Raw genomic sequence first — 57,671 nt, 5'->3', positions numbered from 1 at the left:
AGCCACGCGCGACGAACAGGCCGAGGGCCACATCGGAGACACGTTGCCGGGTCTGTCGCTTCTTGCGCTCGCGCAGGCCCTCAGACATGTGTGGAGCCTACTCAAAATTTGGAGTCGATTGCAATTTTGCATCTTCCGCACCATCTTGGCGCCCTGGCCATCAAACCGTGCCTCACGCACCTCGGCGTGGCTCGCGCCCGGGATCGAGCGCGAGCGGTCGGACACCGTCAAACAAACCGTCTAACGAGCCGGCAACCGGCCGCCAAGACCCCCGGCGGCCCCTCAAAGGGAGCCGCCCGTGATGCCGATGACCCCGGATGCCCGCTCCGGGAAACTCGCTCACCGGCCTGGGAGTCCTCACTCACCTCACCCGGCTCCGGCCTGACCGCAGACGCGCGGACTCGCCGGAACGGAACGAGATCTAGCTGAACGACGCCGACTGCAGGGTGCAGTCGGTGATCCACGGGCCAGGGTTGACCGGTGCCGTGGAGCACCTCCAACTCGCGGTGATGCTGGTTGTCCCGGCGGGAATGGTGGTGTAAGTGACCGTTCCGGTGAAGTCGCCGTACGGGGAGTGGCCGCTGCTGCACAGGGCCTGGATCCCCACGGATGTGCTCCCGGCGGGCAGGGTCTGGGCGAACTGGAACGCGTACGTGCCGGGGACGCTGACCAGGCCGGGGGTTATCGAGGACGATCCGGCACGAATCATCACGTTCGAGGGATACCAGGTGCTGACATTTCCATAGTGGTTGGAATTGGAGCACTCCACCCTGCCGTACAGTACGGCGCTGGTCGCGGCGGCGGGTTGCGCCAGGCCCACGACGCCCAACGCCCCGGTGACGAGCAGTGCGGATCCGACCGCCAGTCCTCGACGAAGCAGTTTCGCGGCGAACATCTCCGTTCCTCCTTAATACTTCTGACATCGGCCACCGCGAATTCAGCATTCTCGCCCGGCACGGTCAACAGTCGAGCGATTTCAACAGAGCCACAACCGTCACGGCGAGGGGATCCCGAAGTCCGAATCCACCGCCGGTCAATTCGTCGTCTTCCAGGGAAACGACCGCACGGGAGAACGTGCGACCAGCGACGTTGATGAAAATTCCACGGACACCGGCCCTGAAGGCGTGTACCTGATGTTTCGGTCCGCCGATCGCGAGCCGCGCCCGGCCCCCTTGAAAGATTCAAGGGGGCCGGGAGACCGCATCGGCTCAGGCGAGGATCTGGACGTACCCGTCGGTTCCGTGCACGCGGATCCGCTGCCCGTCCCGGATCAGCCGGGTGGCCTGCTCCACGCCCACGACGGCCGGCAGGCCGTACTCCCGCGCGATCACCGCCCCGTGCGTCATCAGACCGCCCACCTCCGTCACCAGCCCGGCGATGGTGACGAACAGGGGTGTCCAGCCGGGGTCGGTGTAGGCGGTGACCAGGATGTCGCCCGCCTTCAGGTCGGCCCGCGCCATGTCCGTGACGACCCGGGCACGGCCTTCGACGGTCCCGGCCGAGACAGGGAGGCCGACCAGCGCGCCGGGCGGGGCGTCCTCCCTCCGATACCGGCCGGTGATGACCTCGCCGTCCGAGGTGAGGACCCGGGGCGGCGTGAGCGCCTCGTACGACCGGAACGCCTCCCGCCTTTGCAGGATGAGTTCGGCGTCCACGTCGTCGGTACGCACAACCTCTCGCAACTCCGGGAAACGAAGGAAGAAGATGTCCTCTTTCTCGCGCAGGACGCCGGAGCGGACGAGACGATCAGCCTCCCGCAGCAACGCCTGCTTGTAGACGAAGTAGCGGCTGACCTTGCCGTACTTGGGATACTCCCGGTATCCGGCGAAGGTGCGGACGCGGTCGATCATCCGCTTTGTCTCCTCGGCCTTCTGCTCCCCGTCGGGCAGGGCCCGCAGTCGCGTCAGAAGCTCCTCCTCTTTCCTTCGTGACTGCAGGAGTCCCTGTTCGAAGTGTCGTTTGCCGGCGCCCGGCTCGAAGTTCTTGATGTTGCCGAGGATGGTGGGCACGAGCGTGGCGGGTTGCTCGCTCCAGCGCGTCCTGGTGATGTCGATCTCGCCCGTGCAGCGCATGCCGTACTCGTCCAGGTAGCCACGGATGGCGTCACGCGCCTCCTGCCCGCCGGCGAGCTCGGCCAGCTCGTTCAGGAAGCCGTCGCCTTCCCGGCCTTCGTCCACGACGCGGTGCAGGAACGTCACGACGTCGGCGTGCGGCCGGATCGTGTCCGCGACGTCGAGGAGCGCCAGCCCCATCTCGGAGGTGACGTTGTGGGGGACGGACTGCGTGAGCGCGTCGGCCGCGTTCTTCTCCCCCAGCCACGCCTCAAGGTGGTCGTTGAGCCACCAGGCCGCCTCCATCCCCGCCATGATCACCTGAAGGCTCCGCGGATCGAACAGGATGCGCTTCAGCTCCGCGATGTCGGCCTGGATGAAGTCGAGCAGCGCCGTCCCGGACAGTGTCCGGATCTCGCTCCGCAGGGTGGCGACGGACTCCTGACTGTGCCGGATCAGCTCGGTGACGACGGCCGGATCGGTCTCGATCGGCGCGGGTGGGGCACCGGCCGGGGCGGCGACAGACTCCTCGCCGGGAACCGAGCGGATGAAGTCGCCGCGGTCGAGGACGGTCTGCAGCGCGTCCCTGATCAGCGGGTCGGACTTGCCCAGGGTTCCCAGGATGCTCGCGCGCCCCGCGGGCGTCGCCAGGGCGGGAGCCACGTCGACGAACAACCGTCCGCCCGCCTCGGGCATCGGCCGCGGGGTCGTCAGCTGCCACACCGAGAGTCCCAGCGGCTTCATCGCGTCGGTCATCATCTGCTGGTGGCCGACGGAGACGTAGAGGTGGTTGTCCTGGTCGTCGGTTTCCGGGACGGGGAACAGGGTGGTGATCGCCCGGCTCTGCACGATGTGGAAGTCATCTCCGACCAGGCACCATTCGATGTCCTGGGGCCTGCCGAAGTGCGCTTCGATGCGCCGGCCCAGCCGCACCAGACGCACGACCTGTGCGTCCGTCAGAGCCGGCTGTGTCTGGCGCCCCGGCTCGACGGGTGCCTCCTGGGTGCCGCCTGCCTGCGACGCCTGGACGAACCGCGATTTGGTCGCGATCGCCGTGGTGACGGTCTGGTCGTCGCGCACCGTGTATACGTCCCCGGCGACCAGGCCGGAGACCAGCGCCTCGCCGAGCCCCCAGCCGGCCTCCACGGTGGCGATCTTCCGGTTCGAGGTCACGGGATCGGCGGTGAAGAGGATCCCGGCCGCGTCGGGGAACACCATCCGCTGTACGACCACGGCCATCCGCACCCTGCGGTCGTCGAAGCCGTTACGGCGCCGGTAGGTCACCGCCCGCTCGGTGAACAGCGAGGCCCAGCACTTTCGGATGTGCGCAAGGATCTCCGGTAGGCCCACGACGTTCAGGTACGAGTCCTGCTGACCGGCGAAGGACGCGGTCGGCAGGTCCTCGGCCGTTGCGCTGGAACGCACCGCGTAGGATTCCTGCTCCCCGAGCCGGGCGAGCGACTCACTGATCGCCGCCACGAGGTCGTCGGGGATCGTCACGCCTTCGACGACACGGCGGATCTCGGCGCTCAGGGTGCGGATCGCCGCGTGGTCGTCCGGTTTCACCCGCGACAACAGGTCGAGTTGGGCGTCGATCGACGGCGCCTCGGCCACGATCCGCTGGAAGGCCTCCGTCGTGACGCAGAAGCCGTCCGGCACGCGAATGTCATTGATTCGCAAGAGCTCGCCCAGGTGTGCCCCCTTTCCTCCGACGTCCGCGATATCCGTCGAGTCGATCTCCTCGAAACCCCGTACGTAACCCAATTCCGTTGCCCCCATCGTTCGTCGGGTCGGTTCGCAACGGGCAGTATGAAGTACTTTTTGATGTCTCATGAGGCGCGCGAATCTGGTACAAAATGAAAGGGGCAGGGAGCGGCGCACCCTCAGATCTCGGAACGGGAAAAGCCCGGCCCCTCGCGACGCGAGGAGACCGGGCCGTACGGATCTCACTACCTGAGCGCGAGCCACCGATCCGCCGCCACCACCGCGATCCACGCCATCCCGGTGAGCGCGCCGATCGCCAGGGTCAGCGATCCGGCCGTCCCACCCGTCATCGCCCACCCGTCACCGAGGGCGAAGACCAGACCGCTGAGCCGCGAGGCGGCGGCGAAGCCGGGACGGCCCGCCCGGGAGAAGTGGCGGCCCAGCACGAAGCAGGCCGCGATGTACGCGGTGAACGCGATGGACCCGGCGACCATGTGCATGAGGCCGCTCCCGCTCAACGTGCCCGTCTGGCCCAGCGGGGTGCCCGCGGGGAAGCCGTCGCCCGGGTCCATGACGAACACCCCGGCCGCGGCCATCGCGACCCCCGCGACCAGGACCAGCCGGGGCGCCCAGGTGCCACCGGGCGTACCCCGCAGCGCGCGGCCCAGGCCGATCGCGCCGGCCACCGTCAGAGCCCCGCTGACCAGGAAGTTGGTGATCTGCAACCAGCCCAGGTCGCCGGTACTCAGCATGCTCAGAGGGTGGCGCGTCAGATCGAAGCCCTCGCGGGTGAACACCTGGGCCAGCGACACGACCGCGAAGAGCGGCGCGGCGGCGATGGCGCAGGCGAGCAGCACACGCGTCGCCGGGGTGGTGGAACCGGTGGCGGTGGGGCCGGGCTGCAAGGCGGTCATGACGGTTTCCTCTCTGCTGCGACGGGGATCCGTCGCCGTACTCGTTCCGCCGGTCTCACCCGGCCTCGCTGACGCGTCGAACGAGGAGGACGGGATTCGACGCCGTCACGCCGTCACGTTCCCGAACTGCGCCGATGCCGATCCGACCGCATTCCCTGTCACATCGGACCGCGCCCCTGGTCGAGGTTGAGCGGGCAAGGCGGTCGGTGAGCGTTCCGTAGAGGGTCAGGGCGAGGCTGCTCAACGCGATGAACGCGCCGATCACGCTCGCCGACTGGTCGGCCTCCTCCAGCTTGTCCTGGGTGAACAGGTAGAGGCCCATCGCACTCACCGTGACGATGAACACGATGATGCCCGCCCATTTCAGAACGCGTCCCGACATGACCTCATCATTCCGTGACCGCAAGATCACATGAAGCGATACGAAGCGCGCGGGCATGGTGTGATCGGAATCGTTAAGCTGCCGCCACTCACCGTGGAACGGGTTGAGACGGCGGTCGCCGCCGACATCTCCCGCACACGCCGCCCTGCCCGGGCTCGCCCCCCTGGTCCATGGCCGACCACGCGCTGACCGCGACCGCCGCGACCTTTACCTGTACGCGGCGGGATCCGGCAAGGACTCGGTCTACCGCCTGCGCCGTCTCTGGGCAACGGGGACCTCACATGCGCGGGGTGCGTCGGAGAGGGTCTGCCTGCCATCTGCAGGGAGATCGGGCCGACAGGCATGATGAACCACGCCGGCCCGCTCCTCGCCCCCGACTCACGCGTGCTCTACAGCCTGGGCGTGCACTGGCACGGAGCCTTGACCCAGTTCACGCACCAGACCTCGCAGGCACGGCGTAGCCCCGCCTCAGTCGGCGCTGGATCTCGGGTCGGCTCCGGCCTCGTTCTTCCCGGGTCCGGCCCGCCCGTTCACCCGGTGCCGCGAGTGACGGGCGTTCCTCGCGGTGGATTCCGCGGCAGGGTGAGGGTCAGCACGGCTCCGCCTCGGGGGGCGTTGGTCGCGGTGAGGGTACCGCCGTGCAGGCGCGCGTTCTCGGTGGCGATGGCCAGGCCCAGGCCGCTGCCGTCGGTACGGGTACGGGCGGCGTCACCTTTGGTGAAGCGGTCGAAGACGTGGGGCAGCAGGTCGGCGGGGATGCCGGGCCCGTCGTCGGAGACGGTGACGGCGATCCGGTCGGTGTCGGCCCTGACCTGGACGAGGACCGATACCGCCGTACCGCCGTGCCGCAGCGCGTTGCCGACGAGGTTGGCCAGGATGACATCGACGCGGCGCGGGTCGAGCCGGGCGCGCAGCCCAGGGGGGACATCGGTGCGGACCCGGTCGCGCCAGTGCCGCAGCGCCAGCGTCTTGCCGACGAGCTCGCCCACGTCGACCTCGTCAAGGTTCGGTACGACGACGCCGGCGTCGAAGCGGGACACCTCGATCAGGTCCTCCACCAGGCGGCTGAGCTTGCGTGTCTCGTCGGAGACGAGTTGCAGCGCCTCGGCGGTGAGCGGCGCGAGGCGGCCGGAGGCGGCGTCGACGTCGAGGACCTCGGTCACGGCGGACATGGCCGCCAGCGGGGTGCGCAACTCGTGGGAGACGTCGGCGGCGAACCGGCGTGCCCGCGCCTCCATGTCGTGCAGCGCGGCCGCGTCGGACTGGAGTGTGGCCGCCATGGTGTTGAAGGTACGGCCGAGGTCGGCGAGTTCGTCGTTGCCGGTGACGCGTACTCGAGTGTCGAGACCGCCGCCCGCCATCCGCTCGGCGGCCGCCCGCAGCCGCCGTACCGGTCGCAGCAGTCTGCGCGCGGCCAGCAGCGCGGGGACGATGGAGACCAGGGCGACGGGCAGGGCTCCGGCGCGGGCGGCGGCCGCCAGGGTGTCCACATCCTGCTGCTGGGAAGCCAGGGAGAAGGAGGCGTAGACGACGAGGGGCGGGGGGTCGTGCGGACGGGCGGCGGCGGTGACCGGAAGGGCCACGGCCAGCCAGGGCACCTGGCCGCGATGAAAGCGCTGGGCCAGGGCGGTGGTCGCGGTGGCCGCTCGAGCGCGCAACCGCGCGGGCAGTGGCGGCTGCGCTCCGGTGGCGATGAGCGGGCCGCCGCGATAGGACAGGGCGGTGCGCCAGCCGCGGATACCCGCGGTGCGGTCCAGTTGCAGCGCCAGCGTACGCAGCTCCGTCTCGCCGGGGTCGGCAGGCAGGTCGGGCGTCCGGGAGGCGAGGTGGACGCGCAGGTCCTGCAGGGCGTCGGCCTGGGCGCGCTCCACGATCGCGGCGCGGCCCTGACGGAAGGTGAAGACGGCGACGCTCAGCGCGCTGAGCACGGAGACCAGCAGGAACGCCAGAACCAGCTGAGCTCGCAGGCCGCGGACGAAGGACAGGTGGATCACAACGGCCCGAAGCGGTAGCCGAAGCCGCGTACGGTCTGGATGTAGCGGGGGTTGCGGGGGTCGTCCTCGATTTTGGCCCGCAGCCGCATCACACACGCGTCGACCAGCCGGTAGTCGCCGTAGAAGGTGTGCTCCCACACCTGTTCCAGGAGCTGCTGGCGACTGAAGGTCTGTTCGGGCGCGGCCGACAGGAACAGCAGCAGCCTCAGCTCCGTCGGCGCCAGCGCGAGTTGCGTACCGTGCTTGAGCGCGCGCAGGGCGACCCGGTCGACGAGCAGATCGCCGTGAGTGGTGCGCGCCCGGTCGGAGGAGGCGGGCGGCGCGGTACGGCGCAGCACCGCGCGCATGCGCGCCTCGATGACCTCGCTGCTGGCAGGCTTGATCACGTAGTCGTCGGCGCCGGCCTCCAGACCGACCACGATGTCCACGTCATCGTCGCGCGCGGACAGGATCACGATGGGCACCTGGCTGAAGGCGCGGATGCGGCGGCAGGTCTCCAGGCCGCTCATACCGGGCAGCATCAGGTCGAGCAGCACGACCTCGGGAGCGCTCGCGACGAGCTCGGCCAGCCCGTCTTCACCGGTCGCGACCAGCACGGTTTCGTGGCCCCTGTGGCGCAGGCCGACACTCACGCCCCGGCGCACGGCCGGATCGTCTTCTATCACGAGCACACGGGTCATGGGGAGGCTCCTTGGTCAGCGGGGACGGCCGATCCGTTCTCGGCGCATCTGACCGGCCAGGGCCGGTCCATGGCGGGCTCGACCACCTCGACGACGGGATCGTCGCCGACGTCCGCGGCGGCGGCCGTGCACACGAGCTGGCTCACCGCCACCGGCCGCAGCTCGCGTACCTGCCAGGGCAGACGCAGTTTCACCCGGCCTCCGCTCGTCGTGGCCCGGACCGGCCGGGCTGAGGCGGGAAGCCGTGTGACCAGCCCTCGGGCCCGCTCCTCCGCCGTGGGACCGGCGAGCAACGCGTCCATCGCCCGTTGCAGCCGGTTTCCGGCCGGGGCCGGCCGCGAGACCGGCCAGGTGCCCTCCTGCGTGACGAAGTACACCCGCAGCAGCCGGTCGCTGTTCTCGGTCAGGCCGCCCTGGACCGGCTGACCGGCGGGCAGCACATCGGTGTCGGTGATCCCGCAGCCCGCCAGCGCCGCCGCCACGACCAGAACGGCCGCCACGCGGCGCAGCACCCCCGGCATGTGTCGTTCCTCCTCTTCCACGCGCTGTCACTCAGCGGCGTGACGTGGCTGGAGCCCGCCGAGCCTGCTCACATCGACCGTCCCCGCACCGGGCAGCGGCCGCGGTATCACCGCCCACACTCCCGCCGCCATCACTCCCGCGACGGCCAGCGCCACCCATCCACGGCCTCCGGTGGCCCACCGGGTGCGCGACCGTACCGGGTCCTCGACGACGACCTTCGACACTACCGCAGCCAGCAGCGACAGCCCGATCGCGCCGACCGTCCAGCCCCAGCCGGCGAGCCCGGCCACCGGCCGTGGCAGCAGCAGATAGACCGGCCAGTGCCACAGGTACAGGCTGTAGGACAGTTCGCCCAGCCGGCGCGGTACACCGCTGCCCACCGCCCGGCCCACCAGACCGCCCCGCGCATGGCCCAGCAGCGCGATCAGCACGGCACCGGCCAGGGCATGGGCGAACATCCCGCCCTGGAACAAGGCCGGGGCCTTTTCCCCGCCGGTCAACAACCATGAGGCGAGCAGCCCGCACAGCAGCACGACGCAGATCACCTCCACGGCGACGCGCGACAGGCCGGCCACCGCGTTCCGGACGGGCTCCGTGGCGGCAGCGGAGCCGAGAAGCAGGGAGAAGGCCCGGGTGTCGGTGCCCTCGTAGGCGCGGGTGGTGTCCACAGCCGCCCCCAGCTTGATCATGAGCAGGAGTGACCCGAGCGCACCGGCGACCGCGACGACCGCGACGCGCCGTTGCCCGCCGGGCCCCCTCCCGGCCGACGCCACCACCAGGGGCCAGACCAGGTAGAACTGCCACTCGACGCCGATGCTCCACAGGTGGGCGAACAGACGGGTGCCGGAGGCGTTCCAGTATCCGATCCGCTCGCCGATGAAATGCCAGTTCAGGCTCTGGGCGGCCACCCACGGCGCGTCCCGCAGGGCGGACCCCAGCACGCCCGGCCCGGCGAACGCCCAGGCCAGCAGCAACGTCGCCACGACCATGACGGCCAGCGCGGGCAGAAGTCTCCGGGCCCTGCGCCCCCAGAAGGCCACCAGGTCGATACGTCCGCGCCCGGCGAGCTCCTCAAGCAGCAGACCGGTGATCAGAAAGCCGGACAGCACGAAGAACAGGTCCACGCCCAGAAACCCGCCCCGCAAGTGCCCGGCGTGGAACAGCAGGACCCCGGCGACGGCGAGCCCACGCAGCCCGTCGAGCGCGCCGACATGCGCGCGGCGGGAGACCGAATCCATCAGCCGCAGCCGAGTTTGACGAAGCGCTCGTCACCGGTCCACGGCCCGGTGGCCCAGACGCCGGGGGCGGGCGGAGTGAAGCCCGCCAGGTCGCCGAGCCGCCTGACGAACCAGGCGGCGAAGGCAGCCGCCCCCTGTTGACAGGAGTGGATCCCGTCTGTGGCACGCTGTGCCCTGTCGGCGGCGTAGTCGTCCCCCCACAGCTCAGAGGCATCCAGGTAGCGAACGTCGGCGACCTTGGCGGCCATCGCGGGCGCGCTCTTGATCGCGTCCTCGTGGGGCTTGTAGAACCCGTCGATCTTGAACGGCGGAGCGGACACCAGGACGAGCCGCGCGCCGGCGTCCTTCGCCGCCCGGGAGAGCTCTTGGTAGGCCGCCAGCTGCTGGCGGGGCGTCCCCCAGTCGTAGCTGGTGATCTGGTACGCGATCACCGTCGGCCGGAAGGAGGCCAGCTCCTTCTTCAGCCTCTTCCAGGTGTCCTTGGCCGCCACGATTGTCACCGGGTGCTCACCGGCGACGACGGTGCCGCCGCCGTCGGAGGTGGCGTTCCTGAACCACACACCACCGGCCTTCAACGCGGCCTCCACGGCCGGGGCCTCCGCGCCCGCGATGGAGTCGCCCATCCACAACACCCTGACGCCGTTCGCAGCCTGGTCGGCGTGCCGGGCCGTCGCGGTCGTCGCAGTCGTCGCGGCCGGTCCGTCGCCGGGGGCTGCGGTGAATGCGCCGCAGGCCGCCAGCATGGCCCCGACCGCGACGGCGGCCGCCATCACTCCGGCGCGGCGGCGGCCGGTGGAGCCATGAGGGAACGGGAAGTCAGGAGAGGGGTTCGTCGGTCGCATGATCCGTAGGCAATCAGACGAATCCGGTGGTCAGCCGCGCTGTCATCGTTTCATCACACAATGAGGGATCAGCCATCACAGAGCTTCGCCTCCGCGACCTCGTCCCACACTGTGGCCGTGGCTACGACAGCGGAGGCGGATAGCGGTGGATCTCCGCTTTCCGGTTGCGCCGAAAAGGAGCCCACCACCGCCGAAGCCAGTGAGACCCTGAAGCTCCACATCACCGAGCTGATGAAGAGAAGTCAGGCGTTGGATGTCAAGATCACTGATCCCGGGGAGAGGGACATTCCCTGCGGTGAGGGCCGGACCAAACGGACCTTCGCCGCCACAGGTCAGGACACCGACCCCCCTCTGACGCGGATGGGCTCATGGTGGGACGCTCTCCGCTGTCGCTCCTTACGAGATCACCGAGGACCCAGGCAACGTCCCCATGAAGCTGGCCATCAAGCCGCCTCTTCTGTGGAATCGGGAGTGGGAGCCAGTCGCACGTCGCTGGACCGGGCCTCCTCGTCAGGGAAGACCCACTTCCGGAACGCCCAGAAACGGAAGACCATGGCGATCAATGTGCCAATGACCTGTGCGCTCACGAAGTCGGCGATCTCCTGGGTCACCAGGCTCACGTCCGGGGTCTCCAGCAGGAACACGTATCGGGAGATCCATAGCGGCACGGAGCTGAGCACCAGACCGATGCCACTGACCAGGAAGAACAGCGCAGCCTCGTGACGGCGCTCGCGACCGCCCCTGGTCCGGAACGACCATTCGCGGTTCAACACATAGGACACGATCGTCGCCACGAGCACCGCGATGACCTTCGCGGTCACCGGCTTCGGTTCCAGAATGGTCAGCTTCAGCCCATAGAACACCGTGTTGTCTACCAGGAACGCTGTTCCACCCACCACCGCGAACTTCAGCAGCTCACGGTGCTTCAGCGCAAGTGCGTGCAGCAGTCCCGGTAATCTTACGAGTACTGCGTTTGCTATTCGGAGCACCCCTGATCTTCTCACTAGTCGGACACCCTGGTGACAAGATTTACGGATATAGCTTATCCGGCTTCGCCATTATCGATCGCGCTCAACCCTTGGCGCTTAATCATGCTTTCTTAGCGAAACACGACACCTTCTGAGGCTCCTGGAAGCACACGCCAAGTGGTCCGCTCCGGAAGTCCTTCGGGGGTTGACTCCGGAGCCGGTGTTACTGAGGATGAAGTCTCGGCGTAACGGTGTGCTTGGGGCCGATTCGGGTGCGTTGTCCGCGTGGGTGTAGACCTGAAGGTATGAGATACGCGGACAGAAGCGGGGGCTTGTCCGCCCGGGCTCGGTCGCAGCGTGAGGAGCTGCGGTTTCGGGCCGCGGACATGTTCGCCGGAGGAATGGGTGCGCCGCGGGTGGCCCAGCTGCTGGGCATCACCCGCAAATCGGCGTGTGAGTGGCGCCGGGCCTGGCTGGCAGGCGGCAAGGCCGCCCTGGTCTCCCAAGGACCCAGCAGCAGATGCCGGCTGAGCGATGAGCAGCTGGATCGGCTGGAGGCGGAACTGGGAGGTGGTGCGGCCGCCTACGGCTGGGCCGATCAGCGCTGGACCCTGGCCCGGGTCAGGCTGCTGATCAAGGAGCTGTCCGGAATCTCTGGAGCACCTCACTTCCGCTCTTGGCTGCGACGCGGACATCACGTTGAAAGCCCATTGCCAGGCGATTCTTGGTCACTTGCTGAGCCATCAGCTGGCGGACCTGGGCGCACGCCTCAGCGGGGCCGGCCTCGTCGCGCCAGATCAGGCGCAGCAACTGGGCCATCTCCCTGGGAGTCGTGCGGATTGCATGTTCGGGTTGCATGGCACGGGAGGACCACAGCCGTTCCTGCAGATCCTGGGATTCATCGGCCGAGCGTGCTGTGGCCGTTGCGTGAGTCAGCTCTGCCCAGTCGGTAAATCTCGCGTCCTGGCCTATCGAGTCGAGCATGGCCTGCAGGGAGAAGGGAATCGCGGTTACCTTCAGCCCCAATTCGGTCAAGGTCGCTCGAACGCGGTCCAGGCCGACACGATCGATGAGGATGTCGGTGGCCGCGTTATCGCTCACGACCAGCATCATCCTGGTCAGGTCGCGTATGGAAGCGTCGACTTCGTCGGCGAAGGTAGAAAAGCCTGTCGGGCCTGCTGTTCGCGCGTTGGGCCTGATATGGACTCGGTCTTGTAGATCAAAATGGCCCGCGTCGGCCTGTCGGAAGACTTCCACGGCTATGGCGACCTTGAAGACCGAGGCAGCCACGACCAGGTCATCGCCGCCGACGTGCACTTCCGCGGCGCCGTCTATGTCCAGGACGCATAGCCATCCATCGCAACCGGCATCGGCAAAGAGCTGTTGAATCGACTTACCGACCACATGATCACCCTGGCAGAGTGTGATGGATTGCACCAGGCCGGCGTCAACCGTGGCGCGGTGCTGATCCCGGAGATCTCCAGCACCCGGCCCGTTCTCTACTCCTTCCGCGATGTGGTGGCGTTGTGGACCTGCGTCAAGCTGCGCAACGACGCCTCACTGCAGAAGATCAGACGGGCGCTCGACACGCTCCGCGACGACCTGAAAGAACACGACCACCTCTCCTCGTACACCCTGGTCGCCGACGGCGGCAGCATCTACCTGGCCGAGCCCGATCAGGCGGTCGACCTGGTACGGAAGAAGGCCAACGTGGTCATCCACGAGATGGTCGATGTCCTGCAGCCGTTCTACCGCGACGGCAGGCACATCCCGCCGCTGCTGCGGCCTCGCGCGCATGTGACGGTGGATCCGGCGGTCCGCGGCGGAGTGCCGGTGATCGAGGGCATCCGCGTCCCCTACGACGAGGTCGCGGCCTTGCTCCGGGATGGGCTCCCCCCGGAGCGGATCTCTGAGTACTACCCGAGCGTCACCTCCACGGCGGCCCTGGATGCCGCCGACTTCGCCGACTACGTTGACAGCTACGATCCCCCCAAGGAACCGCGTGAGGCTGCTGCTGGATGAGAACGTGTCCCGGCCGCTCCACCAGGCCATCAACGCCTTCGTCTTGGGGCATGAGATCGTCCACCTGCTGGATCTCGACCGCAGGTCAGGAACCCGGGACGAGAACCTCTACCCCCGAGCGGTGGCCGAGGGATTCCACGTCATCCTGACCAACGACGCCCGGCAGATGCAGCGCCCTCGGGAGGTCGAGGCGATCGCCGCCTCCGGGCTGCATCGGATCGAAGCCGGCGGCCAAGGGCGAGGTGTGGCGTGCCATGGCTCCTACCTGGGGTGCAGCGCTGCCAGGTGGCGTCGGCCGAGGGTGCTGGCCGTGGCGCCGACGCAGGCCGCGGCGAGCGCGATCAGGAAGGCGGCGAGCGGGCCGTAGCGGTCGGCGAGGGTGCCCGACAGCAGCGCGCCGACGGCGTAGCCGACGACGACGGAAGAGGTGAGCAGGGTCATGACCCACGAGATCCTCTCCGCCGGGACCGTCATCTCTCCCTGGGTGTAGGCGGTGACGAGGATCGGTGCGATGGTGACACCGGGCAGCACGATCAGCAGGCCCAGTGGCCAGAGACCGCCGATGTGCAGCCCGCCGACGATCGCGAGGGGCAGGGTGAGAACGGCCAGCAGGACGAAGCCCGTCTGGAGCCGGCGGGCCGGCGTGAAGGACGCGGGCAGCATCGGGACGAGCACGCCGGCGAGGGCGCTGCTCAGCCCGAGTATCGCGTAGATCAGCCCGGCCGCCCCGTCGGCGCCGGCGTCGACCGCGCGCCAGGTGATGCCTGCCTGCACCGCGCCGAAATAGCAGCCGAGGCCGGTCAGCCCGGCGGCGAGGAGGAACACGGGGCCGCGCAGTACCGGGGCCGAGGTGTCCCCGTCCCGGCGCTCGCCCCTGGCGACCGCGGCGGCCGTGGGATGCAGGGCGAACGCCACGCACATCGTGGCGGTGAGCCCGGCCGCCACGAGCACCGCCGCAGGGGGCGAGGTCGCCGCCGCGATGACGCCGACCAGCGCGGGCCCGAGGACGAACGCGAACTCGTCGCCCGTTCCCTCGAAGCTCATCGCCGCGGGGAAGCGGTTCATGGGCAGCCGTCCCTGGTGGGCCAGCGCGGTCCAGCGGGCCCGGGACAGCGGGCCGACCTGCGGCACCGAGAAGCCCGCGACCACCGACGCCACCAGCGCCGCCCACGTGGGCATGCCCCGCACGACGCACACCACCAGCAGGACGAGGGCCGCCGTGTGCAGCAGCGCCGCGGCCAGCCCGGCCGGCCGGTGCCCGTACCGGTCCGCTGTTCGCCCGACGAGCGGCCCGCCGGCCGCCTGCCCCACGGCGAAGGCGGAGGCCGTGGCGCCGCCGAGCGCGAGGGAGCCCGTGGCCCCGCTGACCAGCAGCAGCGAGCCCAACTGCCCCATGGTCGCGGGGATACGAGCGATCAGTGTGACCGCCAGGAACAGGGATCCGGTGGTGGCGGGCAGGGCCGTGTAGGCACGCAGCGCGTTCCAGCGGCTCATGGTGAGGTGTCCCGGCCGTCGTCCGGGGCCGTGGTACGCAGGTCCACCCCGTACTCCAGCAGTGCCGCTCGTGGGATCACCTCCAGCGCCCGGACGTTGGTCGCCGCGAGGTTCACCGGGCAGGCGCAGCCGGCCAGGTACGCCTCGTACCACTTCGACGCGATGACGCACCAGTGGTCGCCTGGCTTCAGTCCGGGGAAGGCGAGGTCGGGCCGGGGAGTCGCGATGTCGTTGTCGACCGTGGTCTGGAAAGCGATGAAGCGTTCGTCGACGATCGCGCAGACGGTGTGCCCCTTGGGGTTGTCGGGGCCGGTGTAGCAGTAGCCGTCGCGACGGTATCCGGTGATCGGGTCGAAGCCGCAGGGCTCAAGGAGTTCGCCGAAGAAGTTCAGTGCCGGCTCGGTCATCGTCCGCTCCTCGCGGTAGGGAGGTTCGCATCCGGGTCGTGACGCGGGGGTGGGGGGCAGCGGAAGACGCGCTCCTCGAACTCGGCCGCGACGCGGACCAGTCGCGCGTCCGTGCCGGGCCGTCCGACGAGGAGCATGCCGACCGGCAGTCCGTCCACGAATCCGCACGGGACACTGAGCGCCGGGTGCCCGGTGAGGTTGAACACGCAGTTGTTGTCGTGCATCTCGAAGGGGAGGTCGGTGCCGATCACCGCCTCGCGCGGGTCGGCCGGGAGCGGGTGGGGCGGCATCGGGACGCTCGGCAGGACGAGCAGGTCCACCTCGCGCAGCGCGCGATCGACCTGCTCGCGCAGCCGCACCCGCAGTTGCTGCGCGTACGCCATGACCTTGCCGTGGGTGGCGTCCCGTAGCAGCGTGGCGCCGACGAGCGCCAGCACCCCTCCGACCGGTATGTCCTCGGGACGGCGGGCGATCGCCTCGCCGAAGGTCTCCCCGAAGTTCGGGTGGTAGGGCCCGAAGTGGTTGTTGCCCTGGAGACGGGACTCGAAGACGGTGGTGAGGCCGCCCTCGATCGAGATGGGCAGATGGATGTCCCTGCCGTACCGGTGCAGCGGCACCGACACCTCCGACACGGTCAGCCCCAGCCGTTCCAGCGCCCGCGCGGACTCGCGGACCTGGTCGTCGAGACGCGGGTCGGAGCGGCCGGGCCAGCCGAATCCCTCGGTGAGGATTCCGGCGCGCAGCCCGGTGATCTCGCGGGCGTACTGGCCCGCGTACGACTCGTGCTCCCCGCCCGGGTGCGGCGCCGCGGTCGCCTCCAGGAAGGCGACCAGGCCGGCGGCGCTCCGGGTGAGCACGCCGATGTGGTCCAGCGTGCGCTCGGTCGGCATCGCACCGTCGTACTCGACGATCCCGTACGTCGGTTTGAGGCCGAAGACGCCGCACCAGGCGGCGGGGTTGCGGACCGAGCCGCCGTGGTCGGTGCCGATGCCGTAGTCGGCCTGCCCGGTCGCCACCAGGACCGCGGCGCCGCTGGAGGAGCCGCCGGCCGAGCGGCGCGGATCCCAGGGGTTGCCGACGGGGCCGTGCGCGCTGGTGAAGCTCGACCCGGAGTAGCACAGGTCCTCACAGACCGACGTGCCGACGATGACCCCTCCGGCGTCCCGCACCCGGCCGACGACCGCCGAGTCGGACCCGGGGACGAAGCCGGCCATGAGGCGGCTGCCCAGGGTCATCGGCACTCCGCGTACCGCGATCGACTCCTTGACGGTCACCGTTCGCCCGGCGAGCGGCCCGTCTCCCGGCTGCCCGGGGGCGTCGATCCGGTAGAGCCAGGCGCCGTACGGATCGTCCGGGCCACGCGGGACCCGGGTGACCGCGATGGGCGGGGGCTCGGGGGGACGCCCTTCGGTGGCCAGTTCCCGCACGCGGCCGTAGGTGTCGCGCATCCGGTCGATCGCGGGGCCGAGCCGGCCCACCAGGCCGGGGTCGAGGCCCCATCGGCCGGCGACGGCGGCGAGATCGGCGGGTGTGAAGGAGGGAATGCTCGTACCGCTCATGCGTGGCGCCCCGGTTCGCCCGCCGCGCCGACCCGTTCGGGAGCGGTCTCCTCCAACGCCCGGCTCGCCGCGGCGAACGGCTCCACCGGAATCGGGGTGATCCCGGCGCCGACCCGGCCGCGTCCCGGCTCCCGGTGCGCGAGGCCGTTGTTGATGACGGGCTCGATGCCGGTGGCGCGCACCCGGTGCACGTCGATGCCGAGCGGTGTTCCCCGGAAGTCCTCGGCGGGGATGAGGAAACGCCCGCTGGTGCCGGCGCACACGTCCCGCATGCTCCGGGTGATCTCCTGGGCCCTGGCCGTGTCGCCGCCGACGAAGGACATGATCGCCGGCGCCGCGGTCATCGCGAAGGCGCCGAAGCCGGCGGTCTCGGAGATCATCGAGTCGCCCATGGTCGGGGTGACGTCGTCGAGGGTCGCCCCCTCCAGCAGGACCGGGTCGCCGATCGGCGCGGGCACGGTGAACCAGCGGTCGCCGAGCCCGCTGACGCGGATGCCGAACTCCCGTCCGTTGCTCGCCATGGCCGTCACGATCGGGCTGCCGGGAATCCCGCCGGCGGCCAGCGTGACCGCCTTGGCGGCGGAGATCGCGAAGGGCAGTGCGAAGTGCCCGTTGCCGGCGATGAACGAGACCACCTTCGCGATGTCCTCGCGGTCGAAGGGGGTGTGCAGCAGGCCCGGGGTGAGCGTTACCAGCAGGGCCGCGCTGGTCGCGACCAGCCGGTTGTGGCAGTCGTCGCCGCGCCGCAGCCCTTCGGCCACCAGGGCGAGCAGGTCGAGGGGATCGGAGCGCTGGAGGGCCGCGTCGAGGGCCGGGGCGAGCACGTCGCCAAGCCACCGCAGCCGTGCCAGGGTCACCTCGTCGTACGACCCGTAGCGCATGGCCCCGCTGACGCCCTCGTTCAAAGGGGAGAACGTTCTGATGCCGCCCGTGGTCTCGGCTACCACGACGGGGGTGTTCGGCGTGATGATCCCGGCCATCGCCCCGACGGCGTTTGCGTCGTGACAGGGGCTGATGCTCACCTCGCCGCGGTGGATGATCGCCTCGGCCTCGGCGACCGACCCGGCCTCCCGTTCCAGCAGCAGGCCCGCGATGATCGCGCCCCGCATGGGCCCGGGTATGTCGGCGAGTTCGATCGGCGGCCCGGCGTGCAGGAATCGCCGCGGCCCGACCTGGTCGGTGGCGTCGCGTGCCTTGCAGACGTGACGTAGCCGGACGTCGGTGCCGTTCAGGGCGTCGAGGGTCGCCCGCGTGGGATCGGACCCCGTGGGATCGGACATGGTGCTGCTCCTGGTCGGTGGGAGGACGAAAAAGAGATCACGGCATCGCGAGGCGACATGCCGGGTGGGGACGCGACGGGGACTCGCGGTACGTGGCGAGGCTCAGGTAGCGCTCGCCGGAGCGCTGCGGAGGTCGCGGGGGCTTTCTAGGCCGGCGGAGCCTGGTGCTGCCGCTCGGCCAGGAGCGTCCGTACGATCTCGCGGTTCAGCCGGGCGTGTCTGCGCGCATGCTCGGCGGCGAGATCGGCCGAGCCCGAGGCGATCGCCTCGAACCACGCGGAATGCTCCTCGAACAGGTCGTGCGGGTCGCCGGTCTGCCGCAGCAGCCAGTGCAGGCGCCCCTGCAGGGGCTCCAGCACGGTCTGGAGCAGACTGTTGTGCGACAGTTTCAGGATCTCGTCGTGAAACGCCTCGTTGGCCTTGCCGAGCGCGACCCGGTCCCCGGCGTCGAGCGCCTTGCGGCCACGGGCGAGTATGCCCCGTACCCGCCGCAGCTCGGTCTTGGTGGCCCGGGTCGCGGCCTGCTGGCTGGCCAGGACCTCCAGCGTCTCGCGCACGTCGAACAGCTCCTCGACGTCCTGCGCCGAAAGCTCCACGACGACCGCGCCGCGGCGGGGAACCGTCCTGACGAACCCTTCGCTCTCCAGCGCCCGGATCGCCTCGCGCACCGGCAGCCGGGAGACCCCGAGCTGGGCCGCGATCTCGGTCTCGACGAGCCGCGTGCCGGCTGGGTACACGTCGTCGATGATGCGCTGGCGCAGCTCGTCGCGGACGCGGTCCCTGAGCGGCTTGTAGTCGGCGTCGATGTCGAACGAGCCCGACGCGTCCGCCTGCCTGCTCACAGGGCCGTCCTCCCGGTCTTCCGTCTCGGTCCCGAACCGCCGCCGACCGGTGCCGGCCGCTCGGTGCCCTGAAAAGGATAGCGCCGCCGGAAGTCGTCGGCCGCCGCGTCGAAGGTGGTGAACTCGACACCGGGCAGGTCGAGCCAGCTCTCGAAGAGCCGTTCCAGCATCAGCAGCACCTGGGGCCGCCCGGACACGTCGGGGTGCAGCGTCACGGGGAACACCCCGTAGTCGAACTCGCGGTAGACCCAGTCGAACTGGTCGCGCCACAGCTGTTCGACGTCGTGGGGGCTGACGAAGCCGTGGCTGTTGGGGGACTTCTTGACGAACATCATCGGCGGCAGGTCGTCGACGTACCAGTTGCCGCAGAACTCCACGAGGTCCACCTCGGTGCCGTGCTGGAGGGGCTTCATCCAGTCCTCGGCCCGGCGGTTGTAGTCGATCTTCGTCCATTCGTCGCCCACCCGGGCGTAGAAGGGGTGGAAGTCGTTGTAGTTCTGCGAGTGGCCGTAGGAGAAGCCGTACTCCTTGAGGAGCGCCGGGGTGTCGTGGCTCATCTCCCACCAGGGGGCGACGTAGCCGCGCGGCGGGCGTCCCCACAGGCGCCGGATCAGCTCGACGCAGCGGCCGAGCACGTCCCGTTCCTGCTCCGGGGACATGTCGATGGGGTTCTCGTGGGAGTAGCCGTGCGCCCCGATCTCGTGCCCCGCGTCGGCGACGGCCGCCATCTCGGTGGGGAAGGTCTCGATGGAGTGGCCCGGGATGAACCAGGTGGTCCGCAGGTCGTACCGTTCGAAGAGCTGGAGCAGCCGCGGGGTGCCGACCTCGCCGGCGAACACCCCGCGCTGGATGTCGTTCGGCGAGTCCTCACCGCCGTAGGAGCCGAGCCAGCCGGCGACGGCGTCGACGTCGACCCCGATAAGGATCTTGATTTCCTTGGCCATGGCGTTCCTCATCTCTGCCTGGAGGCTGCGGGCGGGCCGGCGAGCAGCCGGCCGTACCCGGTGATCGGTGTGGTGTCCCCGGCCAGTCCGAGGGTCTGCCACAGGGTCGCCGCGACACTGTCGACCACCAGGACGCCGGTCCGGCTCTCCCAGCCCGCGGCCAGGTGGGCGGCGCGCAGGTTGGTGCACACCACCGCGACGGCGTCGCAGTCCGCGGCGGCGAGTTCGCCGAAGGCCCCGTCCAGTTCCGCGTTCGTGGTCAGCGCGAAGTCGTAGTTGGTGGTACGGCCGAAGTGGCGGGCCGCGTGCACGGGGAAGCCTTGGTCCGCGTAGTGCGCGGCGATGGCGTCGCCGACGTCCCGCGTGTACGGCGTGAGCAGGCCCAGCCGCCGGACCTCGAAGGTCCGCAGCGCCTCCAGGACGGCCAGCGTCGAGGTCGTCGCGGGAGTGTCCGTGACCTGCTCCATGGCACGGCACAGGCGTTCGTCCCGGCCGGGACCGAGCCACGAGCCCGAGGTGCCGTTCCAGGCAACGACGTCGACGCGGGCGTCGCCGAGAAGGCGTGCGGCGTCGGTGAAGGAGTCCTGGCCGAACTGGCCGGTGTCGGCGGGATCGAGGCTGATGCTCGTCACCCGGAGCCGGGTGAAGTGGACCGAGACGTCCTGCCGAAAGGTCAGCAGTTCGCCGGTCACGGGCTCCACAACGGTGTTGGAAGACGGGGTGATCAGGCCTATCCGCCGGGCGGTCGGCTGCACTATGTCTCCGCTCAAAGGATCGAATCGGGGATACGGTATCCAGGATCCTAAGAAACGATCCGCAGGAAAACAAGTCGTTGACAGTGATATGGGTCGCCCTTAATCTCCATATACCGCACTACCGGATACTCACTGAACCGGCTCTTCGACGGGTGACCTCGATCGTCGGAGCAGCAAGGATTCCTGCTCACGCATGCCCATAGCTCCGGATCTTGGCCTTGTCGACGCCGCCGGAGGGACCAGGGCTCGTTCCACTCAGTGCCCAGGAGACCGCCGTGTCACCTACCGTCCGCGCACCCAAGCCAGCGGCTTCGAATCGCCACCCGGTAGACGAAGTCCTGCCCGTCCCCCAGTTGTTCTTCTTCGGCCTGCAACACATGTTGATCATGTACGCGGGCTGCGTGGCCGTTCCACTCGTGCTCGGCGCGGTGCTGAAACTCGACACGCACACCATCGCATTGATCGTCAACGCCGACCTGCTGGTGGCCGGAATCGCCACCATCATCCAAAGCGTCGGCCTGACCCGCTTCTTCGGTATCCGGATGCCGGTGGTCGCGGGCGCCTCGTTCACCTTCCTCACCCCGATGATCCTGATCGGCTCCGAGTACGGCCTGCCGACCATGTACGGCTCGATGATCGTGGCCGGCGTCTTCGGCGTCCTGATCGCCCGGCCGTTCTCCAGGGTGCTGAGGTTCTTCCCGAGCCTGGTCACCGGCTGTGTGATCACGATCATCGGACTCTCGCTGATCAAGGTCAGCGCCGATCTGATCATCGGCTCCGATCCGGCCGCGGCGGACTACGCGAGCGTGCGGTACATCCTGCTGGCCTTCACCGTCGTGGTGATCATCGTGCTGGTGAACCGCCTGTTCAAGGGGTTCGCCCGCAACGTCTCGGTGCTCTTCGGCCTCGTTATCGGGGCGGTGATCGCCTGGTTCATGGGCCTTGGCGACTTCTCGTCCGTGGCCGGCGCCAAATGGTTCGGCTTCTCCACGCCACTGCATTTCGGCGCGCCGGAATTCCGGGTCGTCCCGATCATCGCGATGTGCGTGGCCATGATCGTGGTCTTCAGCGAGATGACCGCGTGCGTTCTCGCCATCGGCGACGCCGTCGGCAAGAAGGTCACCGACAAGGACATGGCCCGGGGCCTGGCCACCGACGGCCTCGCCGCCATACTCGCCGGGTTCATGAACTCCGTGCCGGACTCCACGTTCGGGCAGAACGTCGGGCTGATCAGCCTGACCAAGATTAAAAGCCGTTACGTCATCACGGTCACCGGCATCCTGCTGGTGATCATGGGAGCCATTCCCAAGCTCGGCGAGGTCGTCGCCAGCCTGCCCGGTCCCGTGATCGGCGGCGCCGGCCTGGTGATGTTCGCGATGACGGCGGCCGTGGGCATCCAGATGCTGCAGAAGGTCGACTTCGAGGGAAACCAGAACCTGCTCATCGTCGCCGTCGCTCTCGGCGTCGGCATGCTGCCGGTCGTGGTGCCCGCCATCTACCAGAACTTCCACCAGGACGCGCAGTTCATCCTCGGCAGCGCCATCACGGCCACCGTGCTGGTGGCGTTGCTGCTCAACCTGCTCTTCAACCATCTGCTGGTCCGCAAGAGCACACCGGCCACCCAGGCCACCGAAAGCCCTGACGCTCAGGAGAGCACCGAGAGCACGGTGTGACTCCCACGCCCGGCGTCATCCCACACATATCGCAGAAGTCCTAAGGAGCACCATCATCATGGGTCAGGCGCCCGTTTCAACGCATCTCCGGCAGATCCTCAAGGTCATCGAAGAGGGCTCCCGCGACATGGCCACCGGATGGAACCTTCCCCGCGAGTGCTATGTCGATCCGGAGTTCTACGCCTTCGAGCAGGAGGCCATCTTCATGCGGCAGTGGCTGTGCCTCGGCCGCGTCGACGAGATCCCCAAGCCCGGCGACTTCGTGCGCGTCGACATGGGCGACGAACCCCTGATGATGGTCCGCGGCAAGGACATGGAGATCCGGGTGCTCAGTCCGATCTGCGCGCACCGGGCCCACCTGGTGTGCGAGGGGTCGGGGAACACCGGCAAACTCTTCCGCTGCCCCTTCCACGCCTGGACCTACGGGCTGGACGGCAACCTCATCGCGGCGCCGTCCATGAACGACACCATCGGCCTCAAGAACCTGAAGGGAGAGGCATACCTGCCCTCGCACCGGGTCGAGATCTGGAACGGCTTCGTCTTCACCAACCTCGACCCGGACGCGAAGCCGCTCGCGCCCACGCTCACCAAGCTGACCGCCGAGCTGGAGAACTACCACATCGGCGAGATGGTGAGCATGCCGGTGGCCGAGCTGCGCGGTAACAACTGGAACTGGAAGTCCCAGTTGGAGAACGGCATCGAGCCGTACCACAGCGCCTATCTCCACGGCATGCTGCACGACTTCGCACACGTCAGGCTGACCAGCTTCGTCGACATCAGTCCCGACGAGGGCGCGATCTACCACCCGACCGGCTTCTATCACGCCGACGCCGGCTTCAACCCGACCGCCAAGGCCCTGCTCCCGGTGATCCCGACGCTCACCGAGAAGGAACGCAACCAGGTCATGTTCGCCTCGATCCCGCCGAACCTGGGCTTCGGGGCGGTGCCGGAGGGCCTGTTCTACTACCTCGTCCTGCCGGACGGGCCCGAGCACATGAACCTGCGCATCGGCCACCTGTATCCGGAGGAGTCCACCAAGCACCCCCGCTTCGAGCAGCTCTACAAGATCGCTCAGGATGGTCTCGTCCTCTTCCACCAGCAGGACGCCAGCTCGGACGCCTCCCTGCAGAAGGGCATGCGCTCCCGCTTCCGCCGTCCGGGCCGCTACTCCTACCAGGAGGAGTCGCTCCTCCAGTTCAACCAGTGGCTGCTGAAGCGCTACCAGGACTACGTGGACCTGGCCGACAGCGCCCTCAAGCCCTCGCCCGCCCTCTGAACGGCGAGACCACCCCTTGTGTGAGGACACGACATGAAACTCACTGTTGACCGCAACCTGTGCGATGGCAACGGCGTGTGCATGGGCATCGCCCCCGAGGTCTTCGACATCGACGACGACCTGACGCTGCACATCGTGGACGAGATCCCCGACGACCCGGCCGTCCACGCCCGGGTCCGGCAGTCGGTCACCTCCTGCCCGGTCCTCGCCCTGACCCTGGAGGAATGAGCGATCGTGGTGGGCAACACCTCGAAGACCATCGTGGTGGCCGGCGGCTCGCTCGCCGGCCACACCGTGGTCACCGAACTCAACCGGCGCGGCTTCACCGGCGAAGTCGTCTGGGTACGCGGCCTCGAAGGCACAGCCCCGTACTCCAAACCCGCCCTGTCCAAAGAACTCATCCAGGGCAAGGTCACCAGCGACGGGATCCGCCTGCCGGCCCCCAAGGAGTACGGCCTGCGGCTGCGGATCGCGGACCGCGCGGTGTGCGCGCGGCTCGATCCGGACGCGGACCGGGTACTGGTCACCCGTGAGACGGAGGCCGGAGCGGAACTGTCCGACGGCGAATGGATCCCCTTCGACGCCCTGTTCGTCTGCACCGGGATGCGCGCCCGCGTACCACAGGGGTTCGCGGGACTGCCGGGGGTCCACTGCCTGCGAACCCTCGCCGACGCCGAGCGGATCAGGGAGCGGCTGGCCGGGCGGCCGCGCACGGTGGTCGTCGGCGCGGGCCTGGTCGGCAGTGAGATGGCCGCGTCGCTGCGGTCCTGCGGACTGCCGGTGGAGCTGGTCGTGCAGGGGCGGCTGCCGATGGAGCCCGTGTTCGACGCCGAGCTGGGGCGGTTCTGCCTGGACCAGCACCACGCCCACGGTGTCACGACGCGGCTGCTGACGACCGTCACCGGCCTGTCGGCGGCAGGGCCGGACGGCCCGGTCGTCCTGACCTTCGACGACGGCGAGGAGACCACGGCCGACCTGGTCGTCCTCGGGCTCGGCGCGGTGACCGCCTGCGACTGGCTGAACGGCGGCGGGCTCGACCTCTCCGACGGCCTCGGCTGCGACGAGGCCCTGCGCACCGCGCGGCCGAACATCTTCGCGGCCGGGGACGTCGCCAACTGGAGGCACCCCCTGTTCGGGCGCCGGATGCGGGTCGAGCACTGGAGCAACGCGTCGGCCCAGGCGCGGCACGCCGTCGAGAGCTGGCAGGCCGGGCAGGAGGGCCGGGAACCTCCGGCGTTCGCGGACGTGCCGTACTTCTGGTCCGACCAGTACGGGCTCAAGTACCAGATGGTCGGCCACGCGCGCGGTCACGACGAGGTCCATGTCGAGACGGCCGGGGCGGGCGGGCACCCGTTCGTGACCTACTTCCGGGAGGGCCGGGTCGTCGCCGCGGCCGGGGTCAACGCGCCGCGTGCGGTGATGCGGATGAAGGCGCGTATCCAGTCCGAAGGAATGACGAGCCAGGGAGCGTACGCAACGTGAACGGCAATCCCGCCGGGGACGGCACGAGGCACGCACATGACGGCGGCCGCGCCGAGGACACCGCGCTGTTCGGGGTGATCCGGGACAACATGTGGTCGCTGCTGAGCGACCGCTACCGCACCAACCGCCGTACCTCGCACCCGCCGACCGCGGACGAGTACCTCCACGACCGGCCCTTCTGGCCCGCGTTCACCTTCGAAGGGGTGACGTACGCGGCGGAGGAGGGCAAGGACTGGCTTCTGGTGACCTTCCACGACACGGACATCCCCGACACCACGTTGGGCTTCCGGATCGACCTGGAGACGGCCATGGTCGAGTGGACCCGGCGGGTCGGCGGGCGGATCCCGCGCGAGCACCCGGAAATGTTCGCGGCGGAACTGATCTGGTTCATGATCTGCTTCATCGGCGTCGCCGATTTCGACGGCGCGACCGGCACCCCCGGGGCCCCGCACTGGATCAATGACGGCTCCGAGATCTTCGGAAAGCTTAAGAACAACCCGAACATGGACACCTTCGAGTCCCACCACTGACATCCCTCCGCCCGTGATCGGGCCGGCAGAAAGGCCACCATGGCAGTTGTCGAGATCGAAAAGCCCCGCGACGGTGTCGCGGTCGTCCGGCTCAACCGGCCGGAGGTGCGGAACGCGCTCAACACCGAGGTACGTGAGCTGCTCGCCGCCGCCGTCGACACCCTCAACAAGGACGACGACATCGGCGCGATCGTCCTGACTGGTGGCGACACCGTCTTCGCCGTCGGCGCCGACCTGAGCGAACAGGCCGGCCGCGACGTGGTGGGCGCGATCCGCGCCTACACCCACCAGGCGTTCTGGTACAGCGGAAAGCCGGTGATCGCCGCCGTGAACGGAGACGCGTTCGGCGGTGGCAACGAGTTCATCCTGCAGTGCGACTTCGTCATCGCGGCGGAGAACGCGCGCTTCGCGCAGACCGAGATCACCATCGGTCTGGTACCCGGCGGCGGCGCGACCCAGCGCCTGCCCCGCACCATCGGACGGCAGAACGCGATGTACGCCCTCCTCACCGGAGCCCCCCTGAGCGCGGCCGACGCGTACCGGCTCGGCTACGTCTCCGAGGTGGTGGAAGGAAACGCCATCGACCGGGCCGTGGAACTGGCCGCGCTGATCGCCGCCTGCCCGCGCCTGGCCGTACGGCAGATCAAGGAGGTCGTACGCCTCGGCCTGGACACCTCCTTCGAAGCCGGCATCGCCCTGGAACGCCGGGGCTACCAACTTATGTTCGGCACCCAGGACCTCCGCGAAGGCTTCGCCTCGATCCAAGAAGGACGCCAACCCAACTTCACCGGCGACTAACTCCGCGGGCCGGACCGTACAGGCACCCCGGGGCGAGAGCCGGACATCGGCTCTCAGGCCGCCCAGGCACGGCCGCGGCGGAATCGGACCGATCGCGACCCGAAGCCGAACCGGCCTGCACCGTGTACGCCTTCCGATTCAGCCCCGCGCCCCTCATCGGTGCAGGACGTCGAAGGTCAGGTGTTCACTGCGCGTCGCCCCGGCCGCCGCCTACCCGCGACGAATGCCTCCGCGGCCGAGGCGACGCGCCTTCGACCACTCACCTACCGCGAGCGCCCGATCCGGCCGCTCCTGCGGTGAACATCAGTCGAGGGTGAGCGTGACCAGGGAGACGAGAGTAACGCAGGTGATTTTGCAGGGATACAGAGCGGCTTCCATCTTGCTGGGAAGCATGTCCAGAGAGTTGATGTCGAGTTCCACTGCTTTTCTCCTTTTGTTGGGGAGGACCTCCACCGAGACTGCGGCGGTCTCCGTAACTGCCGATCCATCCGGCGGAGTCTGTGTGGTCGGACTCGGTGTGCTGCCTACCATGCCGCTTCATCGGCGCGGGCGGGTTCCTCGATCGAGATCGTGCTCCGTGTCCGTACCGGTACGACGAATTCGTCGTACCGGGACAGCATCGTGGCGAGCACTTATGAACCACTTTCGATAGGAATGACAAGGCGTTTCCAACTCTCGGCTTGACTTTCGCCGATCACCGAAACGACCGGGACGGAAGACGCTGTCATCGGCAGGCCGGATGCCGTTCGCCATGAAGCGGCAGCTGGTCACGGCCATGCTCACCCGGGCACTGGAGTCCGGGGTTTCATTTAACCGGTTCACCGCCGATGAGCCCTTTCGTGCCGACGATAATCCGCGAACGCTTAAGAAGCCTTACTGAGGATGAATGCTGGGCGTTATGGCGGTTGGAGGGCCAGTCCGGTCTCGGCGACGAAGCCGTCCAGTAGCGTCGGCTGGTACTGCATCTGTTTCAGTTTGCTGCGGATGACGAGGGTGAGCTGGTCGATGCCGTCGACGGCGAGGTTGAGCAGCTTGTCGCGCAGGCAGGCCCATACCCCCTCGGCGGGGTTGAGCTCAGGTGCGTAAGCGGGGAACCGGTAGACCAGCAGCCAGTCGGTGTGCGCGTCGATGAACGCCCGCGTCGCGGTGCAGACGTGCGCGGGCAGCCCGTCCCAGACGACCACGATCGGCCCGCCCAGTTGCTGGTGCGCCGCGCTCAGCAGGGCGGTCAGATCCCCCGGCCCGAACCCCTTCGGCTCTGCCTTACGGCGATGGTAGGTGATCGTCCGATAGATCAGCCTCGTACGCCTGCTCTGCTTGAGGCAGACCAGCCCGGCGATCGACCCCCTGCCCGACCCGGTGCCCGGCACCCCCAAGATCGGGGTCTGCCCCCGCAGCGCCCAGGTACGGCCCTTGGGCGGCCTCAGATTCCGCCCGGCCTCATCGACGAAGACGACCCAGGCGCCCCAGGCCACCGCGACGCTTTTATATTCGCCCACCCCCGCTGCGCCCACCCGGCGATCTGCTCCTCATCGCGCTCCAGCGCGCGATGCGCCGGCACCTGCGGCGAGTACTCCAGCCGCCTCAGCAGGTATCCCACCCCGCGCACCGTGTAAGACACCCCGAACAGCTCCTTGATCAGCAGCCTGACCCGGGCCAGGGTCCAGCGCTGATCGGCCCAGCCGTAGGCGGCCGCACCACCTCCCAGTTCCGCCTCCAGCCGATCCAGCTGCTCATCGCTCAGCCGGCATCTGCTGCTGGGTCCTTGGGAGACCAGGGCGGCCTTGCCGCCTGCCAGCCAGGCCCGGCGCCACTCACACGCCGATTTGCGGGTGATGCCCAGCAGCTGGGCCACCCGCGGCGCACCCATTCCTCCGGCGAACATGTCCGCGGCCCGAAACCGCAGCTCCTCACGCTGCGACCGAGCCCGGGCGGACAAGCCCCCGCTTCTGTCCGCGTATCTCATACCTTCAGGTCTACATCCACGCGGACAACGCACCCGAATCGGTCCCAAGCACACCGTTACGCCGAGACTTCATCCTCAGTAGTCGGCGGCATCCAGGGCCGTCCGGGCGGTGACGCTCAGGTAGTAGTCGGAGATTCGCTCCGGTGGGACTCCGTCTCAGAGCAACGCGGCGACCTCGTCGTAGGAGACGCGGATGCCTTCGATCACCGAGACTCCCCCGCAGATCGAAGGCATCCGCACCTGCGCGCGGGACTGCAGTGGATGGCCGGACAGGAGAAGGAGGTGACGGCTCACGAGGAGACCGACCAGCGGACAGGGTTGCCGAGGGTGGCGGCGGCGCCGTCGAGGTCGGCGAGGCGGGCGGCCAGGGTGGCGACGGCCAGGCGTTCGGGGAGCGCCACGCTGAACTTGAGACCGTGCAGGGCCTTCTCGTCCACGTCGGGAAGGCAGAGCCGCTCGGCGGCGTCGGTGGTTCCCGCCCTCCACATCTGGTGGGTGAGATCGCTCCTGAGCCGGATGGACGCCTCGTCGACGCGCTGGCCGGGCACCACAATGCCGTCGAGGGTCGCGGCCAGTGTGGCGTTGGCCCGGAAACCGGCCCAGGTCCACCAGCGCACGTCATCCGTCGCGGGATCGCGGGTGATGACCGTCCCCGCCGGGTGAACGGATTCGACGGCGTCCTCCCGCAGCACGGCAAGCCGCTCGACCGCCCGCCTGCTGAGTCGTACGGGCGGGTCGGCCCCGAGCAGGACCGCGCGCATGGCCTGGGAGAGCGCGTGGGACATGCCTCCGTAGCCACCCCCGCCCCAGCGGGCCTTGCCTCGTCCGTCCGCCGCCTCGACGAAGCAGCGCCGCCGCAACCAGTCGATGTAGGTGACCCGCCAGATGCGTCCGGCGAGCAGCAGCAGGCGTGGCCCCTCGATCTCCTCGGTGAGCAGCGCCGGGTCGGTCCGGCCGATCTCCTTGCGTCCGGACAACACGGTGAACTCGGGAGCCGAGGTGAAGACCGCGGTCATGTCCATGAAGTGGCGACGGCCGAAGCGCCGTTCGGCTTCGGGGCCGATGAAGAGCATGCCGCCGTCCTCGTCGAGGTAGCCGTGGCCGATCAGATGCCTGAGGATCACGGTCGCCGACGGACCGAACGGGCCGAGGCCGTTCCACCACTCCTGCCAGGTACGGTCGCCGACCCGGTGTTCCTGCAGGCAAAGGGCAAGGATCTGCTGGGCGACGATGTGCCGGGGCTCGGGCGGCGGGGTGACCGGTTCGACGAATCCCTCACCCCACAGCTGCAGGAGCCCGGCGGCCTGGAGCAGGGACTCCTCGTCCAGCGCGAGGAACAGGCAGTTGCGTTCCGTTCCCGGCCTGCGGCCGGTGCGGCCGATCCGCTGCAGGAACGAGGCGACCGTGGACGGCGCGTTGATCTGGACGACCCGGTCGAGGTCTCCGACATCGATGCCAAGTTCCAGCGTGGAGGTGGCGACGATGACGCAGTCGCGTGCCTCGGCGAACGCCTGCTCGGACTGGCGGCGCTCGTCCGCCGACAGCGAGGCGTGGGACAGGAAGGTGGTGACGTCGCGGGAGCGCAGCGCGTGGCCGAGTTCCTCGACCAGGCGTCTGGAGTCGCAGAAGACCAGCCGCTTCTCGCCGCGGTGCAGCGCGGCGAGAAGCGCCGCGGCGTTGGACACCGACCCGACGTAGTCAAGCTGGATGTCCCCTGGCGGCACTCGCACGGGGACGGCCGCCGGCTCCGAGATCGTACGGATGGGCATGGACGGGGGATCCGGGACCCCGTGTCCCGGCGAGGACGGGTTCGCCGACTCCTCAGGCGATCGATGCCCCGGTGAGGACGAACCTCCCGCCTCCGGCGCCACGACCTCCCCTGGCCTGGCCCCTGCCCCCGATCCCTGCAGCCAGTGGAGCAGCTCGGCCGGGTTCCCCACGGTCGCCGACAGGCCGACCCGCTGGATGGAGCGGCCGGTCAGGTGGGTGAGGCGCTCCAGTACGGCAAGCAGGTGCCAGCCACGGTCGTCGCCCGCGAACGCGTGGACCTCGTCCACCACGATCGTCCGGAGATGCTCGAAGAGCTGACGGTGGTCCACGTTCACGCTGACCAGCATCGACTCGATCGACTCGGGTGTGGTGAGCAGGATGTCCGGCGGATCGCGCAGGATCTTCCTTCGTCGGCTGGTCGAGACGTCACCGTGCCAGAGCGCCGCGCGCCGACCGGTCCAGCTCGCGTAGTTCTCCAGGCGAGGGAGAAGGTTGTTGAGCAGTGCCTTGATCGGGCAGACGTAGAGCAGTGAGAGCCCTCGCCAGTTGTCCGAGGCCATCCGGCTGAGCAGCGGGAACATCGCCGCCTCGGTCTTGCCTCCGGCGGTGGGTGCCAGCAGCAGGGCATCGGATCCGGTGAGCACCGGTTCGACGGCCGCCTCCTGCAACGGCCGCAGCCCCGGCCATCCCAGGGTGTTGACGATGTGATGCAGGACGACCGGATGCAGGTCGCCCGCACCCAGCGAACGTCCGGCAGGACGAGCACCCGACTCGCCCAGGGTCATGGAAGGTCCAGTGCGACGTCGTCGACCGAGAGCGCGTTGCGTTCGATCTCGTTGAGCTCTCCCGAGCCCACGGTGAGCCGGTAGTGCTCACGAGGGTCGAAGTCGGGGAACTGGTCGACCCGGTCGAGCACGTCCCCGACGAGCTTCTTCAGGAAGACCCTCGGCGCCACCCCGACCTGGCCGCCGAGCGAGCCCGCGACCGCCTCGGCCAGCAGCGCGACATAGCCGTCGTCGACCAGGTCGAGGACGCGCGGCGAGGCCCCGGCGGCGTAGAGGTCGCGGACCCTGCCCCCCAGCTCCAGCAGGCCGTCGCGGGTGAAGCCCGGCAGCCGGATCTGCACGGCGCGCGGGTTGTCGAAGCGCGGCTCCGTGGTGAAGTCGGTGGCCAGCCGGGAGGCCAGCGGAGGCAGCCGTTGCAGGCCCTGGTGCCCCTCGAAGAACGCCGGGGTGCCGGTGACGAGCACGTAGAGGCCGGGAAACCGGCCGGAGTCGATCTCGTCGACGAGCTGCCGCAGCGCGTTCAGCGCCTTGTCGCGGACGTCGGAGCGGACCCGCTGCAGCGTCTCGACCTCGTCCAGGACGAGCAGCAGCCCCGGATGGCCGGAGTCACGCAGGACCGTCAGCAACCCCTGCAGGAAACCGAGCGCGCCGAAGTGGTCGAGGTCGCCGCGTACTCCGGCAGCGCGCTTGGCCGACGCCGACACGTGCGGCTGCCCCCCCAGCCAGGCGAGCACCCCCTCGGCGGTCACCGGATCTCCCGAGGCGACGGCCGTACGGTAGCCGCGCAGCGCGGCGGCGAAGGTGGGAGCCGACCGGCTGACCTCGGCGAGCCGTTTTTCCAGCAGCGTCTCGACCGCCCGGTCCAGCGCCTCGGCATCGGTCTCGGAGACCCCGGCCGACAGCGCGTCCTCCTCCAGGGTGAACATCCACGCGTCGACGACCGAGCGCAGCGCGCTGGGCGGGAATTCCGCGGTGGACAGGTTCTCGCAGAGCCGCCGGTAGACCGTCTCCAGCCGGTGCAGCGGCGTCTCGGTCTCGGAGATCTGCACCTCGGCGACGGCCATGCCGTGCCGCTTGGCCCGCTCGGCGAGCCACCGGGCGAAGAACGTCTTACCTGAGCCGTACTCGCCCCTGACCGCCTTGAAGACCGCACTCCCCTGGGCCGCCGTGTCCAGTTCGGCGTCCAGCGCGCCGGTGAAACGGTCGAGGCCGACGGCGAGCAGGTCGAGCCCGGCGGAGGGGACGGTCCCGCGCCGCAACGCGTCGATCACCTCGCGGCGGCGGCGTTCACTGACTTTCACGACCCGTCCCTGCTCTCACATCCTGCGGCGGCCTTCGACCTGCCAGGCCCGTACGACCCACCGTGGCCTTCACGTCCGACCTCGCCCCGTGACCGAGGCGGCCTCCAGGGGCCGTATCGTCCCTCATGGCCTGGCGACTCCGAACTGCTCGGCGAGCAGTGCGACGTCGAGTACCACCGTCACCTCGTCGGGGTCGTAACCTACCGGATCGTAACCGTCGACGCTGAGCACCCTCCGGACCGCCGCCAGCACGTTGCGCAGCCGCGCGGCGGGGACCTCCGCGACGGCCGACAGGGTGCTCTCGTGCAGCCGCTCACCGTTGGCGAGCAGGGCGCCCAGCACCGCGCGAACCCGGGCGTCGTCGGGAGCGGCACGGCCCGCGCGGGCTCGCTGCGCGGCGTACGTCTCGGAGCCGAGGAGGTCGTCGAGGAAGCGTTCCCAGCCGGGCGTCGGTGCGGGAGCGGTCACCTCCTCGATGCCGATCAACTCCGCCTGCACCTCGACGGTCATCGCGGGAAGCCCTGCGGCCATCTTCCCGGCGGCCTTCAAAGGTGCCGTACGACGAACCGCGCTGTGCCACCAGACGGGCTCCTGCGCCGGGGCGGGCCGCCATCCGGCGACCTCGTCCACCGGTGTGGCGCTGAACACCGCGAACGGCACCGCGACCTCGGCCCCGGACGCGCCGCCGTGGTAGCCGGCCCGCTTGTGTCCGTAGCGGATGTCCTCCTGCCAGGGAAGCACGACGTTGCCTCCGCCGAGGAGGACCCGCCTGCCCCTGACGAGGATCTCCCCGTCTGCGGGTGGCGTCGTGGCGGGCCGCCAGCGGCCGGACTGCGATCCGGTGCCGGAGCGCAGCGTGCTGTGACGTTCCACCACGTGGCCGTGGTCGGAGGTGAGGACGAGCAGTCTCCCGGCGATACGGGCCGCGTCCAGCAGGGCCGGCAGCTGCTGCACCCGGTCGGCCTTCCACTCGACGGCCTGGCCTGTCTTGTCCAGCGAGTCGTCGATATCGTTGAGCACGACGCCGACCGTCCGGGCCGGTCCCTCGATCGCCGCCTTCACCGCCGGGTGGAGGGCGTGCCCGTCCGGGGCACGCAGGTCGTCCTTGTGGAACAGTTTCGCCTGTGCGTCACCCACCGCTCCCGGGAAGATCCTCTTCTCGTCGTACTGGTCGCCGGTCTGCAGCGTCCCGGTGAGCAGGCTGGTGCGGCAGGTCTCGGTGACGGTGGGCAGGGCCGGCAGCAGCACCCGCCGGTGCCCGAGGGAGGAGTCGACGAGCTCGGTCCACCGCCTAGCGGTGAGGCTGTCCGCCAGCTCGGCGAGGACACCCGCGGACATCCCGTCGAGGACGACGAGCAGTGACCGGCCGAGCGGGCGGACGAGCGCGGCGAGCGCGGACTCGATCGGAACCAGGCTGCCGGGGGCGCTGTCGGCGGCGACCGCGACGGCCAGGTGTTCGGCGAGCCGCCGGTCGCGTCCGTCCCGGCGGGCCGCGACGGCGGTGAGCAGTTCCTGGTAGACGGCGGCGACCTTGCTGTCGGCGTCGCGTACGGCGCGGAAGGCCCACTCCACGTGGGCTCCCGACCTGACCTGGTCGTGCAGGGCGTCGGCGAGGGTGGCGGCGGGCTCGTCCGCGGTCGCCAGCCAGCGGACCAGCCGCAGGGCCATCCGTGCCGCGTTGGTACGCGGGTTGAACCCCGACAGGTCGTGCGCCACGAGCGTGCGGTGGGCCTCTTCGAGCTGTTTCAGCGCGGCGGCGTCCGGAACCGGGAGGCAGCGCCGCACCGCCGTGGCGAACGCGCGCAGCCGCAGCTCGTAGGAGCCGGGCAGCAGCTTGGAGGTGACCAGGAGCTTTTCCGCGTTGAACTCGCGCAGCAGCGCCTCGGCTCGCTCCAGCAGGCTGTCTGGGCGGTCGAGTTGGCTGATCAGCGCCTCCGCCGCCCGTCCCCAGGTCTGTGCCTGTTCGGCGGGCAGGTCGGCCCCGCCGAGCCTGGCCCTGAGCAGCCCACGGGCCTCTGCCACGGTCCCCGCCCCGTCGCGCCAGAGCAGGCCCGCGACCAGCGCGAGCGGCACGGCGTCGCCGCCGTGCCCGGCCGCCGCGGCCCGCAACGTCCAGGTCCCCCCGACCCCGGTGACTCCGCTCAGCCAGCCGGTGAGCCCTTCGCGGACCTCGGCGGGCAGCGAGGCCAGCCTGCCCACGGCGACCGGGTCGAGGCTCCAGCGCAGCAGCCCGAGCGCGTCGGGGTGGGCGGGCGAGATGTAGGGGTCGCCCTCGCGCGACGCGCCGAACACCGCCGAGGCGAGATGGCCGAGGGCGTGGTCGCGGGTGAGCGTCCCGCCGGGGGCCTTCGGCCAGCCGTCGGCGGGCTCCCAGCGGGCCAGCGCCGCGGCGGCCCATCCCTGTTCGAGCAGGAGCGGGTCGATGTCGCGGGCCTCGAAGGACTGCTTGAGCATGTCCCAGGGACGCAGGACGATCAGCCGCCCCTCGTGGACGAGGTGCACGCGGATCCCGATGCCCAGGTCGGCGTCGTCGAGGTCGGTGAGGACGACCAGGTAGCCGTCGCCGTGCCGGAGCATCGCCTCCCGGACGGCCAGCGGGGACGGGCAGACCTCGACCCGGACGGTGCTGTCGCCCACCGTGAACTCCGGTTCCCCCGCCCATTCGAGGCGCGCCTGGATGCCGACCACCCGCCTCTCCTTGCCGGCGTCCTGGCGCTTGCGGATGATCGAGCGGACCAGCGGCAGGGTCGCGATGGCCAGGGAGGAGCGAGACTCGGTCACTGCTGTCACTTCCGCGCGCTCCAGTTGACGGTGATCTGCGCGTCGGGGTGCGACTCGGCGAAGGCCCGCAGCTCCTCCAGGACCTCGGCGATCCGTGCGGCCCCGACCGTGAGGGTCCCGGTCGCGGCGGAGGTGTCGCCGTCCACCTGCTCTATCGGCTTCACCGGCGGTTCGACACCCTGCCCGCCGGGAATGACCGACGGCTTGGCAACGGGCCGATCGACGATGGGCGGATCGACCACGGGCGGCCTGACGACCGGTGGATCGACGACCGGCGGGTCGACGATCCGGACCTGGGCCGCCAGGATCATCTGCGCGGTGCGCCGCGTCTCCCCCAGCACCGGCCCCAGCGGTCCCTGGAACTCGTTGCGCGCGGCCACTTCACGGAGCCGCTGCAGCGCCGAGACGGCCTGCGGGTCGCGGGACATGGACGCGATGGCGTCCAGCAGCCCCCAGTCCATCTCCTTCAGCCGCTCCGTGACGTCCCGCGCGGACATCAGCGACTTGGCGAGGACCTCCTCCGCCACCGAGATCCCCGAACCGGCGAGAGCCTCGACGAGGTCGGTGGCATCACTCCTGTCGAGGAGCCGGGTGACCAGCGAGAACCCGTCCCAGGCGGTGGAGAGCCGACCGGCGTCCTCGGTCAGACCGAGGATGCGACGGTGGTCGTCGAGCCCGGTGACGAGCTCGCGGGCGGGCGTCTGCAGCTCGCGGGCCGCCTCCCGGATCCCGGCGGCGAGACGGTTGACGTTGGCCGCCGTCCGCATCGGCGTGACGTGCACGCCGAAGATCTTCGCCGCCCGGTCCACCGCCCGCAGCCAGGTGGACTCGTCGGGCAGCCGGGGAAGGCGCAGCTCGTAGCTGCCGTCGATGCGCTCCAGCGGCGGCCGGGCGACCGGACCGCTGCCGTTCTGAAACCACTCCCGGTCCTGGATGAGCGCGAAAGCGGCGATGACCAGACCCCGGACGGAGGCGTCGAGTCCGCGACGGTGGGGCTCGTCCAGCCATTCGATCAGCCGGTCGACGCCGATGACCTCGTTCAGCCCCTCCTGGGCCGCGCGCTGGGTGAAGTGCTTGCCCCAGGGGAAGGTCTCGGCGCTGAGCAGGAAGGCGTTCTCCAGCGCCTCGCCGACCTGGAGCGGGTTGGCGACCTTGCGGAGCGCGTCCCGGTCCTTGCCGGGGATCGGGACGCGGCCGGTCTCCTCCGCCGCGGCGTTGTCCAGATACTGCAGCACGGTCGCCACCTCAGCCCTGCGGACCTCGCCGGCGAACTCGGGGTGCGCGGGGTACTGCGAGGTGAGCATCTGGTCGAGCAGATGGGTCAGGCACTCCGACAGCCGCGCACCCACCGGTGCCCCGAGGGTGAGCCGGGGGTCGAGGGTGGCGAGGAACGCGCTGTGGCCCCGGGCGACGTCAATGTCGGCAGGCTGGCGGGTGGCCGCCCCGTACGCCTGCTGGATGACCTGCTTGAGCTTGGCCTCCAGCTGGCTCTTCCGGTTCGTCAGCAACGCCTTGGCCGCGGCCCGGTCCTGGACCGAGAGGTTGCTGGCGTTCTGCTCGTAGCGGTCGTTGGAAGCGAGCAGGTAGCGGAGCGAGACCAGCTCCCCGAGGTCCTTCTCCCGTTCCTCGGTGAAGAAGGCGGGGATCCACGCCACGCTTCTGCTCTCGACACCCTCGCGTTCCAGCTTCTCGAACCGGGCGAGGTCGTGGTCGGGACCGTGTCCGGCCTCGTCGAACGGGAAGTCGAGGACCAGTTTCCACCGGTCGCCGTCGGCGAGCAGCGCGGAGTCGGGCAGCTCGTCGGCGTTGCGGATGTTGCCGTAGACGACGTCGACGACCCGGCGGCTGCCCCGCCAGACGAAGGAGTGCGTGTAGGCGCCGCCGAGCGTGTCGGCCGACCCGGTCACCCCGAGCGACTCGAAGACGAGCTCGCGCAGCAGGCGGCGGCGCTCCCCCTGGGTGTCCTGGTTGCTGACCCGCTCCAGCACGCTCTCGTAGTCGACCCCGGCGAGCTGAACGGTGATCAGCGGGTTGGCCGGGTCGTCGGTGAGGTGGATCTCGCTGACCCCGGAGGCGGCCAGGTCGCGAAAGAGCGCCAGCACCCGCTGGCCCTCCATCCCCTTGAGCGGGGTGGCGATGGTGCCGTGGTTGAGCGCGGCGAGCTTCTGCGCGGTGAGCGTGCTGAGCGCCGGGACACCGGGGGCGAGCGCGGCCAGCAACGCGGTCTTGACCAGCCGGGCATCTACCACAAACGGGTGGGTACGCGGCAGATCCCGGGTCTCCTCGACGGAGCCGAATCGGTGCTTCGCGAGCAGCCGGGGCAGCAGCTTCTCGTCGTACAGCGTGCGCGCGTTGGTGAAGTGCTGCTTCATCTCGCTGGTGAGCGGCATGACGCCGGAGTCCATCAGCACGTCGTAGACGTCGCCGACCGGGATGATGTCGTCGACGGTCAGCTCGTTCCGGCCGCGCCGCAGCAGCTCGGCCATCGTCCGCAGCGCGGTGCGTTCCCGCTGGAGCAGGCCCGACAGCGCCACCATGGTCGAGACCAGCGCCGGGGAGAACGGGTAGGTGCTCTGGAAGGCCGCCCCGTCGGCGGAGCCGTCCGGCCCTTCCAGCAGAACGTTCCACACCTTCGGCTCGCGGGTCACCTTGGCGAAGGCCGCCTCCAGCGCGCCTTCGGCGCCGGGCCTCTCCTTCAGCAGCCGGCGCTTCACGATCACCGGGAGGTTGCGGTTCTCCAGCTTGATCTCGTTGAACCGGTCCTCCCACCAGCGGAACGTCTCGCCGATGGCGTACTTCTCCGCGCCGGGGGTGTTCGCGCCGAGGAACTCGCGCAGGTCACGCTGGCGGGCGACGAACGACACCAGCGGGATGGCCCGCTGGGTGGAGGCCGACTCGACCAGCTTGGCGACCTTGGAGCCTTCCTCCCCGACGAAGGCCGGGTCGGAGCTGCGGGAGGCGAGCCAGAGGACCAGCTCGTCAAGGAAGAGCACCACGCAGCTGTAACCGAGCCGCTGGGCATGGGCACTGACCACCTCCAGTCCCTCGTCCAGCGGGAGGTAGGCCGCACCGCGCGTGTAGCCGGTGAAGTAGGCCCCGACCAGGGCGGAGACCAGGCTGCCGCGTTCGGCGTCGCCCACCTCGGCCCGCCGTGCCTGCTCGTACGAGGCGGCGTCCCAGTTGTTGCCGCCCAGGCCGCCCCAGCCGGGGTCGGACGTCTGCCCGAGACCGCCGAAGAACGCCTCGTCGCCGAGGCGGGCCCGCAGGTTGTCGGCGTCGACGAAGAGGCTGTCGGTGCTGTGCACCTCGGGCAGCGACGCTCCCGGCTCCAGCCGGCGGATCTGCTCGACGTAGCCGCCAAGCACGGCCGCCTCGACCGTCTCGGCGCCGATCAGGTGGTAGGTGAGGCAGAGGATCTTCCGGTTGGCCAGCCAGCCGTCGTGCTTGGCGAGCGTCGACTCCAGCCCACGCAGCCCCCGGGCGTCGGGGTTGTGCTTGAGCACGGCGTGCAGCACCGACATGAAGTGGCTCTTGCCGGAGCCGAACGAGCCGTGCAGGAACGCCGCGTCGCTCTTGTTCTTCTCCAGCGCGCCCTTCACCAGTGCCAGCGCCGCGTCGAAGCTATCGGCGAGCTGCGGGGTGACGACGTAGCTGTCCAGGGTGGCCTTGACCTCGGAGACACCGTCGCTGAGCTTGAGCACGAAGTCGTTCGCGCTCAGCTCCTCGTTGATGTCCAGGACGTCCCTGAGCGGGGTCGCCATGTCGTCAGCTCTCCTTCTCTGCGGTCCGTACGGGCTCTGCGCCCCGCACGGACTCGGTGTTCTGCGTGGCCTTCGTGTTTCGCGCGGGCTTCGTACTCCGGGTGGCGCCGCGCTTCCTGGCCTCGGGGCGCCAGGCGGCCAGCGCCTGGCGGGTGAGCCCCCGCTCGGCGAGCTGGCTCTCCAGCCACGCCGTGAAGTAGTCGGCCGGCGAACCGCCGTAGAGGTCCTCGTAGTCGTGGTGCCACTGGTGCAGCCACGGCTCCAGCTCGGCCAGCCCGGCGAGCAGCGGCGTGGCCCGGCCGTCGTCGGCCGGATAGCCGCGCTCGATCAGCAGGTTGGCCAGCGCCATGGCCTGCTGGAGGTGATCCCAACCCGCCCAGCCGTAGACGGGGGTCGCGTCGTTCTCCCGCTGCGCGCCGAGATAACCGACGAACCGCTCCTTGGGTACGTCGAGCTTTCCACGGTGCTTCCAGTAGGAGACGTTCGCGAAGTCCTTCGGGGTGTACTTCGGCGGGACCGGGATGGTGACCTTCTCCCCCGCGTCCTCCCTACGCTGCAACGCCCAGACCGCCTCCCAGTCCTGCCGCTTGAGCAGGCCGACGGCGGAATAGCGGAGCGCGGCGAGGTAGGGGACGTGCTCGTCCTTGAGCAGGGCGACCAGCTCGGAGGTGAGGTCGTAGTCGGGACGGCCGACATAGAGGTCCATCACCTGCCGGAAGTCGGCGTCGGTGCGGACCAGGTCGGCGAGCTGTCCCACGCTGAGCGAGCGGGGTGCTCCGTCCACGAACCAGAGACTCTCGTCCTCCAGGCGGTCCAGCAGCCAGGTGCGCAGCGCTTCGGCCCGCGTCTTCTCGTACGGGTCGGCGGACCAGCGGCGCTTGCATTCGGGGGTCTCAACGAGGTTCATCAGTGGCTTGTTCTTGATGACCTCGATCCGTTGCTCCACGATCTTTCGATATTCCTCGGTCCAGTGCGCTGGTAACTCCGTGATCGGCGTAGATCCATGGCGCTTGAACCACTGGATTCCTGACTCGTCCAAACCTCTTCGGGCCATGAGGACCTCGAAGGCCCGCTCACCAAGCTTCAACCGCGGTATAGCTTCCTTTTCCGCGATCAACGCGACAGCCTCAGCCTCATCAAGGATCCCGTAGAGACGGTAAACCTCCCAGTCCAGCTCCTCTTGTACCGCAATCATCTGCTCCCAAATACGCTTATGCTCGACCCTCGACGCCTCCAGTCGGTTTCGGGTTGGCACAGATTTAGCGCATACGGCAGATGGCTCCTCAGCGGAGAGCTGTTGAGCAAGCTCATCCATTTCCCGCCCAAATTCCAGCGGAAACTCATTCGGCAGAGGAAATTCCTGCAGCTTCGTTCCTGTGAACTCGAAGAAGTTTTCCCAGTCATAGCGCCCGCTAGAGCGCTCACCACCACGGTTGCCCTTGTCATGGCTGACCTGCTTGAGCCAGAAGCAGGCGGTGGAGGAGTTAAGCAGGCCAAGCAACCGCAGGTGATCGTCCTCCGTAGCCCCTTTGGGCAACTTGATCACTGGAGCGGACTGCTTGAAGACCTTCCCGCCCCGATCCAGCACGAAGTGGTTATGTGTCGCCACAAAAGCAAACGCAATCGATAACGGCGTTTTCAGCTTTTTGGGGTAGATCTCCTGCCACTCCCACCAAGACAGCCCGCGCTGGATCATGGGAGTTCCGAAGCGCTTACGTCGCGAGATCGCCGTCCGATAGGTCTGAAGCAGTTTAGAACTTGGGCCTAGCTGATCAATATCTAAGACCTTGAAGTCATCGTCATAGGTCCACATCGAGGCAGCGCATGGAAAAATTACGAAATCCCGGACAACATCACCTTCGACTAGCGGGCGAATCAGTTCAATCCCGAGTCGTTTGGCAGTTCGTTCCGACGGAAATAAATAAAGATCATCTTCTCCGGTTACCGACGCAATACCGATCGCCTCAGCAAGGCCACCTAACCGGATCTCTCCTGTGCGAGTAAGCTCCTCCATTAAAGCCGGAGCCCCTCCGCCAGAAAGAGACCAAGGGTGCACGGAGAGCCGTTCACGCGGCATATCAGTGATCGAGACAAAATCCGTCTCCACCCCAGGTTGGTCAACATGGTCAACGATAGAACGCCAGACCAAACCCTGCGAAGGGTCGTTAGCCTGAGAAGGCTCACCGCGGACTCCAAGAACCGCACGCACCTCACCAAACCGGTTCCGATCACGATTCTTGCCGATCAGAATTACTGTTGGGGTCCCATGACCCGGAATGTAGGCTCCCGACGTGTCGATGACCTGCGTCAAATCCACCCTGTGCGCAAAGAACTCATCAATCAGCTTCTTTCCGAACTCCCGCTTCATGAACGAGTTCGCCGTAATTTGGCCTACATACCCCGGCCACTCGTTATCTTTGACCGCAAGCCGGAAGAACAGTTCGGCAAACGGCGCCGAAAGCGCGTACTTCCCTGAGCAGGATTCCTTGTACCGTTCCCTATATGCTTCGTTAAGCGCTTTGTCCTTGACCGTGATGTAGGGAGGATTTCCCACAACAACGTGGTAGCGACCGTAGTCGAGAATGCCGGGGAAGCGGTCGACGTCTTCCCAGTCGTAGAGGTGCGAGGCGAGCGGGTCGTTCTCCACGACGCCGAGGGTCATTTGGCGTCCGCTGCCGAGTTGGCCACCGCCGTACAGCAGCGTGTCACCCGTGGCGATGTTGAGTTTGAGCGCGGGGACGTCCGGGCCGTCGAGACGAGTAACCCCACACGCCTTCAACGCCACTACCATCAGGCGGAATTTAGTGATCGCCGTCGCGGTCGGGTTGATGTCGACACCATGAATGGCGTCGAACACCTTCTGTACCCGCACCCGCTCGTTCAATCCCGGCTGATGCGTGATCCACTCTTCCAGCAGCCGGTCGAACGCGCCGAGGAGGAAGTGCCCCGATCCGCAGGTCGGATCGATCAGCTTGAGCCCCTCAAGCCCGAAGTCGTTCAGCGCCGGGTCGAGGACCCGCTCAAGGATGAACTCCTCGACGAAGACCGGCGTCTGAAGCAAGGCATATCGCTTGCGGATGTGCTCCGACAGGTCCTGGTAGAGGTCTCCGAGGAAGCGGGTGTCCAGCTCCTCGCTGTGGAAGTCGTCGTGAGCCAGCCGTACACCATCAGCGTCCCGACGACGGAAGACGGCGATCAGTTCCTCGGCCTGGTCTGCGGAGATGTCCCACCACCAGACGAAGTCGGTGTCGGGGAAGAGCGCGTGTCCGGCGCGGGTGGAACGGAGCCAGGCGAAAGACTCACGGAGCCATTCGCGAGCCGTCAACCGAGGGTTGCGCTGGATCCAGGCGGCCTCGGCGTCGGCCGCGTCGGAGGTGGCATGGCCGGCGGCGTCGCGGGAGGCGATCCAGCGGCGAGCGGTGAGGTCGTTGTCCTCGCAGAAGCGGATGAACGCGCAGGCGATCACCCAGGAGCTCGCGGCCTGTGCGCACTGCGCGGTGAGCCAGTCGTTCCAGCTCTCCCCGGTCCGGCCGATGCCGCCGGCGGTGCGGTGCGTCTCCCTCAACCGGTCACCGATCTCCGGGACCCGTCCCACCTGCTCTCTCAGGTCATCAGCGACCCGCCCCACCTGCCTCTGAAGATCCTTGAGCAGCGCAGAGGAGATAACCGACACCTGATCACCCTTCCCGTCCCCAACCCCGACCACCTCGGGCACCGTCATGTACCACGATGCCCTGCCAGTCTGGCAAGTTCGGCACAGAATGCCCGGCCGGACCGATAACAATATGGGTGCGTAAAAGACCGGAACGACGCCTCTCGTTGACAAGCTCCGATCAGGTCTCCATCAACCGACGAGCCTCCCGAGAAACAGCGAACACCGCATCACCGCAAAGACCAGCCCGAACCGGCGAACTCCTCGCCACTGCCCCCTCCGAGGAAGCAGTGCCTGGCAAGTTGTCGTTTTGTCTGTTTCACTGACCTGCTCCTGACGTACTGAAACCAGAAGCTCATCGTGGCGTGTGACCACGCCATTGACCTGCAGCGATAGATACCCTTCGGGTAACGTCCATCTTCGGTCGTCAGTATCGCCGTGGCCGAATCCCCTGGTCGTCTCAACTCTCGGTTCCCGCACCGCCCATCGAACGACGTGCGAACCTCGGCAAATCCCTAACTTGCCAGGGTCCTGAACGAGGAAGACGTCCCACCACCGACAGCCAGCCAGTGAGCCCTGTGAAGTCACTGGCGCACCGCCCTGCCACAGGCAGGGTGCCGCTCCCTCTCAGGAGCGGCACTCTCCATAGCGGCGCGGCCGACAACGCTTCGACGGCCAAGCCACGCCCTCTGTCCGGCGCTGCGGACAGACCGTCAGACGGCCAGACCCGCGAGGGAGCCGCGCTTGATACCGGTGATGAAGGCGTCCCACTCGCCAGGAGTGAATGCCAGCACCGGCCCCTCGGGGTCCTTGGAGTCACGGACCAGGACAAGCCGATCGCTGTCCGGGCCGAACTCGGCTTCGGTCTGGGAAGTATCAGCAAGGGCGACCTCGACGCAGTCCGGGCCGTTACCGCTTCTGGAACTCTTGCGCCAGAGGCCAACTTCGACGCAGTTCGGGCCGTTGCCGCTTCGGCTGCTCTTGCGCCATACGACGTGGGATACGTCCACTTCGGATCTCAGCCTTCTACTCAAGTGCAAGCTGTTTCTCAGGATGACTTCTCGGCCATCTCTGAAATCAATGCTTTCGACTCATCGGGGCCGAGTGCAGCTGCTCGTAGGTGGTCAAACGCGAGCGTATACCAGTACATCTCAACATCTTTTTCCACATATAGGATACTCGTCATACTTTCGACGTAAACCACGTTGGGGTCGTAAGGTTCACGGAATTCCATGATGGCGAACGTCCCAGCGGTGGCGGGGTGGAGCCCTGCGTTGAACGGCAGCACCTGGATCGTGACGTTGTCTCGGTCTGCGAATTCGATGAGCTTGGCGTACTGGCTACGCATGGTCTCTGCTGAACCGACCCGACGGGTAAGAGCTGCTTCGTCGATCACAGTCCAGAACCGGAGCGGGTTGTCTTCACGCAGGAGAAGATTCTGGCGAGTCATGCGAACTTCGACACGCCTCTCCACTTCCGCGGGCGGCGACAGAGCCATCAAGGCTGAGCGGATGACTCTACGGGCGTAGTCCTCGCTTTGGAGCAAGCCGTGCACGAGCATGCCGTCGAAGCCGCGGATGAACGCAGCCTCCGCTTCAAGCTGGATGTAGGTCGCGTAATCGCTGGGCAGGGAGTCCGCGTAGGCATCCCACCACCCCCTCATACGTGCCGTTCGCGCCAGCGCGTGCAGGGCGGCCCTCTTGCTCTCGTCGAGTTCGTACAGATCGAGCAAGCGAGTGAGGTCCGGAGACGTGATCCCGACGCGGGCCGTCTCGATCCTGGATACCTTCGCGACGGACCAGCCGACGCGCTGGGCTGCCTCCTCAAGTGTCAGCGCCTTGAGGTCGCGCAACCTGCGGAGCTCGCCGGCCAGTCGCCGACGTCGAACAGTAGGGCCACGTCCTGCTACCACAACAACCTCCCGAGTTGACTACCGACAGTGTGTATCAATCTGCTCTCTGTGACAGTGGAATCAGAGGGAAGGAAAATCGGTAACTTTGCAGAACTGCTTGATAACTCAGCGTACACGCTGGACTATCTGACTGTGTTACGAGGCCAGGCGTCAATGGAAGCCGTGGCCTGCGGCGTCGCATGACCGGCAGAACACAACAGAAGGGGCAGGCGAGGAGATGAGGGTTCGTGATCTTCAAGGGTGGGGCGGTGAGTTGCTGGAGTTGGCCTGGGAGTTGAACGATCTCGGGTTCGACTCCGTGGTCCGACTCTCGCCCGGCCAGCGGCCGAGCGTGGAGATCTTCGTGCCGCCGGGGCGGTCGAGGGTCGCCACCGCACAGCGGGGCCGTACCTCGGTGTTCACCTGGGAGCGGACCTCCACCCGCGCGAACCGCAACCGGTTCGAGGGCGACCGGCGGGTCCGGAGCAGAATGCGAATGGCCGCGGAGCGACTCCTGGAGGTGGCACGATGAGGACGCCGGAGCCGCTGGGCCGGGCCGACCTTCCGGCCGAGGTGGAGTCCGTCCCCCTGGCCCGCCGCTACGTCCGCGACCTGCTGGACCGCATCGACCACAAGCAGACCGACGACGCGCTGCTGCTGGTCACCGAACTCTTCACCAACGCGGTACGCCACTCCGACTCCGGCCGCCACCCCGACGGCCGCATCTCCGTCGCCGTCGCCAACCACAATGGAACGCTCCACATCGACGTCATCGACGCCGGATCAACCGGACAGGCGCCCCGGGTCTGCCCCGACGTCGACCCCGACAGCGGCGGCGGACGCGGCCTCTGGCTGGTCCAGGAGCTGTCCACCGCCTGGGGCTGGTACGAGACCCCAACCGGCCGGGTGGTCTGGGTTCAACTCGCCGGAAACTGACCGCTGCGAAGGTCACGCCTCCCGATTCATGGTGGCCCGCAGCCAGTCCAGACAGGCGACCACGACGTCCCAGACACTCTCGGCAGCGAGTGAGGTCACCAGGAAGGATGGAGAGAGATCCCGCTCCGCCGCCGGGATCTCTATCCCGGGGGCGGAGTTGAACCGCTCTCTCAGTTCCTCCCGCACGGTGACGTCGTCGAACGGATGCCTCTTCATGAGGAAGCGGACAGGGATCACCACCTTCTTCGGATAGATCCGAAGCACGGCTAACCAAGTTTTCCCCTGCTTGAGACCGACCGCGCAGGAAGCGCCGCCGGAACCGTACCGGATCTCTCCTCCGCCCGATGCCCACTGCTCCAGCAGCCGCTGGACCGCTCCGGCTGCATGTGGCCCGGCCTCAACGCAGAGCTGTTGGAAGAACTTCCGCTGCTCCTCATCGATGCGCTGGTGCTCACCCAGGACCGACGCCGCCTGACCCAGGTTTTCCGTACCCTCCAGCCCCAGCCGGACCGCCAGCTCCCGCGCGGTGATTCGGTGCCTGGCCTGGGCCCTGCCGAGCTCGTCAAGCACGATTCCCTCGGCCTGCAACGTTCCCATAGCCACACGCAGCTCGGCCCGGCTCACCGTACGGCCTTCTGAGGGCGGCTCGCCGTCCGACGTCAGTACCCGATGGCCATTGGTCAAGTTCGCGCTGCCGATGTACACCCGCACCGGAAGGACATGTGAGCCGACCAATGCCGCGAGGTCACCGTAGGAGACCCACGTCGCGGGCGGGAGTGCTTCAAGGGCGCGGGTAAGCGACGACCAGTTAAGGATCACGGCACGGGTCTGGTCTGACTCGTCCGGACCCGGCCAGATCTGGATGGCACGTTCGGCCAGGTCCTGTGCCCTGTTTCGGATCTCCTCCTCTCCCCATCGCTCGCATTCGGCGATCGCGTGATTCAGTGCGATGCCACTCTTCCGGAGAACCTCGCGTTTCCTCGCGAAGGGTGCGTTGCCGAGCTCCGAGTTGTAGGCGCTGAGCGTGAGGTTCCCCAGGGTGTGGACCAGCCGACGGTGCGCCGCCCAGCGGTCGCCGCCCTGTCCCTCGAGCCCGTCGAGCCAGTCCTCCGTGGGACTCTGCGGCAGCACGTGCTCGATGGTGATCTCCTTGGCGGAGAGGTCGGGACGCTCCTTCCAGGAATGGCTCTCCTCCAACCGCCTCAGCACGGCTTTCTGCTGCCTGGGGTTGCCTCGCTGGTAGAACGCCTTCTCGGCGATGTCCCGGCGGAAGTCGTCGCCCGACGGCCAGCCCCACTGCATCGGCGACAGTTCGTCCAGGACCGTCTCGGCCACGGGGCGATCCTCCGGTAGTCTCACCGCGAGCCGGTGGAGGACCCTTGTCAGTGAAGGAGCGGTCACCTGCCCGACAAAGCGACGTACTACGAAACTCTCGATATACCGCAGGGCGAGGGCGACCTCCTCGTCCGTGGCATGGTCCTCGTCACGGAGTTCGAGGAGGCGCATGATCACGGGATAGACCGTGGCCGGCTTGAACTCCCTGAGGAAGGCGATGCTGGAGCCGACCTCGGTCTTCTCATCAGACCGTAGGATCTCGTCCAGATAGCCCCCTCTCCTGGCGAGGTCGTGAACGTACTTTTCGACCTTCTCCTCGTCGTCCCGAACTCCCTCCAGCAGATCCTGGTGGCCGCGGTAAACGTCCAGGCGCTCTGCCTGCTCCCCATACGTGAGCACGTGCACCAGGTGCATGAGCCGGTCGAGTTCCTTGATGCCGAGCCGACGCTGAATCGGCATCCAGTGGTCCCGGTAAACCTCGTCACGCCGTTTCGGCAGGCACATGAAGACGTAGTTGCGGATGAAGTCGACCTGGTTGATCCTCATGCCCGTGTTGTTGATCGACTCGAAGACCTGGAAGGCGCTGTCTCCCCTGTCCACGGTGATCTGCACGAGTTCAAGCCGGTTGAGGACCACCTCCTCGACATGCTGGACCTCGCAGGGAGGGGTCAGGCCGCCGAGTGCGGCCAGCTTGCTCCGGAAGAAACGATAGGCGTCACCGATGTTGCCCTCCGCCTCGCCGCTGTTACCCACGACACATGACTGAAAAGACTTCCGATCCAACTCGGTCGGCAGGAGCCGGTACCGACGATCCTCCGACCGATTCGTGTTGATCAGAAAGTCGTTGTTGATGCGCTGCCGGTGGCTGGAGTCCTCTTCCTCCGCCCGATGGTCCCGGATCACGCACAGCATCAGGAACAGCGTGGTCAGTCGCTGCTGCCCGTCCACAATGGCCCACTGCGTGTTCAGCGGAGTCGACTCGGAACCAGGAGCCAGAACGACCGACCCCAGGAAGTGACCGGCCTCACCTCCCCCCGCGAGGATGTACGCCTGCCTGACGACGTCACGCCAGAGGCGCTCCAGGTGGCCCTCCTCCCAGGAGTAAGGCCGCTGGTAAAGCGGCACGACATACTGCGCCTCGTTCTTGATCAGCGCACAAAGCGTCGTTGAGTCGGCCAGCACACGAGCCCCTTTGGCGGGAATGCGGATTTAGCCCAAGATCCGGTGATCCTCCCACGTTCCAAAACCAGTCGCAAATGCCAGGTCAACCGATAAGTGAGCCCTTTTCGCTGTCTATCAGAAGCTTCTGACTACCAGTCGCGAAAGCCACTGACATATGCGCTTTATAGGTTCACTGAAATATCAGTATCGGATCGCCCTAAACTTCAGCACCGAATACCAGTTGAACTGGATTCATCCAGCGCGCCACCAGGACAAGCGGAAACATTCCCCTCAAATAGTCAATCGCGTCACATAGAGGACGAACCTCTCGCCAGGACAGCGCGAAGCTCTTCCTTTCAGGACAAAGGCCCCAAACCTCCCGATATGGCCACACGAGACGAGCACTGACCATGGCGCGTCTACCAGAGGTCACGAGTGACCATAGAACCCTCCCTGAAGCGCAAAGGTTGACTATGATCACGCAACGTGTCTGTAGACGTTGGTAGAAAACAGCTTTGTGTGAGCTTCAAGGCTCAGAAAGAAGCGGCCGGCACTGTGAAGGAAGGCTCGGCAGCAGCGCTACTCCTCTTCTACAGCGCTGAATGCGGCCTGAAGGCAGCAATCCTCGATCGCCATGGTCTGAGGTCCACCTCTCAGCTACCGCCGGAGTTCAGAAGCCATGACCTGCAGCGCCTCGCCAAAGAGTTACGACTGCCGCCACAGCTCCGCGGCCGGATGCGTCCCTGCGCGAGCCAGAAAGAAGACCTGGGACCGGTGGCCTTCGGGGATCTTCATCAAGCCTGGAGATACGGTCACGCCCTTAAAAAGGATCACGAGGAGCAGGCCGTCACCGTGTTGCGTGAACTTTCGGACTGGTGTCAGCGAGAATTGAGAGCGTGATCATGCCAGAGCAGGAGATCAAGGCCCCCGAGCACATCTACACCTGGGTCGATGTGGACGCTCACCTCGCCGCCCTGGCGGCCGACGGTCAGTGGCCGGACTGGCTTCATGAGTGCGATGCCTTCTGGGACGGCCTCGACGTGACGATCGCCCCGCAGGCTTCGCCCCAGGTGGCCCTGTCCTGGTTGAGCGCCGCGTTCGGGGTCAATTCGACCAAGACTCATGACGGGGAGACCGTACTCCAGCTTGACGATGTTCCGGGGCAGCCTTCTGCCAGGTTGCTCCCGATTTCGGTGCGGCAGCGAGAGCCCGAACCGTCCCGGCGTGAGCCCCGCTGGAGGGAACGGCGCATCGTCCGTGGCCTTGGTGAACCGCTCCCCCATCCGGAGTCGCCGTTCCCGGGCAATGTGCGGATCGCTGCGATGCACTCCTTCAAGGGAGGAGTGGGACGGACTCTCCACGGAGTGGCTCTCGCCGACGCCATAGCCCGCCGAGGGGACCGAGTGCTGCTCGTCGACGCTGATCTGGAGGCGCCGGGAATCACCTGGATGTTCAGCACACACAGCAGGCGCGTCGACTTCGGCTACGAGGACTTCCTCGCACTGCTCCACTCCTCCGAGGATGGCAGTCCCGACGACGCGGTGAGACTGGGCGCGGCCTATCTGCCGAATCAGATGATCGACAACGTGATCGTCATGCCCACCCGGCGCTCGCTGCGGGACATCGCCCCACCACGCCTCGAACCCACCGACCTGTTGACTCCGGATCGGTCGATCTACTACCTGACCGAATCACTCGCCGCACTCGCCGACCGGCTCGGAGCACGAACGGTCCTGATCGACCTGCGCGCGGGCAGCAGCGAACTCGCGGCTCCCGTCCTGCTCGACCCGCGCGTCCAGCGAATCTTCGTCACCACCGTCAGCAACCAGTCGCTGTACGGCACGCTCCGCACCATCCAGGAACTCGGCCGCCGCGCGCCGACGCGCGCCGACGACCCGGCGAGCGTGGCCGTCATCACCCAGTTCCGTCAGGAAGGGCATTGGGAGCTGGCCACCAACGCGGCGACCCTGCTCCGTGACGCGATCACACAGACACTCGAACCGGTCGCTCAAGAAGGTGAGGATCGGACCGTCGACCGCGACGTCACTCTGGAGCCCATCTTCAGTGTTTTCCAGGATCGGCTGCTGGCGCTGCCCGCCTCCTGGGAGGCCGTCGTCGATCTGGTTCGGCGCCAGCAGCTCGCGGAAACGCTCGGACCGCTCGTCGAAGGGCTCGTGGTTCCGAAGGAACTGAATCTCACCGAGGACGCGGTTGCCACGGACACGATTTCCGTGGTGAAAATCGGCGACCTGACCTCCCGGCGTGAAGCCCTCAGCGAGTTCGCCCGGCGACTGGCGTATGCCGAGACGGCGGACGACACGGATTTCCTGCCGACCGAGTCCCTGCGGAACATGCTCGTCTCTCATCGGACTGAACCGCCGCTGTGCGTGGTCATGGGAGCAAAGGGGTCAGGAAAGACCTTCACCCAGCTCCAGATGTGCTTTCGGAAGACCTGGCGTGACTACGCGCGAGACGTCGGTGTCGAGGGCGTGACCCTGGACGCTCTCCTAGCGCCGGTGTTCGTCTCCAACAACCTCAGTGACCCGACCGGCGAGCGGATAAGCGAGATCCAGCGAAACGCCTCCGCCTCCCAGAACGCCGAGCCAGCGACCCAACTGGACCTGCGTGACCTGATCGGCGACCCCCTGCGTTCGGAACTGACCAACGTACAGTGGCGTCGAATCTGGCTGACCTGCATGGCCCGGGTGGTAGGGCTCGATGCCTCACCCGAGAACGCCGAACAGAAACTGGCGGACTTCGCCTCAGCGAACACACGGATCTTCCTGTTCGACGGACTTGAGGACCTTCTGCAGGACCTACTCGGCAGCGAAGTCCAGCAACAGGCGCTTCGCGTTCTTCTCATCGACTGTCTTGACTGGCTGCGCAGCCTCCGCGGCCGACCACTCGGACTAGTGATCTTTGTCCGGCGCGACCTCGTGCAGTCTGCCATCCGGCAGAACTACAGGCAGTTCTTCGCCAAGTACAGCGACTACGAGCTCAAATGGAATCACTTCGAGGCCCTACGGCTCGCCCTGTGGGTCGCCCAACGTTCCAAAGCCCTCCCTGCACTCACCTCCGAAGATGTGGCTGCAGCGAAGAATCAAGATCTCAGCAGGATGCTCCACCCGCTCTGGGGGGAGAAAATGGGGTCACCCAAGTCTCGCGAGGCCCGATCAGACGGGTGGTTCCTGGCCGCGCTCTCCGACTTCAACGAACAGATCCAGGCGCGTGACATCGTGACTTTCCTCAAGGAGTCCGCAGCCCTGTCAACAGAGGACAGCCGTTGGCCAACCCGTCTTCTCACACCGGCCGCAATGAGAAAAGCGCTCGTTCAGTGCAGCGTGGACAAGATTCATGCCATCACCGAAGAAAGTCCTCAGGTGGGAGAACTCCTCAAGCACCTTGACAGTCTTGCCACGGGCAAGAAGAAGATCCCCTTCAGTCCCGAGAGCGTCGAGCTGTCGGGCCGGCAGTTGGAAATATTGGCGGACAATGGGGTCGTCTTCCGTGAGGAGGACCAGTACTGGATTCCCGAGATCTTCCGCCACGGTCTCTCTTTCAAGGCCGCCGGCCGGCCGAAGATCCTGGCGATCGCCAACCTGGTACGCCAACGCAACAACCTCGACTGACTCCTCCAGAAGGGAATCCAACAACTATGACGCCCTGGAACGGCGGTACGTCTCGATCCACCTCGTGGGGATCTTCAACGCGCTGAGGATGCCGGGGGCAGGCCGATCCTCGAGGTGCGGTGCGCCGCCCCGCTCGACCGGCAGCAGCAGCCACCGGGCCGCGGGCCGGGCGGTCGCCTTGTCCGCCAGTCGTTCCAGCACGGCCAGCCGGTCGTAGCGGGCCAGCGGCGCCGCCTCGACGACCAGCAGCGGCTCCGGATGGGTGGTCAGCCGCTCCTCCAGCCCTGCCGCCGCGAGGGCGACGAGCCGCCGCAGGTTCGCGACGTCCTGCGGGGCCGCGCCGGGGCGGTCGGAGCGGAGCACCAGGGACCAGTCCACACCGAGCGCGTCGGCGGTCGTCCGCATCGCGGCGAGCAGCTCAGTGGTGACGTCGAGCGTCTCGACACCGAAACGGGCGCCCAGCGCGGCGATGGCGTCGAGGTAGTAGCGATAGTTCACACCGAGTGTGACGAACCCCCGCTCCTGGGACGACAGCCTCATTCGGCGCTCGAAGTCGGCGACCCCCCGGCCTGCCTCGCTCTCGCTCAGGCTCGTCACCGTCCGGCCCCGGGAGGACGGCAGGAGAGTCGCGAGCACCTTCCGCGGCTCGTAGGTGCCCTGTCCCCGCGCGAAGACCAGCGGGACCCCGGCCGCCTTGAGCAGCGCGTTCAGCGCGCGCGGCTCCTCCCCCGGCGGATCCTCGGGGAAGGGGCCGACCCTCGGGTATCGGGCGCGCACCCGTGTCCTGAGCTGTTCGGGGTTCATGCCGTGGCGGACCACGCCGAGCGAGGAGGCCATCTGCTCCAGGGCGCGGCGCGGGTCCAGCCCGTCGGGGTAGATCTCTCCCCGGCCGTTGGCTGCGGCCGCACGGGAGGCGGCGGCGGCGAGCAGGGCCAGGCGTTCGGCGGGCAACTCCGCCGCGCCCTGCGGAAGCCGTACCGCGCGCAGTCTCTCCTCGGTGTGCGCGGCGGTCGGCAACGGGCTCTCCGCTGCCAGCTGATCGGCTGTCTTGCCCAGTCGTACGGCGTAGTCGAGCAGGTCGGTACCCGGCACGGCGTCGGGGTCGGTGGGCTTCTCCAGCGCGACGATCACCGAGTGGTGGGAGTGCCGCTGCAGGAGCCTGGCCTCCCCGCCGCGCTCGGTCTCGACCTCGACGGCGGCGCGGACCAGGCCCAGGGCCCGGCGCATCCACCGCTCCCCCGCCGCCTCGGGACTGCGGGAGGCGAGCAACGCCTCGGCGATACCGGTCGCGGCGATCACCCCTCCGGCGTCCTCGACGATCTCGACGATCTCCTCGCGGACCTGGGTGAGGCTTCTCCGCTGCCGCCAGCCCCGGCGCGCCTTGGGGACGATCTGACCGACCCGGCCCGAGGTGACCCCGGCCGCCCTCGCCAACTCGGCGTTGCCCGGCCAGTCGGAGTCGGTGTCCTCCAGCCCGAGGTAGCGCCGGAGCACCTGCGCCTCCGCCGAGTCCTTGGCGAGGCCCTTCGGCACGAGGGAGGCGAGCACCGAGCCGACACTCCGATCGGAACCGTCGTACAGCATCTCCGGCTCGGAGGCGGCGGCGACCGGCTGGAGCCGGCCGCGCCACTGCTTGGCCCTGCGCCTGATCTCCCGTTTGGTGGGATCGGCCACTCCGGAGAGCCTGGAGAGTTCGAACGGGGAACGGGCCAGCAGGTCGCGGACGGTTCTGACGTCGATTCGGTGCAGCGCGTCGACCGCGCGCGGGGTGAGCCCCGCCGAGGCAACGGCCGTGTCGAGGACCGCTCTGGCCACCGCCTGGTCGAGCTCCTCGCCGGTCACCGGGTTGACGCTGGTCGGCGTCGCCGCGGCCGGTGGGACGGCCGCGAAGGCCGACTGCCAGGCGAGCCGCATCGTCTCGATCGAGTCGTGCCGGGCCTTGACGTCGCGCGCCAGCGCGCTGCGGAAGAAGGCGATCACCCCGTCCCTGGCCGGTCCGGGCTCGAAGTCGTCGGGGGCGATCGTGACGTCGGCGTCGATCACCGCCGGATGACTGCCGCCGGTGCCGTAGACGGGAGTCCGGCCGGTGGCCATCTCATGCAGGGTGACCGCCACCGCGTACCGCTCGGCCGCCGCGTCGTAGCGGGGCCGGTGGAGCGGGTCGAAGAACGGGTCGAGGTAGGGCGGCGTGCCGACTCTGGTCTGCTCCAGCGGCGCCCTCGACAGGGAGAAGTCGAAGAGCGACAGGTGTACCTCGCGGCTCTTGCCCCGCTCGCGGAAAGCGAGGTTGTCGGGCTTGATGTCGCGGTGGTTGACCCCGGCGAGGTCGAGCGCGGCGAGGATCTCCAGCAGGTCCCTGCCCCAGCGGCTGAGGAAGTCGAGCGAGAGCCGCCCCTCGCGGCGGATCAGGGCCGCCAGGCTCTCCCGGCCGGCGTCCTCCAGCAGCAGTGCCGTACGACCTCCCACCACCAGTGGCCCCTCCAGGCCGCCGGCGATGCGCGGTTCGCGGGCGAGATGCAGGACCTCGGACTCGTCCAGCAGCCTGCGGCGGGCACCGTCCTCGTCCAGCGCGACCTTCAGCACGACCTGGCCGTGCTCGGGGTCCCGGACCAGCAGGGCGAGGGCGGTGGACCCCTGGCCGAGCCGTTGGAGGACCTCGAACCGGCCGGGCTGCTCCCTGGTGCCGATCACCGAGCCGGGCGTCGCCTCCAGTGGATCGACCTGCTGGGCGACCTCCTCCTGCAGGAGAAGGTCCTGGATCAGGTTCTCCAGCTCCTGGGTGAATCTCTCCGCCGACTCCGTACGCAGATCGGTGTCGCCCGCCGTGGCGTTCCTGACCAGGTCGATCATCGCCTGGGAGGCGCCGTCCAGTTCGATGCCGACGTCGAGGCCGCGCTCGCGGGTGAGCCGCTGCTGGAGCTCCTCAGCCGTGTCTGCGGGGGCGGTCCCCGTGAAGATCAGGAAGGAGACCGAGCCCAGGCCGAAGACGTCGGCCAGTACCGGATCGGCGTCCGGGTCGTGGAGCATCTCGGGGGCGAGATAGCCGTGGGCGGCCCGGTCGGTCAGGGCTTCGAGGGTGCGGGTGCCCACCGCGTAGCTGCCGTGACCTGGGGAGCCCGGGACCAGGCGGCCCGCGGTGTGCCAGTCGCGGATCCGCACGCCGTACTGACCGGGGGCGAGGGTGCGCACGAAGATGGAGAGCGGGCTGAGCCTGCGATGGACCAGCCGCCGTGAGTGCGCGTAGCGCAGCGTGTTGGCCAGCGTGCGGACGAGTTTGATCCGCCAGTCGGCGGAGAGGTCGTCCCCCTGCTGCATCAGGAAGTGGTCGAGACGCACCTCGGTCGCGTCGTGGTCGAACACGACGGCCAGGCCGCGTTCGTGCTCGTAGAACTCGATCGCGCGGGCGATGCCCGGGTGGTTGACGTTCTCCAGGGTGACGAACTCGCGCTTGGCCGCGCGGAGGGTCGCGGCGCGCTCCTCGTCGGAGACGCCCCGGTCGACCAGGTAGAAGCGGACCCGCCGGACGCTGTCCAGCATGGGGTGCCGGGCCAGGTAGTCCTGCCAGCCGGGGCCCTCGGACAGGGGGGTGTCGGTCAGCTCCAGGTTTCCGACCCTGCGGTGCCGGACGCTGGGACGCACACCCGCCTTGTTGATCAGCCTCGCCAGCTCGACCGAACGCCTGCGGTCGACGGCATTGCGGGGGTTCTCCGGTGTGACGGCCAGTTCGTCCTCGATCAGCTGGTCCAGGCCCTCGGGTCCCTGACCGTCGATCCGGTAGACGCCCTGCCTGCCCCGGTCGGTGAGTCTGACCTCGGTCGCCGGCTGGTGGAGGACCACAGCCGCGTGCACGAACGGCAGGTCGCGTCCCCCGGCGTCGACGAGGAGTTGCCTGAAGTGCTTGGCCTTGGTGTCGGCGAGGATGCGTGGGTTGTCCTCGGCCCGGCCGTTGTGAAACCAGGTCTGGTGGTCACCGGTGATCCGGCCGGACCAGTGCTTCAACTCCAGCAGGTAGATGCCGCCCCTGCCGATGACGAGGAGATCGACCTCGTACTGCCGGCCGCTGCGGGTGGTGAAGGTGAAGTTACTCCACGCCCGGTAGGGGTCGTCGTCATCGAGCCTCGCCCGGATCGCGGCGAGACCGCCCCGTTCATGGGTGTGCTCGGAGGGTGCGACCTCAATCCAGCGCTTGCTGCCGGGCTCCATCCGCTCCTCCGTTCCTCGGCGAAGATTCTAGACCCGGGACAGGCGTTTTCTCCTTGGTCATTCCTCCCTCCACGGGAACGCCGGCAACTCCTCAGTGACCTGGATAAGCCGTGTTCCCGTCGGCCGGGGCCGTAAATGCCCCTCGGCACCGGCCGACGGTTCGGATCACTCCGGCTCGTAGGCCAGGTTGGGCCGCAGCCAGCGCTCGACCTCGGCGAGGTCCAGGCCGCGGCGCACGGCGTAGTCCTCGACCTGATCCTTGCCAAGCCGCCCCACGGTGAAGTACCGCGACGACTCGTGAGCGAAGATGAGCCCGCTCACGCTCGCGGCCGGGGTCATCGCGAAGGACTCGGTCAGGCCCATGCCGAGGCGGTCGGCGTCCAGCAGCTCGAACAGCTCCCGCTTCTCGCTGTGGTCCGGGCTCGCGGGGTAGCCGAGCGCGGGGCGGATGCCGCGGAAGCGTTCGGCGTGCAGGTCCTCGATGAGGGGGTCGGCGTCCGGCTCGAACCAGCCCCGCCGCGCCTGCAGGTGGATGTGCTCGGCGAACGCCTCGGCGAGGCGGTCGGCGAGGGCCTTCACCATGATCGACCGGTAGTCGTCGTTCTGGGCCTCGTAGCGGGCCGCGAGCTCCTCGGCGCCGTGGATCGCCACGGCGAACCCGCCGAGGTGGTCTCCGGCCGGGGCGATGTAGTCGGCCAGGCAGCGGTTGGGCCGCCCGTCGGGCTTGGCCGTCTGCTGGCGCAGCATCGGCAGGCGCAGGCCGTGTTCGAGCACGATGTCGTCGCCCTCGGAGTGGGCGGGCCAGTAGCCGTAGGCGCCCTTGGCCTGGAAGCTCCCCTCGGCGATGATCTGGTCGAGCATGGTGTTGGCGTCGTCGAAGAGCTCGCGGGCCACCGGCTGGTCGAGGATCGCCGGATACTTGCCCTTCAGCTCCCAGGCGAGGAAGAGGAACTGCCAGTCGATCATCTCCCGCAGCACGGCCAGGTCCGGCTCCACGACGCGGATCCCGGTGAAGTCGGGGACGGGCAGGTCCTCGAAGGAGACCTTCTCGGGGTTCGCGCGGGCCCGCTCGACGCTCAGCAGCGGGGTGCGCTGCTTGTTCGCGTACTGCTCGCGCAGGCGTTCCTGGTCGGCGCGGTTGCTCGCCTCCAGCGCCACGGCGCGGTCGGCGTCCAGCAGGTCGGAGACGACGCCGACGACGCGGGAGGCGTCGAGCACGTGGACCGTGGGGTTGTCGTAGGCGGGGGCGATGCGGACCGCGGTGTGCTGGCGCGAGGTCGTGGCGCCGCCGACCAGCAGGGGCAGCTTCAGCCCGCGGCGGCGCATCTCCTCGGCGACGGTGACCATCTCGTCCAGCGACGGGGTGATCAGCCCGGAGAGACCGACGACGTCGGCTCCCTCGGCGACCGCGGTGTCCAGGATGACCGAGGCGGGGACCATCACCCCGAGGTCGACGACCTCGTAGTTGTTGCAGCCGAGCACGACGCCGACGATGTTCTTGCCGATGTCGTGCACGTCGCCCTTGACGGTGGCGAGCACCACCTTTCCCTGGCCCCGGCTGGTGTCCAGGCGCCCTTCCAGCCGCGCCTGCTCCTTCTCCGCCTCCATGTAGGGCTCAAGGTAGGCGACCGAGCGCTTCATCACCCGCGCGCTCTTGACCACCTGCGGCAGGAACATCTTCCCCGACCCGAACAGGTCGCCCACGATCTTCATTCCGTCCATGAGCGGCCCCTCGATCACCTCCAGGGGGCGTGCCCGCTGCTGCCTGGCCTCCTCGGTGTCGGCCTCGATGAAGTCGACGATGCCGTGTACGAGGGCGTACGACAGGCGCTCCTCCACCGGGGTCTCGCGCCAGGCGAGGTCCACGACGCGGCGGGTGCCGGACCCGCTCACCGTGTCGGCGAAGGCGACGAGCCGGTCGGTGGCGTCCTCGCGCCGGTCGAAGATCACGTCCTCGACGAGTTCGAGCAGGTCGGCGGGGATGTCCTGGTAGACCGCGAGCTGTCCGGCGTTCACGATACCCATGTCGAGGCCGGCGCGCACCGCGTGCAGCAGGAACGCCGAGTGCATCGCCTCGCGCACGACGTCGTTGCCTCGGAAGGAGAACGAGAGGTTGGAGATGCCGCCGCTGGTCAGCGCCCCG

At 68.3% G+C, this 57,671-nt stretch carries 45 protein-coding genes and 1 pseudogene (2 of these 46 cut by a window edge); 13 read left to right on the top strand and 33 right to left on the bottom strand.

Features of this window, described 5'->3' with window-relative positions:
- From ACIBH4_RS22035 to ACIBH4_RS21985, 11 genes are all read right to left on the bottom strand, one after another.
- On the bottom strand, positions 1–88 hold the 5' end (the start) of the coding sequence (locus tag ACIBH4_RS22035) for a TetR/AcrR family transcriptional regulator (RefSeq protein ID WP_362770302.1). Its footprint begins 551 nt before the window's first position; 88 of the gene's 639 nt are visible here — the first part of the coding sequence; the start codon lies at positions 86–88; the stop codon falls past the left edge of the window.
- Positions 89–421: 333 nt separating this feature from the next.
- Positions 422–895 carry a hypothetical protein gene (locus ACIBH4_RS22030; RefSeq protein ID WP_362516952.1) on the bottom strand — a complete coding sequence of 158 codons (474 nt, stop codon included), beginning with the start codon at positions 893–895 and terminating at the stop codon, positions 422–424.
- A 313-nt stretch (positions 896–1,208) separates the two neighbouring features.
- Positions 1,209–3,830 (bottom strand): rifamycin-inactivating phosphotransferase, encoded by a 2,622-nt coding sequence (gene rph, locus ACIBH4_RS22025; protein ID WP_399172696.1) that lies wholly within the window; start codon positions 3,828–3,830, stop codon positions 1,209–1,211.
- Positions 3,831–4,000: 170 nt separating this feature from the next.
- Entirely contained in the window at positions 4,001–4,669 is a 669-nt protein-coding gene (locus ACIBH4_RS22020; RefSeq protein ID WP_362516957.1) for a DUF998 domain-containing protein, read from the bottom strand.
- A 55-nt stretch (positions 4,670–4,724) separates the two neighbouring features.
- Entirely contained in the window at positions 4,725–5,108 is a 384-nt protein-coding gene (locus ACIBH4_RS22015) for a hypothetical protein (protein ID WP_362516960.1), read from the bottom strand.
- A gap of 473 nt (positions 5,109–5,581) precedes the next feature.
- Positions 5,582–7,045, bottom strand: coding sequence for a HAMP domain-containing sensor histidine kinase (locus ACIBH4_RS22010; RefSeq protein ID WP_362770304.1), 1,464 nt, complete (start codon positions 7,043–7,045; stop codon positions 5,582–5,584).
- A complete protein-coding gene (locus ACIBH4_RS22005) occupies positions 7,042–7,725 on the bottom strand; it encodes a response regulator transcription factor (protein ID WP_362516966.1) in 684 nt (227 codons plus the stop codon). Before ACIBH4_RS22005 ends, ACIBH4_RS22010 begins: the two co-directional genes overlap by 4 nt.
- Entirely contained in the window at positions 7,722–8,246 is a 525-nt protein-coding gene (locus ACIBH4_RS22000; RefSeq protein ID WP_362516969.1) for a GerMN domain-containing protein, read from the bottom strand. Before ACIBH4_RS22000 ends, ACIBH4_RS22005 begins: the two co-directional genes overlap by 4 nt.
- Before the next feature lie 27 nt (positions 8,247–8,273).
- Positions 8,274–9,485 (bottom strand): acyltransferase, encoded by a 1,212-nt coding sequence (locus ACIBH4_RS21995; protein ID WP_362516972.1) that lies wholly within the window; start codon positions 9,483–9,485, stop codon positions 8,274–8,276.
- Complete coding sequence (locus tag ACIBH4_RS21990; RefSeq protein WP_362770306.1) at positions 9,485–10,327, bottom strand: SGNH/GDSL hydrolase family protein; 843 nt, start codon at positions 10,325–10,327, stop codon at positions 9,485–9,487. The genes ACIBH4_RS21995 and ACIBH4_RS21990 overlap by 1 nt, the downstream gene beginning before the upstream one ends.
- Positions 10,328–10,770: 443 nt before the next feature.
- The gene (locus ACIBH4_RS21985; RefSeq protein ID WP_362516977.1) at positions 10,771–11,316 is read right to left on the bottom strand and encodes a GtrA family protein; all 546 of its coding nucleotides are present in this window, start codon (positions 11,314–11,316) and stop codon (positions 10,771–10,773) included.
- 284 nt (positions 11,317–11,600) lie between these two features.
- On the opposite strand from ACIBH4_RS21985, the pseudogene ACIBH4_RS21980 reads away from it, so the two are divergent.
- Positions 11,601–11,780: pseudogene (locus ACIBH4_RS21980) on the top strand (helix-turn-helix domain-containing protein); the annotation flags it as partial.
- A gap of 148 nt (positions 11,781–11,928) precedes the next feature.
- On the opposite strand, the gene ACIBH4_RS21975 reads toward ACIBH4_RS21980, so the two are convergent.
- On the bottom strand, positions 11,929–12,699 hold the full coding sequence (locus ACIBH4_RS21975; protein WP_362516980.1) for a serine hydrolase: 771 nt from the start codon (positions 12,697–12,699) through the stop codon (positions 11,929–11,931).
- Between ACIBH4_RS21975 and ACIBH4_RS21970 the strand changes: the two genes are divergently transcribed.
- Together ACIBH4_RS21970 and ACIBH4_RS21965 are read left to right on the top strand one after the other, a co-directional pair.
- Complete coding sequence (locus ACIBH4_RS21970) at positions 12,700–13,317, top strand: DUF433 domain-containing protein (RefSeq protein WP_362516983.1); 618 nt, start codon at positions 12,700–12,702, stop codon at positions 13,315–13,317.
- Entirely contained in the window at positions 13,298–13,684 is a 387-nt protein-coding gene (locus tag ACIBH4_RS21965; protein ID WP_362516987.1) for a DUF5615 family PIN-like protein, read from the top strand. Before ACIBH4_RS21970 ends, ACIBH4_RS21965 begins: the two co-directional genes overlap by 20 nt.
- Here the strand turns inward: ACIBH4_RS21965 and ACIBH4_RS21960 are convergent.
- The 7 genes from ACIBH4_RS21960 to ACIBH4_RS21930 all read right to left on the bottom strand — a co-directional run bounded on the left by ACIBH4_RS21960 (position 13,579) and on the right by ACIBH4_RS21930 (position 20,598).
- Positions 13,579–14,811 carry an MFS transporter gene (locus ACIBH4_RS21960; RefSeq protein WP_362516991.1) on the bottom strand — a complete coding sequence of 411 codons (1,233 nt, stop codon included), beginning with the start codon at positions 14,809–14,811 and terminating at the stop codon, positions 13,579–13,581. The two genes, ACIBH4_RS21965 and ACIBH4_RS21960, sit on opposite strands and share 106 nt — an antisense overlap.
- The gene (locus ACIBH4_RS21955) at positions 14,808–15,218 is read right to left on the bottom strand and encodes a DUF2237 domain-containing protein (RefSeq protein ID WP_362516994.1); all 411 of its coding nucleotides are present in this window, start codon (positions 15,216–15,218) and stop codon (positions 14,808–14,810) included. Before ACIBH4_RS21955 ends, ACIBH4_RS21960 begins: the two co-directional genes overlap by 4 nt.
- Positions 15,215–16,777, bottom strand: coding sequence for an amidase family protein (locus ACIBH4_RS21950; protein WP_362516997.1), 1,563 nt, complete (start codon positions 16,775–16,777; stop codon positions 15,215–15,217). Before ACIBH4_RS21950 ends, ACIBH4_RS21955 begins: the two co-directional genes overlap by 4 nt.
- Complete coding sequence (locus tag ACIBH4_RS21945; RefSeq protein ID WP_362770287.1) at positions 16,774–18,057, bottom strand: DUF1116 domain-containing protein; 1,284 nt, start codon at positions 18,055–18,057, stop codon at positions 16,774–16,776. Before ACIBH4_RS21945 ends, ACIBH4_RS21950 begins: the two co-directional genes overlap by 4 nt.
- Positions 18,058–18,203: 146 nt before the next feature.
- Positions 18,204–18,899, bottom strand: coding sequence for a GntR family transcriptional regulator (locus ACIBH4_RS21940; RefSeq protein ID WP_362517003.1), 696 nt, complete (start codon positions 18,897–18,899; stop codon positions 18,204–18,206).
- Entirely contained in the window at positions 18,896–19,843 is a 948-nt protein-coding gene (locus tag ACIBH4_RS21935; protein ID WP_362517006.1) for a polysaccharide deacetylase, read from the bottom strand. Before ACIBH4_RS21935 ends, ACIBH4_RS21940 begins: the two co-directional genes overlap by 4 nt.
- An 8-nt stretch (positions 19,844–19,851) precedes the next feature.
- Positions 19,852–20,598, bottom strand: coding sequence for an aspartate/glutamate racemase family protein (locus tag ACIBH4_RS21930; protein ID WP_399172686.1), 747 nt, complete (start codon positions 20,596–20,598; stop codon positions 19,852–19,854).
- A gap of 275 nt (positions 20,599–20,873) precedes the next feature.
- Here ACIBH4_RS21930 and ACIBH4_RS21925 point away from each other — a divergent pair, with 275 nt between their 5' ends.
- Genes ACIBH4_RS21925 through ACIBH4_RS21900 form a run of 6 tightly spaced genes read left to right on the top strand, consistent with a single transcriptional unit; the run spans position 20,874 to position 26,357 of the window.
- Entirely contained in the window at positions 20,874–22,271 is a 1,398-nt protein-coding gene (locus ACIBH4_RS21925; RefSeq protein ID WP_362770284.1) for a nucleobase:cation symporter-2 family protein, read from the top strand.
- A 58-nt stretch (positions 22,272–22,329) separates the two neighbouring features.
- Positions 22,330–23,547 carry an aromatic ring-hydroxylating dioxygenase subunit alpha gene (locus tag ACIBH4_RS21920; protein WP_362517016.1) on the top strand — a complete coding sequence of 406 codons (1,218 nt, stop codon included), beginning with the start codon at positions 22,330–22,332 and terminating at the stop codon, positions 23,545–23,547.
- 33 nt (positions 23,548–23,580) lie between these two features.
- Positions 23,581–23,775: a ferredoxin gene (locus ACIBH4_RS21915; protein WP_362517019.1), complete on the top strand. Its 195-nt coding sequence runs from the start codon at positions 23,581–23,583 to the stop codon at positions 23,773–23,775.
- A gap of 6 nt (positions 23,776–23,781) precedes the next feature.
- Entirely contained in the window at positions 23,782–25,029 is a 1,248-nt protein-coding gene (locus tag ACIBH4_RS21910) for an FAD-dependent oxidoreductase (protein ID WP_362517022.1), read from the top strand.
- Positions 25,026–25,559, top strand: a complete 534-nt coding sequence (locus ACIBH4_RS21905; RefSeq protein ID WP_362770282.1) for a hypothetical protein — start codon at positions 25,026–25,028, stop codon at positions 25,557–25,559. The genes ACIBH4_RS21910 and ACIBH4_RS21905 overlap by 4 nt, the downstream gene beginning before the upstream one ends.
- Positions 25,560–25,598: 39 nt before the next feature.
- Positions 25,599–26,357 (top strand): enoyl-CoA hydratase-related protein, encoded by a 759-nt coding sequence (locus ACIBH4_RS21900; RefSeq protein ID WP_362517028.1) that lies wholly within the window; start codon positions 25,599–25,601, stop codon positions 26,355–26,357.
- Positions 26,358–26,660: 303 nt separating this feature from the next.
- Here ACIBH4_RS21900 and ACIBH4_RS21895 read toward each other — a convergent pair whose 3' ends face one another.
- The 11 genes from ACIBH4_RS21895 to ACIBH4_RS21845 form a co-directional block, all read right to left on the bottom strand.
- A complete protein-coding gene (locus ACIBH4_RS21895) occupies positions 26,661–26,777 on the bottom strand; it encodes an ALQxL family class IV lanthipeptide (protein ID WP_362770280.1) in 117 nt (38 codons plus the stop codon).
- 476 nt (positions 26,778–27,253) lie between these two features.
- Complete coding sequence (locus ACIBH4_RS21890; protein WP_399172683.1) at positions 27,254–27,832, bottom strand: transposase; 579 nt, start codon at positions 27,830–27,832, stop codon at positions 27,254–27,256.
- On the bottom strand, positions 27,781–28,296 hold the full coding sequence (locus tag ACIBH4_RS21885) for a transposase (RefSeq protein ID WP_399172681.1): 516 nt from the start codon (positions 28,294–28,296) through the stop codon (positions 27,781–27,783). The genes ACIBH4_RS21890 and ACIBH4_RS21885 overlap by 52 nt, the downstream gene beginning before the upstream one ends.
- A gap of 183 nt (positions 28,297–28,479) precedes the next feature.
- Positions 28,480–28,617, bottom strand: coding sequence for a hypothetical protein (locus ACIBH4_RS21880; RefSeq protein ID WP_362767516.1), 138 nt, complete (start codon positions 28,615–28,617; stop codon positions 28,480–28,482).
- Positions 28,614–30,878 (bottom strand): DEAD/DEAH box helicase, encoded by a 2,265-nt coding sequence (locus tag ACIBH4_RS21875; RefSeq protein ID WP_362767518.1) that lies wholly within the window; start codon positions 30,876–30,878, stop codon positions 28,614–28,616. Before ACIBH4_RS21875 ends, ACIBH4_RS21880 begins: the two co-directional genes overlap by 4 nt.
- Positions 30,875–32,179, bottom strand: coding sequence for a BREX system ATP-binding protein BrxD (gene brxD, locus ACIBH4_RS21870; protein ID WP_362767520.1), 1,305 nt, complete (start codon positions 32,177–32,179; stop codon positions 30,875–30,877). The genes ACIBH4_RS21875 and brxD overlap by 4 nt, the downstream gene beginning before the upstream one ends.
- Before the next feature lie 123 nt (positions 32,180–32,302).
- Positions 32,303–34,969 carry a BREX-2 system phosphatase PglZ gene (gene pglZ, locus ACIBH4_RS21865; protein ID WP_362767523.1) on the bottom strand — a complete coding sequence of 889 codons (2,667 nt, stop codon included), beginning with the start codon at positions 34,967–34,969 and terminating at the stop codon, positions 32,303–32,305.
- Positions 34,966–38,721: a DUF6079 family protein gene (locus tag ACIBH4_RS21860; RefSeq protein ID WP_362767525.1), complete on the bottom strand. Its 3,756-nt coding sequence runs from the start codon at positions 38,719–38,721 to the stop codon at positions 34,966–34,968. Before ACIBH4_RS21860 ends, pglZ begins: the two co-directional genes overlap by 4 nt.
- 4 nt (positions 38,722–38,725) lie before the next feature.
- Positions 38,726–42,442, bottom strand: a complete 3,717-nt coding sequence (gene pglX, locus ACIBH4_RS21855) for a BREX-2 system adenine-specific DNA-methyltransferase PglX (RefSeq protein ID WP_362767528.1) — start codon at positions 42,440–42,442, stop codon at positions 38,726–38,728.
- Between the two features lie 644 nt (positions 42,443–43,086).
- Entirely contained in the window at positions 43,087–43,383 is a 297-nt protein-coding gene (locus tag ACIBH4_RS21850; protein WP_362767531.1) for a DUF397 domain-containing protein, read from the bottom strand.
- A 38-nt stretch (positions 43,384–43,421) separates the two neighbouring features.
- On the bottom strand, positions 43,422–44,285 hold the full coding sequence (locus ACIBH4_RS21845; RefSeq protein ID WP_362767534.1) for a helix-turn-helix transcriptional regulator: 864 nt from the start codon (positions 44,283–44,285) through the stop codon (positions 43,422–43,424).
- Between the two features lie 217 nt (positions 44,286–44,502).
- Between ACIBH4_RS21845 and ACIBH4_RS21840 the strand changes: the two genes are divergently transcribed.
- Both ACIBH4_RS21840 and ACIBH4_RS21835 read left to right on the top strand, forming a co-directional pair.
- The gene (locus ACIBH4_RS21840) at positions 44,503–44,796 is read left to right on the top strand and encodes a hypothetical protein (RefSeq protein ID WP_362767537.1); all 294 of its coding nucleotides are present in this window, start codon (positions 44,503–44,505) and stop codon (positions 44,794–44,796) included.
- The gene (locus ACIBH4_RS21835; RefSeq protein ID WP_362767539.1) at positions 44,793–45,200 is read left to right on the top strand and encodes an ATP-binding protein; all 408 of its coding nucleotides are present in this window, start codon (positions 44,793–44,795) and stop codon (positions 45,198–45,200) included. The genes ACIBH4_RS21840 and ACIBH4_RS21835 overlap by 4 nt, the downstream gene beginning before the upstream one ends.
- A 12-nt stretch (positions 45,201–45,212) precedes the next feature.
- On the opposite strand, the gene ACIBH4_RS21830 is transcribed toward ACIBH4_RS21835, so the two are convergent.
- Positions 45,213–47,717: a DUF262 domain-containing protein gene (locus ACIBH4_RS21830; protein ID WP_362767542.1), complete on the bottom strand. Its 2,505-nt coding sequence runs from the start codon at positions 47,715–47,717 to the stop codon at positions 45,213–45,215.
- 465 nt (positions 47,718–48,182) lie between these two features.
- Between ACIBH4_RS21830 and ACIBH4_RS21825 the strand changes: the two genes are divergently transcribed.
- Positions 48,183–48,596 carry a hypothetical protein gene (locus ACIBH4_RS21825; protein ID WP_362767545.1) on the top strand — a complete coding sequence of 138 codons (414 nt, stop codon included), beginning with the start codon at positions 48,183–48,185 and terminating at the stop codon, positions 48,594–48,596.
- A 2-nt stretch (positions 48,597–48,598) separates the two neighbouring features.
- Positions 48,599–51,325 carry a KGGVGR-motif variant AAA ATPase gene (locus ACIBH4_RS21820; RefSeq protein WP_362767654.1) on the top strand — a complete coding sequence of 909 codons (2,727 nt, stop codon included), beginning with the start codon at positions 48,599–48,601 and terminating at the stop codon, positions 51,323–51,325.
- A 24-nt stretch (positions 51,326–51,349) separates the two neighbouring features.
- Here ACIBH4_RS21820 and pglW read toward each other — a convergent pair whose 3' ends face one another.
- Entirely contained in the window at positions 51,350–55,528 is a 4,179-nt protein-coding gene (gene pglW, locus ACIBH4_RS21815) for a BREX system serine/threonine kinase PglW (RefSeq protein ID WP_362767548.1), read from the bottom strand.
- 165 nt (positions 55,529–55,693) lie between these two features.
- Positions 55,694–57,671, bottom strand: the 3' portion of a protein-coding gene (gene metH / locus ACIBH4_RS21810; protein ID WP_362767551.1) for a methionine synthase. Its footprint extends 1,727 nt past the window's final position; only the last 1,978 of its 3,705 coding nucleotides appear in the window; its start codon lies off the right edge, out of view; its stop codon occupies positions 55,694–55,696.

Source organism: Streptosporangium sp. NPDC050284, from assembly GCF_044459525.1.
GTDB lineage: Bacteria > Actinomycetota > Actinomycetes > Streptosporangiales > Streptosporangiaceae > Streptosporangium.
The sequence above is the reverse complement of the archived record's forward strand: the minus strand, read 5'-3'. Positions and strand labels throughout refer to the sequence as shown.

Excerpts from the sequence above, each read along its gene's own strand:
- ACIBH4_RS21995 (WP_362516972.1), bottom strand. The coding sequence starts at position 9,485 with ATGGATTCGGTCTCCCGCCGCGCGCATGTCGGCGCGCTCGACGGGCTG.
- ACIBH4_RS21915 (WP_362517019.1), top strand. The coding sequence starts at position 23,581 with ATGAAACTCACTGTTGACCGCAACCTGTGCGATGGCAACGGCGTGTGC.
- ACIBH4_RS22005 (WP_362516966.1), bottom strand. The coding sequence starts at position 7,725 with ATGACCCGTGTGCTCGTGATAGAAGACGATCCGGCCGTGCGCCGGGGC.
- ACIBH4_RS21860 (WP_362767525.1), bottom strand. The coding sequence starts at position 38,721 with ATGGCGACCCCGCTCAGGGACGTCCTGGACATCAACGAGGAGCTGAGC.
- pglX (WP_362767528.1), bottom strand. The coding sequence starts at position 42,442 with ATGACGGTGCCCGAGGTGGTCGGGGTTGGGGACGGGAAGGGTGATCAG.
- ACIBH4_RS21840 (WP_362767537.1), top strand. The coding sequence starts at position 44,503 with ATGAGGGTTCGTGATCTTCAAGGGTGGGGCGGTGAGTTGCTGGAGTTG.
- ACIBH4_RS22020 (WP_362516957.1), bottom strand. The coding sequence starts at position 4,669 with ATGACCGCCTTGCAGCCCGGCCCCACCGCCACCGGTTCCACCACCCCG.
- ACIBH4_RS21970 (WP_362516983.1), top strand. The coding sequence starts at position 12,700 with ATGATCACCCTGGCAGAGTGTGATGGATTGCACCAGGCCGGCGTCAAC.
- ACIBH4_RS21950 (WP_362516997.1), bottom strand. The coding sequence starts at position 16,777 with ATGAGCGGTACGAGCATTCCCTCCTTCACACCCGCCGATCTCGCCGCC.
- ACIBH4_RS21835 (WP_362767539.1), top strand. The coding sequence starts at position 44,793 with ATGAGGACGCCGGAGCCGCTGGGCCGGGCCGACCTTCCGGCCGAGGTG.
- ACIBH4_RS21820 (WP_362767654.1), top strand. The coding sequence starts at position 48,599 with ATGCCAGAGCAGGAGATCAAGGCCCCCGAGCACATCTACACCTGGGTC.
- ACIBH4_RS22000 (WP_362516969.1), bottom strand. The coding sequence starts at position 8,246 with ATGCCGGGGGTGCTGCGCCGCGTGGCGGCCGTTCTGGTCGTGGCGGCG.
- rph (WP_399172696.1), bottom strand. The coding sequence starts at position 3,830 with ATGGGGGCAACGGAATTGGGTTACGTACGGGGTTTCGAGGAGATCGAC.
- ACIBH4_RS21935 (WP_362517006.1), bottom strand. The coding sequence starts at position 19,843 with ATGGCCAAGGAAATCAAGATCCTTATCGGGGTCGACGTCGACGCCGTC.
- ACIBH4_RS21955 (WP_362516994.1), bottom strand. The coding sequence starts at position 15,218 with ATGACCGAGCCGGCACTGAACTTCTTCGGCGAACTCCTTGAGCCCTGC.
- ACIBH4_RS21990 (WP_362770306.1), bottom strand. The coding sequence starts at position 10,327 with ATGCGACCGACGAACCCCTCTCCTGACTTCCCGTTCCCTCATGGCTCC.
- ACIBH4_RS21960 (WP_362516991.1), bottom strand. The coding sequence starts at position 14,811 with ATGAGCCGCTGGAACGCGCTGCGTGCCTACACGGCCCTGCCCGCCACC.
- pglW (WP_362767548.1), bottom strand. The coding sequence starts at position 55,528 with ATGGAGCCCGGCAGCAAGCGCTGGATTGAGGTCGCACCCTCCGAGCAC.
- ACIBH4_RS22015 (WP_362516960.1), bottom strand. The coding sequence starts at position 5,108 with ATGCCCGCGCGCTTCGTATCGCTTCATGTGATCTTGCGGTCACGGAAT.
- ACIBH4_RS21920 (WP_362517016.1), top strand. The coding sequence starts at position 22,330 with ATGGGTCAGGCGCCCGTTTCAACGCATCTCCGGCAGATCCTCAAGGTC.
- ACIBH4_RS22030 (WP_362516952.1), bottom strand. The coding sequence starts at position 895 with ATGTTCGCCGCGAAACTGCTTCGTCGAGGACTGGCGGTCGGATCCGCA.
- ACIBH4_RS21945 (WP_362770287.1), bottom strand. The coding sequence starts at position 18,057 with ATGTCCGATCCCACGGGGTCCGATCCCACGCGGGCGACCCTCGACGCC.
- ACIBH4_RS21875 (WP_362767518.1), bottom strand. The coding sequence starts at position 30,878 with ATGACCCTGGGCGAGTCGGGTGCTCGTCCTGCCGGACGTTCGCTGGGT.
- ACIBH4_RS21900 (WP_362517028.1), top strand. The coding sequence starts at position 25,599 with ATGGCAGTTGTCGAGATCGAAAAGCCCCGCGACGGTGTCGCGGTCGTC.